This window comes from Nonomuraea sp. NEAU-A123, assembly GCF_018603905.1.
In the GTDB taxonomy this organism is placed as follows: Bacteria; Actinomycetota; Actinomycetes; order Streptosporangiales; family Streptosporangiaceae; genus Nonomuraea.
The window spans coordinates 396,375-451,378 of the sequence record NZ_JAHFZZ010000005.1 but is presented as its reverse complement, the minus strand read 5'-3'; the positions used below and the strand labels follow the sequence as shown (position 1 = coordinate 451,378).

The 55,004-nt window shown below is 70.5% G+C and carries 56 protein-coding genes and 1 pseudogene (2 of these 57 cut by a window edge); 38 read left to right on the top strand and 19 right to left on the bottom strand.

The annotated features are described in order from the left end of the window. On the bottom strand, positions 1–886 hold the 5' portion of the coding sequence (gene murF / locus KLK06_RS17860) for a UDP-N-acetylmuramoyl-tripeptide--D-alanyl-D-alanine ligase (RefSeq protein WP_214636590.1). 494 nt of this gene lie to the left of the window's left edge; 886 of the gene's 1,380 nt are visible here — the first part of the coding sequence; it begins with the start codon at positions 884–886; the stop codon falls past the left edge of the window. Beyond that, positions 883–1,839 (bottom strand): D-alanine--D-alanine ligase family protein, encoded by a 957-nt coding sequence (locus KLK06_RS17855; protein WP_214636589.1) that lies wholly within the window; start codon positions 1,837–1,839, stop codon positions 883–885. The genes murF and KLK06_RS17855 overlap by 4 nt, the downstream gene beginning before the upstream one ends. A gap of 333 nt (positions 1,840–2,172) precedes the next feature. Here KLK06_RS17855 and KLK06_RS17850 point away from each other — a divergent pair, with 333 nt between their 5' ends. Both KLK06_RS17850 and KLK06_RS17845 read left to right on the top strand, forming a co-directional pair. Beyond that, positions 2,173–2,382: a hypothetical protein gene (locus tag KLK06_RS17850; RefSeq protein WP_214636588.1), complete on the top strand. Its 210-nt coding sequence runs from the start codon at positions 2,173–2,175 to the stop codon at positions 2,380–2,382. A gap of 19 nt (positions 2,383–2,401) precedes the next feature. After that, complete coding sequence (locus KLK06_RS17845) at positions 2,402–3,724, top strand: tetratricopeptide repeat protein (RefSeq protein ID WP_214636587.1); 1,323 nt, start codon at positions 2,402–2,404, stop codon at positions 3,722–3,724. On the opposite strand, the gene KLK06_RS17840 is transcribed toward KLK06_RS17845, so the two are convergent. Beyond that, positions 3,697–3,924: a hypothetical protein gene (locus KLK06_RS17840; RefSeq protein ID WP_214636586.1), complete on the bottom strand. Its 228-nt coding sequence runs from the start codon at positions 3,922–3,924 to the stop codon at positions 3,697–3,699. The two genes, KLK06_RS17845 and KLK06_RS17840, sit on opposite strands and share 28 nt — an antisense overlap. A gap of 18 nt (positions 3,925–3,942) precedes the next feature. Beyond that, positions 3,943–4,971, bottom strand: a complete 1,029-nt coding sequence (locus tag KLK06_RS17835) for an aldo/keto reductase (RefSeq protein WP_214636585.1) — start codon at positions 4,969–4,971, stop codon at positions 3,943–3,945. 129 nt (positions 4,972–5,100) lie between these two features. Here KLK06_RS17835 and KLK06_RS17830 point away from each other — a divergent pair, with 129 nt between their 5' ends. Both KLK06_RS17830 and KLK06_RS17825 read left to right on the top strand, forming a co-directional pair. Beyond that, a complete protein-coding gene (locus tag KLK06_RS17830) occupies positions 5,101–5,988 on the top strand; it encodes a helix-turn-helix transcriptional regulator (RefSeq protein ID WP_214636584.1) in 888 nt (295 codons plus the stop codon). 33 nt (positions 5,989–6,021) lie between these two features. Next, a complete protein-coding gene (locus KLK06_RS17825) occupies positions 6,022–6,789 on the top strand; it encodes a DUF899 domain-containing protein (RefSeq protein WP_214636583.1) in 768 nt (255 codons plus the stop codon). Here the strand turns inward: KLK06_RS17825 and KLK06_RS17820 are convergent. The 3 genes from KLK06_RS17820 to KLK06_RS17810 form a co-directional block, all read right to left on the bottom strand. After that, positions 6,783–8,033, bottom strand: a complete 1,251-nt coding sequence (locus tag KLK06_RS17820; RefSeq protein ID WP_214636582.1) for an MFS transporter — start codon at positions 8,031–8,033, stop codon at positions 6,783–6,785. The genes KLK06_RS17825 and KLK06_RS17820 overlap by 7 nt on opposite strands. Then, a complete protein-coding gene (locus KLK06_RS17815; protein WP_214636581.1) occupies positions 8,030–9,094 on the bottom strand; it encodes a PLP-dependent cysteine synthase family protein in 1,065 nt (354 codons plus the stop codon). The genes KLK06_RS17820 and KLK06_RS17815 overlap by 4 nt, the downstream gene beginning before the upstream one ends. Before the next feature lie 94 nt (positions 9,095–9,188). Further along, a complete protein-coding gene (locus tag KLK06_RS17810) occupies positions 9,189–9,617 on the bottom strand; it encodes a hypothetical protein (RefSeq protein WP_214636580.1) in 429 nt (142 codons plus the stop codon). Positions 9,618–9,767: 150 nt separating this feature from the next. Here KLK06_RS17810 and KLK06_RS17805 point away from each other — a divergent pair, with 150 nt between their 5' ends. From KLK06_RS17805 to KLK06_RS17790, 4 genes are all read left to right on the top strand, one after another. Further along, the gene (locus KLK06_RS17805; protein ID WP_214636579.1) at positions 9,768–11,078 is read left to right on the top strand and encodes an aminotransferase class V-fold PLP-dependent enzyme; all 1,311 of its coding nucleotides are present in this window, start codon (positions 9,768–9,770) and stop codon (positions 11,076–11,078) included. Next, entirely contained in the window at positions 11,059–11,466 is a 408-nt protein-coding gene (locus tag KLK06_RS17800) for a helix-turn-helix transcriptional regulator (RefSeq protein ID WP_214636578.1), read from the top strand. The genes KLK06_RS17805 and KLK06_RS17800 overlap by 20 nt, the downstream gene beginning before the upstream one ends. 80 nt (positions 11,467–11,546) lie before the next feature. After that, the gene (locus tag KLK06_RS17795) at positions 11,547–12,563 is read left to right on the top strand and encodes a cation diffusion facilitator family transporter (protein ID WP_214636577.1); all 1,017 of its coding nucleotides are present in this window, start codon (positions 11,547–11,549) and stop codon (positions 12,561–12,563) included. 90 nt (positions 12,564–12,653) lie between these two features. Next, on the top strand, positions 12,654–13,868 hold the full coding sequence (locus tag KLK06_RS17790) for a hypothetical protein (RefSeq protein WP_214636576.1): 1,215 nt from the start codon (positions 12,654–12,656) through the stop codon (positions 13,866–13,868). A 21-nt stretch (positions 13,869–13,889) separates the two neighbouring features. Here the strand turns inward: KLK06_RS17790 and KLK06_RS17785 are convergent, their stop codons facing one another. After that, a complete protein-coding gene (locus tag KLK06_RS17785) occupies positions 13,890–14,522 on the bottom strand; it encodes a TetR/AcrR family transcriptional regulator (protein ID WP_214636575.1) in 633 nt (210 codons plus the stop codon). A gap of 60 nt (positions 14,523–14,582) precedes the next feature. Here KLK06_RS17785 and KLK06_RS17780 point away from each other — a divergent pair, with 60 nt between their 5' ends. From KLK06_RS17780 to KLK06_RS63080, 4 genes are all read left to right on the top strand, one after another. Next, positions 14,583–14,873: an antibiotic biosynthesis monooxygenase gene (locus KLK06_RS17780; RefSeq protein ID WP_214636574.1), complete on the top strand. Its 291-nt coding sequence runs from the start codon at positions 14,583–14,585 to the stop codon at positions 14,871–14,873. A 209-nt stretch (positions 14,874–15,082) separates the two neighbouring features. Further along, a complete protein-coding gene (locus KLK06_RS17775; RefSeq protein ID WP_214636573.1) occupies positions 15,083–16,501 on the top strand; it encodes a DHA2 family efflux MFS transporter permease subunit in 1,419 nt (472 codons plus the stop codon). An 8-nt stretch (positions 16,502–16,509) separates the two neighbouring features. Then, positions 16,510–16,749, top strand: coding sequence for a 2Fe-2S iron-sulfur cluster-binding protein (locus tag KLK06_RS17770; protein WP_250905553.1), 240 nt, complete (start codon positions 16,510–16,512; stop codon positions 16,747–16,749). 20 nt (positions 16,750–16,769) lie between these two features. Next, positions 16,770–17,246, top strand: coding sequence for an alpha/beta fold hydrolase (locus KLK06_RS63080; RefSeq protein ID WP_374197128.1), 477 nt, complete (start codon positions 16,770–16,772; stop codon positions 17,244–17,246). Positions 17,247–17,295: 49 nt separating this feature from the next. Here the strand turns inward: KLK06_RS63080 and KLK06_RS17765 are convergent, their stop codons facing one another. Together KLK06_RS17765 and KLK06_RS17760 are read right to left on the bottom strand one after the other, a co-directional pair. Continuing rightward, on the bottom strand, positions 17,296–17,799 hold the full coding sequence (locus KLK06_RS17765; RefSeq protein WP_250905552.1) for a DUF305 domain-containing protein: 504 nt from the start codon (positions 17,797–17,799) through the stop codon (positions 17,296–17,298). A gap of 180 nt (positions 17,800–17,979) precedes the next feature. Further along, the gene (locus KLK06_RS17760) at positions 17,980–18,381 is read right to left on the bottom strand and encodes a hypothetical protein (RefSeq protein WP_214636570.1); all 402 of its coding nucleotides are present in this window, start codon (positions 18,379–18,381) and stop codon (positions 17,980–17,982) included. A gap of 236 nt (positions 18,382–18,617) precedes the next feature. Here KLK06_RS17760 and KLK06_RS17755 point away from each other — a divergent pair, with 236 nt between their 5' ends. From KLK06_RS17755 to KLK06_RS17745, 3 genes are all read left to right on the top strand, one after another. Beyond that, positions 18,618–18,992 carry a BlaI/MecI/CopY family transcriptional regulator gene (locus KLK06_RS17755; protein ID WP_250905551.1) on the top strand — a complete coding sequence of 125 codons (375 nt, stop codon included), beginning with the start codon at positions 18,618–18,620 and terminating at the stop codon, positions 18,990–18,992. Continuing rightward, on the top strand, positions 18,989–19,939 hold the full coding sequence (locus KLK06_RS17750) for a M56 family metallopeptidase (protein WP_214636569.1): 951 nt from the start codon (positions 18,989–18,991) through the stop codon (positions 19,937–19,939). The genes KLK06_RS17755 and KLK06_RS17750 overlap by 4 nt, the downstream gene beginning before the upstream one ends. A gap of 314 nt (positions 19,940–20,253) precedes the next feature. Further along, positions 20,254–20,757: a DUF4396 domain-containing protein gene (locus tag KLK06_RS17745; protein ID WP_250905550.1), complete on the top strand. Its 504-nt coding sequence runs from the start codon at positions 20,254–20,256 to the stop codon at positions 20,755–20,757. Positions 20,758–20,805: 48 nt separating this feature from the next. Here the strand turns inward: KLK06_RS17745 and KLK06_RS17740 are convergent, their stop codons facing one another. Both KLK06_RS17740 and KLK06_RS17735 read right to left on the bottom strand, forming a co-directional pair. Then, positions 20,806–21,168: a hypothetical protein gene (locus KLK06_RS17740; protein ID WP_214636568.1), complete on the bottom strand. Its 363-nt coding sequence runs from the start codon at positions 21,166–21,168 to the stop codon at positions 20,806–20,808. A gap of 33 nt (positions 21,169–21,201) precedes the next feature. Then, a complete protein-coding gene (locus KLK06_RS17735) occupies positions 21,202–21,804 on the bottom strand; it encodes a TetR/AcrR family transcriptional regulator (RefSeq protein WP_214636567.1) in 603 nt (200 codons plus the stop codon). A 104-nt stretch (positions 21,805–21,908) separates the two neighbouring features. Between KLK06_RS17735 and KLK06_RS17730 the strand changes: the two genes are divergently transcribed. Beyond that, positions 21,909–22,859, top strand: a complete 951-nt coding sequence (locus tag KLK06_RS17730) for an NAD-dependent epimerase/dehydratase family protein (RefSeq protein ID WP_214636566.1) — start codon at positions 21,909–21,911, stop codon at positions 22,857–22,859. 67 nt (positions 22,860–22,926) lie between these two features. On the opposite strand, the gene KLK06_RS17725 is transcribed toward KLK06_RS17730, so the two are convergent. Continuing rightward, complete coding sequence (locus tag KLK06_RS17725; protein ID WP_214636565.1) at positions 22,927–23,430, bottom strand: hypothetical protein; 504 nt, start codon at positions 23,428–23,430, stop codon at positions 22,927–22,929. Between the two features lie 156 nt (positions 23,431–23,586). On the opposite strand from KLK06_RS17725, the gene KLK06_RS17720 reads away from it, so the two are divergent. After that, a complete protein-coding gene (locus KLK06_RS17720; protein WP_308168306.1) occupies positions 23,587–26,751 on the top strand; it encodes a BTAD domain-containing putative transcriptional regulator in 3,165 nt (1,054 codons plus the stop codon). A gap of 51 nt (positions 26,752–26,802) precedes the next feature. Continuing rightward, entirely contained in the window at positions 26,803–28,011 is a 1,209-nt protein-coding gene (locus KLK06_RS17715; protein WP_214636563.1) for an FAD-dependent monooxygenase, read from the top strand. Positions 28,012–28,026: 15 nt separating this feature from the next. Here the strand turns inward: KLK06_RS17715 and KLK06_RS17710 are convergent, their stop codons facing one another. Then, the gene (locus KLK06_RS17710; protein ID WP_214636562.1) at positions 28,027–28,749 is read right to left on the bottom strand and encodes an IclR family transcriptional regulator; all 723 of its coding nucleotides are present in this window, start codon (positions 28,747–28,749) and stop codon (positions 28,027–28,029) included. 143 nt (positions 28,750–28,892) lie between these two features. On the opposite strand from KLK06_RS17710, the gene KLK06_RS17705 reads away from it, so the two are divergent. The 7 genes from KLK06_RS17705 to KLK06_RS17680 all read left to right on the top strand — a co-directional run bounded on the left by KLK06_RS17705 (position 28,893) and on the right by KLK06_RS17680 (position 35,461). Further along, the gene (locus tag KLK06_RS17705; protein WP_214636561.1) at positions 28,893–29,699 is read left to right on the top strand and encodes a 2-keto-4-pentenoate hydratase; all 807 of its coding nucleotides are present in this window, start codon (positions 28,893–28,895) and stop codon (positions 29,697–29,699) included. Continuing rightward, positions 29,696–30,646, top strand: a complete 951-nt coding sequence (locus KLK06_RS17700) for an acetaldehyde dehydrogenase (acetylating) (RefSeq protein WP_214636560.1) — start codon at positions 29,696–29,698, stop codon at positions 30,644–30,646. Before KLK06_RS17705 ends, KLK06_RS17700 begins: the two co-directional genes overlap by 4 nt. Then, positions 30,643–31,668: a 4-hydroxy-2-oxovalerate aldolase gene (dmpG, locus tag KLK06_RS17695; RefSeq protein ID WP_214636559.1), complete on the top strand. Its 1,026-nt coding sequence runs from the start codon at positions 30,643–30,645 to the stop codon at positions 31,666–31,668. Before KLK06_RS17700 ends, dmpG begins: the two co-directional genes overlap by 4 nt. Positions 31,669–31,842: 174 nt before the next feature. Further along, on the top strand, positions 31,843–31,968 hold the full coding sequence (locus KLK06_RS61475) for a hypothetical protein (protein WP_284735021.1): 126 nt from the start codon (positions 31,843–31,845) through the stop codon (positions 31,966–31,968). Positions 31,969–31,974: 6 nt separating this feature from the next. Next, positions 31,975–32,823, top strand: a complete 849-nt coding sequence (locus tag KLK06_RS17690) for an EamA family transporter (RefSeq protein ID WP_214636558.1) — start codon at positions 31,975–31,977, stop codon at positions 32,821–32,823. Positions 32,824–32,879: 56 nt separating this feature from the next. Beyond that, positions 32,880–34,319, top strand: coding sequence for a PLP-dependent aminotransferase family protein (locus KLK06_RS17685; RefSeq protein ID WP_214636557.1), 1,440 nt, complete (start codon positions 32,880–32,882; stop codon positions 34,317–34,319). Positions 34,320–34,555: 236 nt separating this feature from the next. Continuing rightward, positions 34,556–35,461 (top strand): CHRD domain-containing protein, encoded by a 906-nt coding sequence (locus KLK06_RS17680; RefSeq protein WP_214636556.1) that lies wholly within the window; start codon positions 34,556–34,558, stop codon positions 35,459–35,461. An 86-nt stretch (positions 35,462–35,547) separates the two neighbouring features. On the opposite strand, the gene KLK06_RS17675 is transcribed toward KLK06_RS17680, so the two are convergent. Next, the gene (locus KLK06_RS17675) at positions 35,548–36,123 is read right to left on the bottom strand and encodes a TetR/AcrR family transcriptional regulator (RefSeq protein ID WP_214636555.1); all 576 of its coding nucleotides are present in this window, start codon (positions 36,121–36,123) and stop codon (positions 35,548–35,550) included. 87 nt (positions 36,124–36,210) lie between these two features. Between KLK06_RS17675 and KLK06_RS17670 the strand changes: the two genes are divergently transcribed. The 7 genes from KLK06_RS17670 (at position 36,211) to KLK06_RS17645 (ending at position 43,712) form a co-directional block, all read left to right on the top strand. Then, positions 36,211–37,209, top strand: a complete 999-nt coding sequence (locus tag KLK06_RS17670; RefSeq protein WP_214636554.1) for an aldo/keto reductase — start codon at positions 36,211–36,213, stop codon at positions 37,207–37,209. Between the two features lie 64 nt (positions 37,210–37,273). Beyond that, positions 37,274–38,176 carry an AEC family transporter gene (locus tag KLK06_RS17665; RefSeq protein WP_214636553.1) on the top strand — a complete coding sequence of 301 codons (903 nt, stop codon included), beginning with the start codon at positions 37,274–37,276 and terminating at the stop codon, positions 38,174–38,176. 70 nt (positions 38,177–38,246) lie between these two features. After that, positions 38,247–38,327 (top strand): putative leader peptide, encoded by an 81-nt coding sequence (locus KLK06_RS63075; RefSeq protein WP_355451062.1) that lies wholly within the window; start codon positions 38,247–38,249, stop codon positions 38,325–38,327. Positions 38,328–38,388: 61 nt separating this feature from the next. After that, entirely contained in the window at positions 38,389–39,345 is a 957-nt protein-coding gene (locus KLK06_RS17660) for a TauD/TfdA family dioxygenase (protein WP_214636552.1), read from the top strand. 246 nt (positions 39,346–39,591) lie between these two features. After that, the gene (locus KLK06_RS17655) at positions 39,592–41,256 is read left to right on the top strand and encodes an ATP-binding protein (RefSeq protein ID WP_214636551.1); all 1,665 of its coding nucleotides are present in this window, start codon (positions 39,592–39,594) and stop codon (positions 41,254–41,256) included. An 81-nt stretch (positions 41,257–41,337) separates the two neighbouring features. After that, positions 41,338–42,651: a LuxR C-terminal-related transcriptional regulator gene (locus tag KLK06_RS17650; protein WP_214636550.1), complete on the top strand. Its 1,314-nt coding sequence runs from the start codon at positions 41,338–41,340 to the stop codon at positions 42,649–42,651. A 164-nt stretch (positions 42,652–42,815) separates the two neighbouring features. Beyond that, on the top strand, positions 42,816–43,712 hold the full coding sequence (locus KLK06_RS17645; protein ID WP_214636549.1) for a triacylglycerol lipase: 897 nt from the start codon (positions 42,816–42,818) through the stop codon (positions 43,710–43,712). A gap of 59 nt (positions 43,713–43,771) precedes the next feature. Here KLK06_RS17645 and KLK06_RS17640 read toward each other — a convergent pair whose 3' ends face one another. Continuing rightward, positions 43,772–47,746: a S8 family serine peptidase gene (locus KLK06_RS17640; RefSeq protein ID WP_214636548.1), complete on the bottom strand. Its 3,975-nt coding sequence runs from the start codon at positions 47,744–47,746 to the stop codon at positions 43,772–43,774. Positions 47,747–47,894: 148 nt separating this feature from the next. On the opposite strand from KLK06_RS17640, the gene KLK06_RS17635 reads away from it, so the two are divergent. The 3 genes from KLK06_RS17635 (at position 47,895) to KLK06_RS17625 (ending at position 50,471) form a co-directional block, all read left to right on the top strand. Continuing rightward, positions 47,895–48,881 carry a LuxR C-terminal-related transcriptional regulator gene (locus tag KLK06_RS17635; RefSeq protein WP_214636547.1) on the top strand — a complete coding sequence of 329 codons (987 nt, stop codon included), beginning with the start codon at positions 47,895–47,897 and terminating at the stop codon, positions 48,879–48,881. Beyond that, a complete protein-coding gene (locus tag KLK06_RS17630) occupies positions 48,868–49,905 on the top strand; it encodes a LuxR family transcriptional regulator (protein WP_214636546.1) in 1,038 nt (345 codons plus the stop codon). The genes KLK06_RS17635 and KLK06_RS17630 overlap by 14 nt, the downstream gene beginning before the upstream one ends. A 92-nt stretch (positions 49,906–49,997) precedes the next feature. Then, entirely contained in the window at positions 49,998–50,471 is a 474-nt protein-coding gene (locus tag KLK06_RS17625) for a hemerythrin domain-containing protein (RefSeq protein ID WP_214636545.1), read from the top strand. A gap of 19 nt (positions 50,472–50,490) precedes the next feature. On the opposite strand, the gene KLK06_RS17620 is transcribed toward KLK06_RS17625, so the two are convergent. Then, positions 50,491–51,414, bottom strand: a complete 924-nt coding sequence (locus KLK06_RS17620; protein ID WP_214636544.1) for a LysR family transcriptional regulator — start codon at positions 51,412–51,414, stop codon at positions 50,491–50,493. Between the two features lie 44 nt (positions 51,415–51,458). Here KLK06_RS17620 and KLK06_RS17615 point away from each other — a divergent pair, with 44 nt between their 5' ends. After that, complete coding sequence (locus KLK06_RS17615; RefSeq protein ID WP_214636543.1) at positions 51,459–52,661, top strand: MFS transporter; 1,203 nt, start codon at positions 51,459–51,461, stop codon at positions 52,659–52,661. Further along, positions 52,652–53,251: pseudogene (locus tag KLK06_RS17610) on the top strand (alpha/beta fold hydrolase); the annotation flags it as partial. The gene KLK06_RS17615 and the pseudogene KLK06_RS17610, both read left to right, overlap by 10 nt. Positions 53,252–53,430: 179 nt before the next feature. Here KLK06_RS17610 and KLK06_RS17605 read toward each other — a convergent pair. After that, a complete protein-coding gene (locus tag KLK06_RS17605) occupies positions 53,431–53,901 on the bottom strand; it encodes an RDD family protein (protein WP_214636542.1) in 471 nt (156 codons plus the stop codon). A gap of 108 nt (positions 53,902–54,009) precedes the next feature. Here KLK06_RS17605 and KLK06_RS17600 point away from each other — a divergent pair, with 108 nt between their 5' ends. Further along, positions 54,010–54,651: a TetR/AcrR family transcriptional regulator gene (locus KLK06_RS17600; protein ID WP_214636541.1), complete on the top strand. Its 642-nt coding sequence runs from the start codon at positions 54,010–54,012 to the stop codon at positions 54,649–54,651. Between the two features lie 32 nt (positions 54,652–54,683). Here KLK06_RS17600 and KLK06_RS17595 read toward each other — a convergent pair whose 3' ends face one another. Continuing rightward, on the bottom strand, positions 54,684–55,004 hold the 3' end of the coding sequence (locus KLK06_RS17595) for a hypothetical protein (protein WP_214636540.1). The gene runs 1,704 nt beyond the window's last position; the window shows 321 of its 2,025 coding nt (coding positions 1,705–2,025); its start codon lies beyond the right edge, outside the window; it ends in the stop codon at positions 54,684–54,686.

The following is a 55,004-nucleotide window of genomic DNA, read 5'->3' as shown; positions in this document are numbered from 1 at the left end:
TGGCGACGGCGGCGGCGGCCAGGGCGTTGCTCACCTGGTGCTCGCCTATGAGGTCGAGCTCGACCGGGGCGTGGCCGGAGGGCGTCACCAGCTCGAACGCGGTTCGCGCGCGGTCGGCCATCCGCACGTCTTCGGCTCGCACCTGCGCCTCCGCCGACCGGCCGTACAACAGGATCTGGGCCCTGGTGCGGCCGGCCATGCCCATGACGTACGGGTCGTCGGCGTTGAGCAGTGCGAACCCGTCCGCCGGCAGTGCCTCGACCAGCTCGCCTTTGGCCTCGGCCACGTCGGCCGGCCCGGCTCCCATACGCTCCACATGTGCGCTGCCGACATTGAGCACCAGCCCGACCTGGGGCGGTGCGAGCCCGGTCAGGTACGTCAGGTCGCCCTTCCGGCCCGCACCCATCTCCAGCACCAGGTATCGGGTGGTGGCGTCGGCACGCAGCACGGTGAGCGGCAGCCCGAGCTCGTTGTTGAACGACCTGTCGGTGGCGACCGTCGCTGCGTGCCGTTCGAGCACCTGGGCCAGCAGGTCCTTGGTCGTGGTCTTGCCCACGGAGCCGGTCAGGCCGATCACGGTCGGGCTGATGTGTTCGAGCAGGTGCCTGGCCAGCAGGCCGATCGCGAGCTGGACGTCCTCGACCACGAGGGCGGGCACGCCGACGGGCCTTGAAGCCAGCACGGCGACGGCGCCGCCCGCGATGGCAGTGGCCGCGTAGCCGTGACCGTCAACGCGGGCGCCGACCGTCGCGGCGAACAGGCCGCCAGGCACCACCTCGCGGGAGTCGACCGCCGAGGGCGCCGTCACCAGAGCCTGCGGGTCGCGCACGTCGTGCAGGCTCGCGCCGACGACCCGCGCGATCTCGTTCAGCGTCGTGGGGATCATGAGCCGCTCCTGGCGAACGCGAGGTCGATGAGGCGGCGCAGCAGGTCCGGGTACGGGACGCCGCTTGCGGCCCAGCCCCTGGCGTAGACGGAACGGGCGGTGAAGCCGGGCATGGTGTTGATCTCCAGCACGTACAGACATCCCGTGTCCTCCTCATAGAGGAAGTCGACCCGGGACAGGCCGTAGCCACCGATCGCCCGGAAGGCGCGCAGGGCCAGCTCGCGCACGTCCTCGGCCACCCGTTCTGGCAGCACGGCAGGGATGGTGGCGATCTCGGCCTGGCTGAGGTACTTGGCCTCGTAGTCGAGCCAGTCGCCGGGCACGATGAGCTCGCCGGGCACCGAGGCATCCGGAGTGTCATAGTCGCCGAGCACGCCGCAGATGACCTCGCGCGCGGTCACGCCCTGCTCGACGATGACCACCCGGTCATAGGCCAGTGCCAGATCCACGCCGGCGCGCAGCTCCTCCATGGAGGTGACACGTGAGATGCCGATGGAGGAGCCCATGCTGGCCGGTTTGACGTACATCGGCCAATCGAGCGACTTCACCAGACCCCCGTAGTCGGTGGTGGTGCGCCATTCATGCTCGGTGAACCACACATATGGGGTGATCGGGATGTCCTCCGCCAGGAACGTGCGCCGCATCGCCACCTTGTTCATGGCCACGGCAGAGGCCATGACGCCGCAGCCCACGTACGGGATGCCCAGCGTCTCCAGGTGACCCTGGACGACGCCGTCCTCGCCGAACGGCCCGTGCAGCACGGGGAAGACCACGTCCGCCAGATCGCGTCGCAGCTCCACCGGCCACCTGCCCTGCCGGTCGATGATGACGGCGACGGGCTCGTACAGATCCCTCGGCAGAGCATCCAGCACAGCCTGCGCCGACTGCAGCGACACCTCATGCTCGGCGGACGGCCCACCCGCCAGCACAGCCACGCGTACGCGTTCAGTCACGATCGATCAGCCTTCCTCAGTGGCACGGAGACAGCACCGCCGGCGGCACGGTGTTCGCCGTCGCAGGACCTGCCTGCCGAGTGTCGGCTCTTCGCCTGACCAGTTCCCAGGCCATTCGCTGTCCAGTTCCTGACCGAAGCGCACCCGCGATCTGCCACGGCAACGCCGGAAAGATCCGGCAGGCCAGGTGGCCGCAGCGGTCCAGCGCCGCGCCATGTCACCGTTTCTCGTCGGCACGGTCGTGACACGACCATGACACGGCGCGGATGAGGCGGGGACACGGTTGGCCGACAGTGGATGAGGTTGACCGGCGGGCGAGTTACGGAGCGTGCGGTGAAACTCGCCGGCGTTTCGCGTGTGTTGTTGATCGAGGATGACCCGGCTGTGCGGGAGGGCCTTGAGCTGGCCCTGACCCGAGCCGTCCACCGTGGGCTGGAAGCCGTGTCCGGACAAGCCGGAGGTGGTGGCCCCGGCGTCGCCCTCATCAAGCAGGCCGGAGCTGCTGTGACCGTCCGCTGGGACAGCAAGTTCCGGCGAAGGTGATCACGAAAAGGAGAAGGCATTGGTAAATGACGGGAAATGGAACCGGCGTTCGCTGTTTCGGGGCGCCGCTGTGCTGGCCGGTGCCGCCGCGGCCGCGCCGCTGCTGGGCAAGGCGGCCACGGCGCTGGCCGACAGCGGTGACGCCGACGCGCTGTTCAAGGCCGGGAAGTTCGAGGAGGCCGGCCGGGCGTACGAGGAGATCCTGAAGACAGACCCCACGAATGTGCGCGCGGCGCGCCAGCGCGGCCATGTCGGGCTGCTGTCCAACCGGTTCCCCGAGGCCGAGAAATACCTCAAGATGGCTCTCAACCTGGCGCCCGACGACAAGGAAACCAACAACTTCCTGGGCGACTGCTACATCCGGCAGGACAAACTCGCCCTCTCCGTACCGCACTGGCAAGCGGCCGGCGAGGAAGACTACGCCAAGTGGTTCGCGGCGGTAAGCGGCGAGCCGTATCAGATCCACGGCGACATCGCGCGGGTGCCATTCCAGCAGATGGACCCGATGCCGCTGGTGGAGGCCTCGGTCAATGGCGGACCGCCGAAGCGCTTCGTGTTCTACACCGGCGCCCCGAATCTGAGCATGCGCGCGTCGGTAGCCAAGGAGGCCGGGCTGAGCCCCGTCGTCAGTCAGAAGACCGATTTCGAGGGCATCCCCATATGGGTGCACTACGGGATACTGGACTCCTTCAAGCTGGGCGACATCGAACTGCGCAACGTCCCCGTGGGCTGGTCGTCGACGGAGTCAGGCGAAGATGTCGACACTGACAGCGACGGCCTGATCGGCACGTGGGTCTTCTACCACTTGCTGACCACCTTCGACTACGCGGGCCGGTCGCTGATCCTGCGCCGCCGGACCCCCAAGGTGGCCGGCAAGGCACGCGCCGACGCCATACGGGCGGGCGCCAAGCCCCTGCCGCTGTGGCTGTCCCGTGACCACGACGTCCACAGCCTGGGCAGCATCGCCGGCATCGCCGACTCCGGCCCACGGGTGGTGGGCGTGACCATCGGCGGAATCGGCGAGGTCGCCGCGGGCATGCCCGGGGACACGGCCAAGCGGTTGCGGGTGCGCACCGACTACGACCGCCCGATCGAGACGTTCGCCCACAGCCACCCAACCATCGCCTACCCCTGCTACCCGAAGGAGATCCGCCTCGGCGACGCCGTCGCCAAGGAGGTCTACTGCGAAACGGACCCGAACATGCCGGTCAACGTCCCCTGGCCCTACGGGTCAGGGATCGACATGACGGGCCACTTCGCCCACTGCTTCTTCAAGCCCTACAACGTCACCCTCGACTTCACCGACATGAACCTCTACATCGCCCGCGGCAAGGCCACCTGATCACCACGACCCTCGGTGACGTGCAGGGTCTGCCCCATGACGTGGCGGTGCCAGGCGGTGCGGGCGCACGGGGAGAAGCGCACGATGTTGACCCGGATCCGGGACGGTTCCGCGCCTCGGTAGATGACGTCGAACCAGACGTCACCGGTGAACATCTCGGCCGACCCCTTGGCTGACGGCTGCTTGGAGAGGATCTCCATGGTGGTACCTCCTCGTGCTCAGCGGCGGCGGGCGGCGGGCTGCAGAGACGGGCTGACCCAGCCGTTCTCCGCCGGGTTGATGGTCAGGCCGGGCGGCACGATCTCGTCGATGCGGTCCAGCACGTCGTCCGGCAGTTCGACGTCGGCGGCCGACAGCTGGGAGTCGAGGTGCTCCATGGTCCTGGGGCCGATGATCGCCGAGGTGATGGCGGGGTGGCGCAGGACGAACGCGATGGCCATCTCGACCAGCGTCATCCCCGACTGCTCGGCCAGCTCCGCGAGCTGCTCGGCGGCCTGGAGCTTGCGCTGGTTCTCCGGCAGCGACAGATCGAAGCGGTCGGCCAGCCGCCGGCGGGCCGCGGAGAACGGCCCTTCCGACTCGGTGCCCTTGCGGTAGCGGCCGGTGAGCCAGCCGCCGGCCAGCGGGCTGTAGGAGATGACGCCCATCCCGTACCGGGCGCAGGTGGGCAGCGCGTCGGTCTCGATCGCGCGCACGAGCATGTTGTACGGCGGCTGCTCGCAGGTGAACCGTTCCCGGCCGCGCTCGCGGGCGGTCCACTGGGCCTCCACGATCGCCGAGACCGGCCAGGTCGAGTGGCCGACGTAGCGGACCTTCCCGGCCCGGACGAGGTCGGTCAGGGCGCCGAGCGTCTCGTCGATGTCGGTGTCGGGGTCGTAGCGGTGGATCTGGTACAGGTCGATCCAGTCGGTGCCCAGCCGGCGCAGCGAGTCGTCGACCTCGCGGATGATCCAGCGGCGCGAGTTGCCGCGCTGGTTGAGGTCCTCGCCCATCGGCATGTGCACCTTGCTGGCCAGGACGACGTCGTCGCGCCGGCCGCCGGCCAATGCCTTGCCGACGATGACCTCGGACTCGCCGTCGGAGTAGACGTCGGCGGTGTCGATGAAGTTGATCCCGGCATCCAGCGCACGGTTGATGACGCGGATGCTCTCGTCGTGGTCCTTGGTGCCCCACTCGCCGAACATCATGGCTCCGAGGCACAACTTGCTGACCGAGACGCCGGTGCGTCCCAAACGGCGGTATTCCATGGGTTACTCCTTTCAGGACAGCTGGTCCGACTCCAGCCAACGTTCTTTTGCCGACCAGCGGGAGTCACTGTCGTTCCAGGTAACGCCAGTACCTGTCTGGCCGCTGAGCAGCTCACATACCGTGGATGTATGGACGATCGAGCCGAGATCCAAGCCTTCCTCAGCTCCAGGCGGGCCCGTCTCACCCCGCAGCAGGCCGGCCTGCCGGCCTTCGGAGGCAACCGCAGGGTCAAGGGGCTGCGCCGCGAGGAGGTCGCGATGCTGGCCGGCGTCTCGGTCGACTATTACGTGCGCCTCGAGCGCGGCAACCTCGCCGGCGCCTCCGACAGCGTCCTGGACAGCCTCGCCCGTGCCCTGCAACTCGACGAGGCCGAACGCGACCACCTGTTCGACCTCGCCCGCCGCTCCGGCCCCCGCACCACAGCACCCCGCAAGAGCGCCGCCCGGCGCGTGCGCCCGTCCCTCCAGCAGATCCTCGACGCGATCACCGACGCCCCCGCCTGGATCCGCAACGACCGCCACGACCTGCTGGCCGCCAACCGGATGGCCCGCGCCCTGTACTCCCCGATGCTCGCCGACCCCCGCCGGCCCGCCAACACCGCCCGTTTCGTGTACCTCGACCCCGCCTCCCAGCAGTTCTTCACCGACTGGAACAAGGCCGCCGACGACATCGCCGCCATCCTGCGTTCCGAGGCGGGACGCAACCCCCACGACAAGGCGCTCACCGAGCTCATCGGCGAACTGTCCACCCGCAGCGAGACCTTCCGCCGGCGCTGGGCCGACCACAACGTCCGCTTCCACCGCACCGGCGTCAAGCGGCTCCACCACCCCGCCGTCGGCGACCTCGAGCTGAACTTCGAAGCCATGACCCTTCTCTCCGACCCTGGCCTGACCCTCCTCGTCTACACCGCCGCCCCCGGCACCCCCAGCGCCGACTCCCTGCGCCTCCTGTCCACCTGGGCCGCCACGCAAGACCACGCACAACTCCAGGATCACGACCGCTCCACCAGCATCTGACGCCCCCAGGGGCAGCCGGGGAGGAGAGAAACGATGACCGATCACAAGACCGGAACACGTGAAGAGTGGCTCGCGGCCCGGCTGGAGCTGCTCGAAGCCGAGAAGGCCCTGACACGGCGCGGCGACGAGCTGGCGCGCCGGCGCCAGGAGCTGCCCTGGGTCCGCATCGACAAGGAGTATCGCTTCGAGACCGACGAGGGCACAGCGTCCCTGGCCGATCTCTTCCGAGGGCGCTCGCAGTTGCTCATCTACCACTTCATGTTCGGGCCCGACTACACCGCGGGGTGTCCGTCCTGTTCGGCGATCGCGGACGGCTTCGACGGCTCCGTCGTCCACCTCGCGAACCACGACGTCACGCTCTGCGCGGTGTCGCGGGCTCCGCTCGCCAAGCTGCAGGCGTACAAGCAGCGGATGGGCTGGAGCTTCCCCTGGGCCTCGTCGTACGGCAGCGACTTCAACTACGACTTCCAGGCGGCGCACACCGAGGAGGAGTGGCAGTCGGGAGCCGTCGAGTACAACTTCCGGAAGAGCGACTTCCGGCCGCCGGCCGGTCAGGAGGGTGCCGGGCTCGACGAGTTCGCCTCGGGCATCGTCGGGACGGACTGGGTGACGTACCGGCGAGAAGGGCCCGGCGTCAGCGCGTTCGCGCTCAAGGATGGCGTCGTGTATCACACCTACTCGGCCTACGAGCGCGGGCTGGACGGCCTCTGGGGCATGTACCAGTGGCTCGACCGCGCGCCGCTCGGCCGCAACGAGACCGGCTTCTGGTGGCGCCGCCACGACGAGTACGACAGTCAGTGACGCGTGCCCAAGGCACCGACCTCTATGGCGAGCCGGTTGTGGCGCTCCAGGCGTCTGACGGCCGCCGCGGAGGCCAGGCCGGCGGCGGCCAGGAGCAGCCAGGGCAGGCTCGCCCAGCCGGACGAGCGGGCCACGTCGACCATGGCGCCGGCCAGCAGGTTGCCTGCCAGGATGCCGACGCCGGACAGCAGGTTGTACACCCCGTAGTAGGTGCCGATCAGCCGGTCTCCCGCCATGTCGGCGATGGTCGCCATCTCGAAGGGAAAGGCGATCAGGGTGCCGAGGGTGAGCAGGATCGTGCAGGTGACCGCGGGCAGCATGGACCACGGCAGTGGGAGGGGTAGCTGTCCCGCCACCGCCAGCGGCGCGAAGGCCAGCCCCATCAGCGCCAGTCCGCGGGTGATCGCCTGGCCCCGGGTCCAGCGCGCGGCGCACCAGGCGGTCAGGCGTACCTGTGCGGCGATGCCGAGCAGGGCCGACAGTGCGTACAGCGCCGTCACTCCCCGATCGCCGCCGCCGGTGCGCTGCACCTCCAGCGGCAGTCCGAGGTACATCTGGTAGGACAGCCCGTAGGAGGCGATCATCGCCGTGGCGAAGGACAGGAAGGCCCGATCGCTGAACGCCTGCTTCCAGTCGCGCAGGACCGGCTGGCGCTCATCTCCGGCCAGGACGGGACGTCTGGGCAGGTATCTCCCCTGCAGGACCGTCAGCGCCGCGAAGATCGCCGCCGCCGACAGGCACACGGCGGTGAAGCCGACGCTCAGCAGGGCCACGCCGACGAGCGGGCCGAGCAGGATGCCGCCCTGGTAGAACACGTTGAACACGGCGAACGCCGCCACCTTGCGCTCCCCGGCCTCGCAGGCGAGGTAGGCGCGCGCCGCCGGGTTGAACAGCGCCCCGGCGAAACCGGTCAGCAGCGCGGCCAGAACCAGCAAAGGAAGCGATGTGGTCAGCCCGAACAGGGCGAATCCGACGGTACGCAGCCCGCACCCCATCATGATCATCGGTTTGTAGCCGAGCCGGTCCGACAGGCTGCCGCCGACCAGGAACATGCCCTGCTGGCTCATGTTCCGCAGTCCCAGGATCAGGCCGATCGCCCAGGCCGCCAGCCCCGCGCCGGTGGCCAGGTGATGGGCGAGGTAGGGCATGAGCATGTAGAAGCCGAGGTTGATGCCGACCTGGTTGATCTGCAGGAGCTGGATCGGGCGGTCGAAGGAGCGGAACTGCCGCAGGACGCCGATCACCGCATGCTCCCCAGCGGGTCGCTGACGTCGGCGCAGCGTGTCCACCGGTGCACCTCGCGGTCGGTGGGGGCCTCCAGCAGGTCCGGTTCGTCGTTCGGAACGGTGCCGAGCAGGGCGTTGGCGTGGCAGTACTCGTCGTCGTAAATGGTGTCCCAGTACCGCCAGGGTCCGTCGGGGAAGACGGCGACGATGGTCTGGCCGGCAGTGGCGCGGGCAAGCCAGCCGGCCACCAGCGTGACCGCGCCGGTGCTCCATCCGCCGGAGATGTAGTGCCGTGCGGCGAGGGTACGGCAGGCCCACACCGCCTCGGCCGGGCCGACCCAGTGCACCTCGCTGAAGGAGTCGTAGGCGACGTTGCGGGGATGGATGCTGCTGCCCAGCCCGCGCATCAGCCGTGGCCTGCCGGGCTGGCCGAAGATCCTGGACCCGACCGTGTCGACGCCGACCAGTTTGAGGTCGGGGAAGTGGCGGTGCAGCACGTTGAAGATGCCGGCGCTGTGCCCGCCGGTGCCGACCGAGCACACCAGGACGTCGATGTGGGGCAGCCGGGCCAGCAACTCGTGTGCCAGCCCGGCGTAGGCGTCGACGTTGTCGGGGTTGTTGTACTGGTCGGGGCAGTAGGAGCCGGGTATCTCCGCCAGCAGGCGCTGTACGTGCTCCCGGCGGGCCTGCTGCCAGCCGCCGACGGCATGCGGCTGGGCCACGATCTCCAGGCGGACGCCGTAGGAGGTGAGCAGCCGCCGCATGAGCGGCTCCATGCCCGGATCGCCCACCAGCACGACCGGGTGGCCGAAGACGATGCCCGCCAGCGCCAGGCCAAGCCCTAGCGTGCCGCTGGTGGACTCGATGATGGTCGCGCCGGGTTTGAGGTCTCCTCTGGCGCGGGCCTGGCGGACCATGTGCAGGGCGGGCCGGTCCTTGATCCCGCCCGGGTTGAAGCCCTCCAGCTTGGCCCAGAACCCGCTGCCTCCTGGCACGGCGATGAACGCCAGCGGTGTGTTCCCGACCGCGAGGGAGAGTGATGAATAGCCGTCTTGAAAGCGTACGGAAGTTGATGGCATGTGTGTGATCCCGATGCGAATGATGCTGTCCGGGCACGACGGAACAACCGCCGGGCCGACGGAAATGGACGACGACGACGAAAAGGCCGACGTCCTATATGCGCAGGGCGCAGAATTCCGCGAAACCGGGCACAGCCGGTGGCGACAGGTCTCCCGAGGCCGCCGGAAATCTCCCGGCGACCGGCGCCGAGGAAGCGCAGATGCCCGCCGGCAGATCGAAGGACACCGACACGCCGGCCGGGTTGATCGCCGAGCAGTCCTGTTCGGTCCCGTGATGATGGCCGAGCGGCAGTTCGCGATGCAGACACCGCGCATCCAGCGAGCTCACCGACGTGATCGGGGTGAACCGGGCGGTGTGCTCGGCGTGCGCGCCCGCTTCCGACAGCATCACGGCCGCGCACCCGCCGCCATGAGCGAACACCACACTCATGATCATGGCGAGGACGACCAAGGCGTTGGCGAGCAGCCGTCCGGCGCTCCACAGGGCCGGACGGCGAGAACGAACTGATCGTGTCGCGAACATCACTGGCAATGATGCCCGGCGAGCGGCAGGACGCGCCCAGCGAAGACAAAGGTTTCCGTAAAGCAGGGCTCGCTATTCGCGACATGCCGCATTCAACGAAATACATTTCCGCCAGAGCGGTTATCCTGCCGACTTACGTGGAGTCTTTCTATGAGCCTGTCTCGACGCAGGATGGTGGCCGGGCTCGGCGCGCTGGCCGCCGGTCCTGTCCTCGGCGATCCACTGATCGTTCCCCCCAGCGTCGCACCCGAGCGACTGGCCCGCGATGAGCCCTTCTGGGCCGCCGTCGCACGGCAGTTCCGGGTGAGCGCGGAGTTCGTCAACCTGGAGAACGGCTACTACGGCATCATGCCCGAGCCCGTACGGCGGGCCTATCTCCGCAACGTCGACCACCTCAACGAGGTCAGCTCCTACCTGCTGCGCACCACGTACAAGGCCCAGGCCGACCAGGTCCGGCAGCGCATCGCCGCCCTGCTGGGCGTCGCGATGGAGGAGATCGCGCTGACCCGCGGGGGCACCGAGGCCCTGCAGAATCTGATCGCCGGCTACCGCGGACTCCGCCCCGGCGACGCGGTCATGTACGCCGACCTGGACTACCACAGCGCCCAGTACGCGATGAACTGGCTGCGCGACCGCCGCACCGTACGGGTCGAGCGGCTCGTCATCCCGGAACCGGCGACCCGGCAAGCGGTGCTGGACACCTATGCCCAAGCCCTGCGCGAGCACCCGCGCGTCAAGCTGCTCCTGCTGTCGCACATGAACAACCGCACCGGCCTGGTGCTGCCGGTCAAGCAGATCATCGCGCTGGCCCGCGCCCATGGCGTCGACGTCATCGTCGACGCCGCCCACTCCTGGGGGCAACTGGACTTCACCATCGCCGACCTCGACGCCGAGTTCGCCGTCTTCTCGCTGCACAAGTGGATGGGCGCGCCCCTGGGAGCCGGGTTCCTCTACATTCGCCAGGACCGCCTGGCCGACATCGACCGCGTCTTCGCCGATGAGACCTATCCGGCGCAGGACATCCGCTCCCGGGTCCACTCCGGCACCATGAACGTCGCCCCGATCCTCACCGTCGGCGCGGCCCTGGACTTCCACGACGCTCTCGGCGGAGCGCGCAAGCAGGCCCGCCTGCGCTACCTGCGCGATCGGTGGGTTCACCAGGTGCGTGACGTCCCCGGCATGGAGATCCTCACGCCCGAGGACCCCGCCATGTACGGCGCCATCACCGCGTTCCGGGTGAGCGGGCGGACCAGCGAGGCCGACAACGTCGCCATCACCGACCATCTGATGAGCCGCCACCGCATCTTCACCGTCCGCCGCGGCGGCGTCAGCGCGGGCGACTGCGTCCGGGTGACTCCCGCCCTGTTCACCTCCACGGACGACGTCGACCGGCTCGCCCTGGCACTTCGCGACATCGCCGGATCGCACCTATGGTCTACACATGAACGCATCTTCAAGTAATCAGGTGACGGACGTCGACAGCTGCAGCACCAGAGTGGTCGACGCGGAGCGGGTCGCGGCCGTGCAGGCCCGCATGCCGGTGGACACCGACCTGACCGACACCGCCGACGTCTTCGGGCTGCTTTCGGATCCCGGCCGCTTGCGGCTGCTCATGGCGCTGCTCGAGGGAGAGCTCTGTGTGTGCGATCTGGCGGTGGTGAGCGGGCTGAGCGAGTCGGCCGCCTCCCACGCCCTGCGCCTGCTCCGAGCGCATCGCGTGGTCTCGGTACGGCGCGCGGGCCGGATGGCCTACTACCGGCTCGACGACGCGCACGTCCGCATGCTGCTGGACCTGGCCGCGGCCCACACGGCCCACACGCAGGCGATCCACCCCGAACGAGAAGCGTAGGAGGACGATTGACAGATCGACGGCAGTCCTGCGACTCTCACATCTGAGCATCTGTTCATATATTGGCTTGAGAGGACATCATGGCGGAAGAGCATCACCACGGCGGACAGGGGCCCGGTCATGGGCACGGTCACGGGCACGCCGTCAGCGTGGACGCCGATCGCCGTTACCTGGGCGGCGCGCTGGCACTGATCGTCGGCTTCATGGCGGTCGAGGTCGTCGTCGGCCTGGTGGCGCAGTCGCTGGCGCTGATCTCCGACGCCGGGCACATGCTGACCGACGCGGTGGCCATCGTCTTCGCCCTGATCGCGATGCGCATCGCCGCCCGGCCTCCGCAGGGTGGCTTCACCTACGGGCTGAAGCGGGCCGAGATCATCTCGGCCCAGGTCAATGGCATCACGCTGCTGCTGTTGAGTGCGTACTTCATCTACGAAGGCATCCGCCGGATCATCGAACCCTCCCCGGTGGAGGGCCTGTACGTGGTGGTGACCGGACTGGCCGGGATCGCCGTCAACCTGGCGGCCACCTGGCTGCTGTCGCGCGCCAACCGCTCCAGCCTGAACGTCGAGGGCGCCTACCAGCACATCCTCAACGACCTGTTCGCCTTCATCGCCACCACGGTGGCGGGCGCGGTGGTGTGGCTGACCGGCTGGGCGCAGGCCGACGCGATCGCCGCCCTGGTGGTGGCGGGGCTGATGCTCAAGGCAGGGTGGGGGCTGGTGCGCGACGCCGGCCGGGTGTTCATGGAAGCCGCGCCCGTGGGCATGAACCCCGCCGAGATCGGCCAGCGGGCGGCCGCCCTGGACCACGTCGTCGAGGTCCATGACCTGCACGTCTGGGAGGTCACCTCCGGCTACGCGGCCTTGTCGGCGCACATCCTGGTCACGCCGGGGGCCGACTGCCATGCCATACGCGTGGCCGCCGAGCGGCTGCTGCACGACACCTACGCCATCGAACACACCACCCTGCAGGTCGACCACGCCCCGCCCGAGCTGCTGACCATCGGCGAGGCGGACGCGCACTGCGCCGACCCGCACGGCCCCTCGCACAAGGGAACCTCGGTGCCACAGCCGAAGGATCTGCCTGTCGACCCGTGATCAAAATGTTTGGGTTAGTCAGAGATCACCGCCCATATCCCGACTTACGCTACGACGGACGGCGCACGGGGACAGGGGACAGGGGATCGCATGGGGACGTTGATGACGCGGATGGCCGCTGCCCTCAAGGGGGAAGTCCGGGCCGATGAGCTCGAAGCGTACCGGCGGGCGGGCGGGATCGTGTACACCGAGCTGGAGCAGGCGGAAAGCCTCCGGCGCCGGTTGGCCCAGGACGGGGTGAACCTGTGGCACGGTCCGCAGGGGGCGGCCGGGCAACTGCTGTGCGTGTGGAACGCCTTCGTCCTCCAGACCATCGGCGAGCACCTGCTGGATGCCGACTACGCCGCCGACCCCCGCACCTCCGGATTCGTGCCGCCGGTGACCGCCCACCAGGTGGGCGCGTGCTTCGCGCAGGTCGAGGGCTGGGTGTCGCGGGCGCGGCAGGCGGCGGGCAACCCCGGCTACCTGGTGGAGAAGGAGTTACTCCTCCCGGCCGACCTGCCGGAGTGGGCCGAGGCCAGCCCATGTCCGCTGCCGCACCTGCACGGCATGCTCGCCGCGTCCCGCGCCATCCGCCAGCACGCCGAGGTCGCACTCGGCGTCTTCGAGCAGACGGTCGCCGACGCCGACCGGCACCTGACCGCGTTGCAGCGGCTCAGGCAACTCGTCGCCGAGGCCGCGACCGCCGCCGACTACGCCGAAGGGCTGCTGGACACCGCCCCGAACTCGCGGATGCACGAGGCGATCGAGCAGCGGCTGCAGCGGGCGCTGGAGATCTACTACCACCTCGGCCAGCTGACCGCGATGCCGCAACTCATCGCCGGCTACAAAGGGGTGGACGCGAGACGGGCCATGCCTCCCGCTGCGGTGCCGCCGGTGAACACCCGCAATTTCGACCCCTGGTGCCTGACCGACCCGCAGAAGCGCGGTGTATGGCAGGCGGATCCGCGTGCCCGGCAAGCGATCAAGGAGATGTGGGAGTACGACCCCGACCCGGCCCGCACCCTGCGCATCCAGGCCGAGATCGATGCCGCGTTCACCGGTGGCGCCATCACCTACGCCACCGACGCCGGGGGCAGGCCGTACGGCAGCTACTACTGCTGCCCATGGGCCGCCATCTATCTGGTCCGACGCCCGGTCGTCATCGGCGGCACCCGGCTTCGGACGATGCAGCAGTTCACGTACGAGGTGTCGGCCGAGGACGTGCCACGCGGCGGCCCGTTCAAACGCGAGATCATCGTGTCCAACTTCAAGCCGACGAACCAAGTCGACTACTGCGACCCCGACGGCCTGCACGGAGACTGAGCAGAACCTCGAGGACAAGCCCTAATCCGAGCAGAGCCGGCCACGCAGGGTGTCGAAGACCCACCGCTCCCAGCGCTCACGCGGCCAGCCCCGCTCGTTCACGAACAGCAGGTACAGCTCGGGGCTGAGCAGGCCGTACAGCAGATCGGCGGCCTCCTCCACCGAGGTCTCCGCGCGCGCGCCCGGCTTGCCGGCCAGCGCCTTGGCCGCCCCTTGCTGGACGACGTACCGCGGATCGACGTCGTGCGACCACAGGGCGGCGACTTCCGGGTCGCTCGCGACCGCCGCCGCCAGGACCTTGCCGATCGGCGCGACCCGCTCCAGAACCGCGGTCGTGCCCGCGACGTAGGCGCGCAGCATGTCCTGGGCGGTGCCGGCGGCCAGCGCTGCGGCGTACCACGGCCGGTCCATCGTGGCCACCGGCTCGTCATCACCCGCGATCGTGACATCGACCAGCTCCTTCAGCAGGGCGCGTTTGTTGCCGAAGACGAAGTAGATCGTCTGCACCGCGACCCCGGCCTGGTCGGCGACGTCCTGAAGATTCGTCGCGCCGTACCCGTCCCGCACGAACAGCTCCAGCGCCGCGCCCAGGATGCGCCGACGCGTCTGCCTCGCCTTCTGCGCCCGCTTGTTCGGTGGCTTGACATCGCTCATGGCTAGAGCTTATCTCTAGATTCAGCCACTAGAAGCCAACTCTAGAGAGAAGCTACAACCATGTCGATCGTCAGTGTCACCCGCTTCCAGGCCGATCCCGCCGACGCCGACCAGGTTCGGGCCCGGCACACCGCTCTGGTCTCCGCCATCCGGGCCGAGCTGTCCGGCCTCACCGAAGCGCGCCTCGGCCGGCTCGACGACCAGACGTGGGTCGGCGTCTGGCGCTGGGACTCGGCCGCCAGCCTGCGAACGGCCCGCCAGACGCTGCCCGGCACCGCCGCGGCCACCGAGGCGTTCGCGGTGGCCCGCGAGGTCACCGCGGAGGACATCGAAATTCTCGACGAGCTCTGACCGCCCGCCCCGGCCCCGGAACCCCGGGGCCGGGCCACCCCGCATGGCCACCGCCCTGGCTATGTAGGAGTGCGGCAGTAAGCCGATCAAAGGGCGTCGGAAAGGTGATCATGGAAGCGCGACGGGTCTAAGTTGAACATGCATGTTCAAGTTCATCGGAAAGTCGTCTACGATAACTCGTACATCGCTGTTCATATTAAGGAGATCTCGTGGCTCACGCCCCTCATCTCGCCCACTCGCCGGACCAAGCGGAGGCGACGGACCCACGGCGCTGGCCGGCTCTGGTCCTGCTGTGCGTGGCGCAGTTCATGCTGATCCTGGACGTCACCGTGATCAACGTGGCGCTGCCCAGCATCGGCGCCGACCTGCATCTCGACCGTGTCCCGCTCACCTGGGCGGTCACCTCGTACACGCTGTGCTTCGGCGGGCTCATGCTGCTGGGCGGGCGGCTCGGCGACACGTTCGGGGCCCGCCGCATCCTGCTGACCGGCCTGATCGTCTTCGTCCTCGCCTCGCTGGTGACCGGCTTGGCCACCGGTGGCCCCATGTTGATCGGCGGCAGGCTCGCCCAGGGCGTCGGCGCCGCTCTGCTGTCCCCCTCGGCGCTGGCCACGCTCACGCGGACGTTCCACGGAGCCGAGCGGAACAAGGCGCTGGGCATCTGGGCTGCTCTGGGCGGCGTGGGGTTCGCCGTCGGCGCGATCCTCGGCGGCGTGCTCGCGGCCGGGCCGGGCTGGCGGTGGGTGTTCTTCATCAACGTGCCCGTCGGGCTGGCCGTACTGGCCTGGCTGCCACGCGTGGTCGCCGCCGACCGGCCGCAGGTGCGACGGCGGGTGGACCTGCCTGGCGCCGTGCTGGTCACGGGGGCGACAGCGGCGCTCATTTACGGTCTGGTCAACGCCGGAGAGGCGGGCTGGGGAAGCCTGGCCACGCTGGGCGCGCTGGCCGGGGCCGTGGTTGGTTATGCCGCGTTCGCACTGGTCGAGCGGGCTGTTCAGGAGCCGCTGATGGACGTGCGCATTCTGGCCCGCCGCCCCGTCGCCACCGGCGCGTTCCTCATGCTGATCGGCACCGCCCTGCTGCTGGGCTCCGTCTTCCTCGGTTCGCTGTACCTGCAGCGCGTACAGGGGCAGTCCGCGCTCACCGCCGGGATCCTTTTCCTGCCGGTCGCGGTGGGGACCGCTGTCACCGGGCATCTGGCGGGGCGCCTCATCGGGCATCTCGGCGCGCGGGTGTCCGCGGTGGGCGGGCTCCTCGTCGCCGGGGCCGGTGCCGTGGTGCTGGCGTTGTCGGAGGGTACGGCGGGCATCGTGATCGGGCTGACCATCGGCGCCGCCGGCGTGGTGCTGGTGTTCGTCGCCGCCACCACGACGGCGCTCGGGTTCGTCGCGCACCACGAGGCCGGGCTGGCATCCGGTGTGGTCAACACCTTCCATGAGGTCGGCGGGTCCATCGGCACGGCGGTCGTGTCCACGATCGCGGCCGTCGGCATCGAGCACGCTTCGACGGCCGGATTCACCGCCGCCTACACGGCATGCGCCATCGCCGCGGGGGCCGCCGCGATCATCGCGCTGGTGCTGGTGCCCAGGGGCAAGGCCCAGGTCCCCGCCGGCGTACACGCCCACTGACCAGTCGCATGGCCGCCCACGAGGTGGGCAGCCGGGTGCAGGACGCCTTCCTGGCCCATGACGGATTGCAGTGCGGATACTGCACGTCGGGGCAGATCTGCTCGACCGTCGCCATGCTTGTGGAGCACCGTGCCGGAATGCCGAGCGCCGTGTCAGCCGAACACGGCGGCCCCGCGGCGCTCACCGACGCCGAGATCAGGAACAAGCGGGTGCGCGATCTTCCCATCACGCCCGACAAGCTGATGTAAGGCCAGATCTACTATGCAAAATAGTCGGCTATCGCTATGAGCGATCTCTACGTGGACACCTCCATGGCCCGGTTCCGCTACCGCAGGGCCGGATCCGGCCCTCCTCCATCGCAGCGTTCCTGAACGCCCTGGACCTGCCAGAGGTCGCCATCGTCGGCCACTCGTGGGGCGGCGGGTTCGCCCTGCGTTTCGCGGAGCTGTTCCCGGCCAGAGTCAGCCGCCTGGCGCTGCTGGCTCCCGCGGGGCTCGACGTCCGCGATGTGTGGGAGTTTCGTCTCATGCGGCTGCCGCTCATCGGCGAACTTGCCGTGCGACTCATGCCCCTGGCGTCAGTACGGCACCTGCTGCGTAAATCCTTTGTCCACCGTGATCGCATTCCCTATGCCCTGGCGTGCGAGGCAGCCACGGAGATGAGATCACCGCACAACCGGGCGACCATGCTGAGGGTCGAGCGATCCGTACGATGGATGGTCCTGATCAGACGTATCGACGATTGACCCCCTTCCTGCTGCCCAGGCGCTTGTGACGCCTGGACAGCTCCCTGGATCAGAGCCGATCGACGACCTTCTGCAGCTGCGCCACCTCGGCCTGCTGGGAGGTTTCTATCCTCTTGGCGAGCTCCTTGGCCTTCGGGTTGGAGCCGTTGGCCTGCTCCGTGCGGGCCATGCCGATCGCGCCCTTGTGATGGGCGATCATCATTTGGGCGAACAGCTTGTCGAAGGCCTTGCCCTTGGCCGCGTCGAGCTTCTTCATGTCCTCCTCGGACATGATGCCGGGCATGTCATGCCCCATACCGCCGGAGGACACGGGCTTGCCCCACTCGGTCAGCCAGCCCTTCATGGTCTGGATCTCCGGATCCTGAGCGGACTTGATCTTCGCCGCGAGCTCCTCGACCTCCGAGTCGCTCGCGCGCATCAGCGCCATGTCGGCCATCTCGACCGCCTGTTCATGATGCGGGATCATCATCTGCGCGAACATCACATCCGCGTCGTTGAAGCTGGGCGACGATTGCGCGCTGGGCGTGGTGGTGGCAGGCACGGTGCTGCCCATCCCGTCGCTTCCGGCCATGGGCTCGCCGTTGCCTCCGCACGCGGTCAGCAGGGCGAGCGCGCCCGCGGCGATGATGAGCGAAGTCTTGTGGTTGATAGGCATGGTTACTTGTTCTCTCTGTTGTCAGAACTGTCGGCCTTTGCGGACAGCCTCGGAGCCCATCCGCGCGTGGTCATCGGCCTATATGCGCAGCAGAGAGAGACGTGCCAGGCGCAGAGAGGTGGGCTCCGGCGGCGGCCTGGCGACCTGCCGGACAGGTGAGAGCGGCCCGTCGATGCCGGTGACTGCCCGCCTCGATCGAACCCAGGCGGTCATCAGCACCATGAGCAGAAGAGAGGTCAGTACCGCCAAGCACACGCTCGTCGGATCGAACCCCGGCATATCTCGGCCAGGCGCGAACACCTGGAGTCCCGCCGGAAGGGTTTCGATGTCGGCGCTGATGCCATGCATGCCGGTCGAGGGGTCGCCATGTCGACCATCAAGATGGCCCAGCGTATGCATGCCGCACACGCCCAAAGAGAGAACGACGAGCAGGAAGCCACGCGCGACCCGCAACGCGAGGCCCTGCCGCAGAACTCCCACTGGCTCCCCTGGAACGAACCGGAAACTGTCCGAGTCCCGCCAGCTTACTACGATGGGTCGTAGGTCAGGCGTCAAGCGCGCCGACATCACCGCGCCCAACCGCGATGCCCGCCCACGGGTCAGCTCGCGGCCCTCCGACGAAGCACGTACGGTCGCCGGAGGCCATCGGGCGAGCCCGAAGCGTATCTACGATCGCCGGTAGCATCAGGCGGACGACAGCCAGAGGAGATGGTCAGATGGTGCGCCGCCTGGGAGAGCTCGAGTCCACGATCATGGATCGTATGTGGGCCACCAACGCGCCCGCCTCGGTCAGGGACGTACTGGAACATCTCCAACGGGAACGCACCATCGCCTATACGACGGTGATGACCGTGATGGACAAGCTCCACACCAAGGGCCTGCTCAAGCGCGAGCCGGTCGGCCGGGCCTACGTCTACGAGACGGTGTCCTCCAAGGAGGCCTACACCGCTGAGGTGATGCGCGATTCGCTGTCCAGGAGCGGAAACCGGGCGGCCACGCTGGTGCACTTCCTCGAACGGCTCACCCCTGAAGAGGCGAACGCCCTGGATGCGGCACTCCAGGTCTACCCGCCGAAGGGACGCCGGTCATGATCGTGGCAGCGATCCTCGCGTCGTACTGCGTTTTCGCGGCCCTGGTTCTCCCGCGACTCCTGAGGCGGGCCACCTGGGCGGACCGTGCACCTCGGCTGGCGATCGCGATGTGGCAGGCGGCGAGCATTTCGGTGATCATCTCGGCGCTGCTGTCGGCGTTCGCCGTGGCCGTGCCCGCCTCGGTGGTGGGGCATGAGCTCGCCGAACTGTTCGAGGCCTGCGCCGCCCTGCTCGGCGACGGAGCGACGCTGAGCACCACGAGCACGCGCGTGGGCCTCGCCGCCGCCGGGCTTCTCGTGGCGCGGGTGCTCTATACCGGCGGGGCGGTCCTGCTCGGCGCCCGCCGGGAAAGGCGGCGGCACGCCGAGGCGCTCGCCCTGCTCGGACGGCACGACGGCGAACTGGGCGCGGTCGTGGTCGACTACGAGGAATGCATGGCGTACTGCCTGCCCGGCAGGAACGGCAAGGCCGTCATCACCACCGGCGCGCTGCGGTCTCTGGCTCCCGAGCACGTCGCCGCCGTGCTCGCGCACGAGCAGGCCCACCTGCGCGGGCGGCATCATCTGGTCCTGGCCGGCACCGAGGCCCTGCTGCGGGCCTTCCCCGGCGTCCCGCTGTTCGTACGCGCGCAGGCCGAGATCGCCCGACTGGTCGAACTCCTGGCCGACGACGTCGCGGCCCGCCGTCATCCGCGCGTGCACATCGCCGCGGCCCTGGTCAGGCTCGCGACCGGACGGGTACCGGCCTTCGCCTTGGGCGCGGGCGGCCAGACGGCCCTGACCCGCGTCCGCCGGATGTTGAACCCGGAGGCGCCACTCGCCCGGCGAGAACGTCTCGCCGGGCGGGTCGCGGTCACGCTGTTGCTGGCGGGCCCGGCCATCTTGGCCGCCGTTCCCGGTGTGAGCGCGTTCCTCGCCCACCACTGCCACTCCCTCCTCAGCCTCTGAGCCGGATCACCTGGGCTTCACGATCAGCGGCCCCGCAGACCTTCCTGGGCGGCGGACACCCGGCGTCCGCCGACATACCGGGGCCATCTGACCGTGTCCTTCATACCCCCCTTCGGTAGCCAGCTTCAGTCTTGGCCATGCGGTCGACATGACCCGGGTGCGGGTCCGATGCAGGCGCCACGACCCGCGCCGCCTGCATCGATCCGCGGCTGAACCACAGCGAGCCGCCATCGACAAGGTGCCTCCCTCCCGCTTGCCTGAATACCCGTGGGGGGTATAGCTTGGAGGCAAGTCAGTTAACTTGGGAGTACTTCATGAGCGAGCAGCACCACCAGCACATGCCACACCCCGAGGGACATGGACCCGCCGCCCAACCCGGCAAAGCGTCGTGGTCGACGGCGGCGTCGGCGACCCTGCACTGCCTGACCGGGTGTGCCATCGGTGAGATCCTCGGCCTGGTGATCGCCACCGCACTTGGCTGGAGCGCGGCCCCGTCGATCGCCATAGCCGTGGTGCTCGCCTTCTTCTTCGGCTACCTGCTGACGCTGCTGCCGCTCCGCCGGGCAGGCGTGAACTGGAGCACCGCGATCAAGCTGGCGCTGGCCGCCGACACCGTGTCGATCATCGTGATGGAGATCGTGGACAACGGCGTGATGCTCGTCATCCCCGGCGCCATGAACGCCACCTTGGCCTCCGGACTGTTCTGGGGCGCCCTGGCGCTGTCCCTGGTGATCGCCTTCCTGGTCACCACGCCGATCAACAAATGGATCATCGGCAAGGGCAAGGGCCATGCGGTGGTCCACGCCTACCACCACTGAGCCCCCCGACCTGCATCGGGGGCTCGTGCTGGGCACCGCTCAAATTCGCTAGGCGACGATGGTTATCGACACCACCGGTGTGGTGAAGGTCCGAGTCGTCCCCGTGCGCGGGTCGTACATCGTGACCCGGCCGCGCAGCGTGTCGATGCCGGAATCTACGTTCAGCAGGCCTCCCGGACCCTCGGCGCGGGCGCCGACGCTGTATCCGGCGTCCGGTGAAGCGCCCTGGACGAAGATGGGGGTGACGAACAACGTTCTCAAGACCCCGCCGTCGTCGTCGAGCACGGTGGCGCTGACGGGGTCACCGATGGCGTCGATGATCGCCTGGGCGTCATCCTGGCCGATGCGGTAGTCCAGGCCGATTTCGGCGGCATACCTACCGTTGCCGAGTGCGGTGATGGTGAGGCACACATTGGAGTCGTACCGTCACCCCTGATATCGACGTCACGCCAGGGTGGCGCGGTGGCCGCGGAAGGTGGCCTCCAGGGCGATGCGCCAGTGACGGTCGGCCTGCTCGCGGTCGGCCAGGGCGCCCTGAAGTTCCAGGCTCGCCAGTCCGTGCACCAGGGCGTTGAGGTGGACCGCGACGTCGTAGGGGTCGGACGGGGCGAACCGCCCCGCATCGATGCACCGCGCGACGGCGCCGACCAGGGTGTCGAACGTCCCCTGGATCTGCGCCAGGGCCGCCTCGTCGGGCCGGAAGTCCGCGATGGGCCGTCCGAACATCAGCTCGTACAGGTGAGGGTTGGCCAGAGCGGCGGCCCGATAGGCGTATCCGAGGGCCATCAGATCGTTCTCTGGGTCGCCATCGCGCGGCACCATGGCGAACTGCTGGCCGAGCCGGGCGAACCCTTCCAGGAACATCGCGCGCAGCAGGCCGGCTTTGTCGCCGAAGAGGTTGTACACGGCCGTGGTGGACGTACCGACTTCCTGGGCCACTCGTCTTGTGCTCAGCGCCTGCGGGCCTTCCTCAGCGAGCAGTCGTCCGGCTGCGTCCAGGAGGTCTCGGCGCAACTCGTCGTAGTCGCGTGTGCGTGGGCGGGCCATTTGACAAGCATACCGTAACCATGTTTCATAACAGCATTACGAAACTGTTCCGCTCCCCGCGGCCGATCACACGACCCTGGGGAGAACCACTCGAGGAGGCCGCTGTGCCCGCTGTATCCGACCTGCATGTCGTCCTCGGCGCCGGCGGCGCCGTGGGCGGCTCTGTGCTCCGCGAACTCGTCTCCCAGGGACACCGCGTCCGCGCGGTCAACCGCAGCGGCCGGATCCCGGCGCTGCCCGGTGTCGAGGTCCACCAAGGCGACATCACCACACCCGCCGGCGCCAAGACCGCCTGTGACGGCGCCCATGTCGTCTACCACTGCGCCGCCCCCGCTTATGACCGGTGGGTGCAGGAGTTCCCCCACCTGACCGACGCGGTGTCCCAGGGCGCGGCCGCCGCGGGCGCCAAACTGGTCTTCGCCGACAACCTGTACATGTACGGCCCCGTCAGCAGCCCCATGACCGAGGACATGCCGTATGCCGCCCGCAACCCCAAGGGCCGCGTCCGCGCCGAGATGGCCCAGGCGCTCCTGGCGGCGCACCGCTCCGGCTCCCTGCGCGTCGCCATCGGCAGAGCCCCCGACTACTACGGCCCCGGCGGCGTCAACACCATCGCCGGTACGACCGTGTTCGCCGCCGCGCTCGGCGGGAAGGTCGCCCGCTGGGTCGGTCCACTCGACCAGCCCCACTCACTCAGCTACCTGCCCGACATCGCCAAAGGGCTGGTGCTGCTCGGCAACGACGGGCGGGCCGACGGCCAGGCCTGGCACCTGCCGGCGGCACCGCCCGTGACCGGCAGGCAGTTCCTCGACTTGGTCTTCGCCGAGTTAGGCCGACCCGGCAGAACAGCAGCCCTCGGCCGCCCCATGCAACGCATCATCGGAATGGTGAATCCCACCGTCCGCGCCCTCGGCGAGACCTGGTACCAGCGCGAGCGCCCCTTCGTGGCCGACGCCTCGAAGTTCACCCGCACCTTCGGCCCGTTCATCGCGACACCGCATGCCAACGCCATCGCCGCCACCCTCGACTGGTACCGCGCGAACCTCACACCGTGAACGGCGTGGGAGCGACCGCTTCGTGGTCGACCAGAGCCTCGCTGGTAGTGCTGTCGCGGGAGAAGTGTCAGCCGACGCCGAGCGCCTCGCGCAGGCCCGGGCTCGGTGGTGAGGCCTCATCGGGGGAGCCGGGGGTGCGCCGCAGGAACCCGTCCACCACCTCGTAGTGCCCGATGCCGCGCAGCGGTGGCGAGTAGACGTGGATCGTGATCGCGCCCGCCTCGTGATCCATCCGGTGGATGCCGGTTCCGGGGAAGGAGAACGACTCGCCCGCTCCGTAAAACCCGACGCGCCGCGTGCCTTCGATCGGGAGTCCCTCGTTGGACACCCTGCCCGCCAGGACGTACACGCCGACCGCCGATCCGTCGTGGTCGTGGAAGCCGGTGTCGCGAGCCTCCCACCACGTGTTGAGCCAGGCGATGGACCGCTCGTCCGACCACAGCAGCACATAACCCCCGGGCCCGCTCCGCGGCAGCTCGCCGATGTCGACGGACTCCGCGGCCCGGCGGGCGAGCTCGGCGCACTCTTCCGGCTTGTACGCCTGATGACCGGCGGCGAGATCAGCGCTCATAATCCCCACTTTTCCTACTAGGAAGATATAGAAAAGCTAGCACGAGATCCCCGCGAGGTGGAGTGCCTGCGGTGCGTACGACCGGACGGAGCCGAGAGGCACGATTGGCATAATTGTCGGCATGTGCGAAGCCGGGGGCTGTTGATGCGGTTCGGCGTGTTGGGACCTGTTGAGGCGCATCTGCCCGATGGGGACCCGGTGGCGGTGGGCGGTCCACAGATGCGGTCGCTGCTGGCGATGCTGCTGCTGGAGGCCGGCCGGGCGGTGAGCGTCGGCCGGCTGGCCGCCGGGCTGTACGGCGAGGACGCGCACGCCGACGTGGCGCACGCGCTGCAGTCGCAGGTCTCCCGGCTCCGGCGAGGTCTGCGTGACGGACCCGCCGTGGAGTTCGGATCGGCGGGCTACCGGCTCTCGGTCGACCTCGACGCGGTGGACGCGCACCGGTTCGCCCGGCTCGCCGGTCAGGGCAGGCACGCGCTGGCCGGCGGGGACCCGGCGGGGGCCGCGGTGTTGCTGGGTGAGGCGTTGGACCTGTGGCGCGGGCCGGCGCTCGCGGACGTACTGGACGCGCCGTTCGCGGAGGCGGCAGCAGCCCGGCTGCTGGAGGAACGGCTGGCGGCGATGGAGGACCGGGCCGAGGCCGCACTGGCCCTGGGCGAGCACCACACGGTGGCCGCGGAACTGGCGGAACTGGTCGAGGCGCACCCGTTGCGCGAGCGGGCACGGGCGCTGCTGATGCGGGCCCTCTACGCCGGTGGCCGGCAGGCGGAAGCGCTCACCGTGTTCGAGGAGGCCCGCCGATTCCTGGGCGACGAGCTGGGCGTCGACCCGTCCGCCGAGCTGGCCGAAGCGCACCTGTCCATCCTGCGCGCGGAAGCGACGGCCACCGCGGCGGTCCGGCGGGTGCCGGCCCAGCTCACCAGCTTCGTCGGCAGGGCGGAGGAGCTCCGCCGGCTCGCGACGCTGCTGGCCGGGTCACGGCTGGTCACGCTGACCGGTTCGGGCGGCACCGGCAAGACGCGGCTGGCGGTGGAGGCGAGCGGCCGAATGTCCGGGGAGGTGTGCTTCGTCGACCTGTCCCCGTTGAGCGACGGGGCGCAGGTGGCGCCGGCCGTGGCCGCCGCGCTGGGTCTCCGCGAGTCGGGACCGCCGGCGGATCGGCTCGTCGCGGCGCTGGCCGACCGGCCGGTGCTGGTGATTCTGGACAACTGCGAGCACGTCATCGCGGGCGCGGCCGGGCTCGCGCACTGGCTTCTGGCCGCCTGCCCCGCGCTGCGGATCCTGGCCACCAGCCGGGAGGCGCTCGGCATCACCGGCGAGGTCCTGTTCCCGGTCGGGCAGTTGGCCGTGCCCGGACCCGACGCCACGCTCGCCGAAGCGCTGGCCTGCCCGGCGGTGCGGCTGTTCGCCGACCGAGCCGCCGCCGTACGGCACGGGTTCGTCGTGGACGCCGCCACGATCGGCGCGGTGCGGCGGATCTGCGCCGCCCTGGACGGGCTGCCTCTGGCCATCGAGCTGGCGGCGGCCCGGCTGCGCTCGTTCACCCTGGAGGAGGTGGACGCGCGGCTGGCCGACCGGTTCCGGCTGCTGTCGCGCGGCGAGCGCACCGCGGCGCCCCGGCATCAGACGCTGCGCGCGGTGGTCGACTGGAGCTGGGGGCTGCTCGACGCGCATGAGCAGGCGCTCGCGCGCCGGCTCACCGTGTTCGCCAGCGGCGCCACCCTGACGGACGCGGAGCAGGTCTGTGGCCTGGACGGGCCGGTCGGGTACGACGATGTGGCGGGTGTACTGGCCGGGCTGGTGGACAAGTCGCTGGTCGAGGCGCACGACGGCCGGTACCGGATGCTGGAGACAGTGCGCGCGTACTGCGCGGAGCGGCTCGCCGAGACCGGGGAGCGGGCGGAATGCCTGCGGGCGCACGCGGAGTGCTTCACCGCGCTGGCCGAAGTCGCCGACCACCACCTGCGGGGACCCGACCAACTGGACTGGCTCGACCGGCTGGGCGCGGAGCACGGCAACCTGCTGGCCGCACTGGGCTGGGCCGTCACCGCCGACCCGCCGCTGGCGTCGCGGCTGCTCGCGGCCCTGTCCTGGTTCTGGTGGCTGCGCGGCCTGCGTGGCGAGGTCGCCCCACTTGCCGCCCGGCTGCTCGGCGAGCTGGGTGATGGGTTTCCGGCTGAAGAGGCCGAGGAGTACGCGTGCTGCGTGGTGACCGCCGCCGCGACCGGCAACGGTACCGACGCCGGTTTGCGCGACCACCTGGACCGCGCCGCCGCCGGCCTCGCCGCGTACGACCGGCCGCTGCGGCGGCCCCACGTCGTGTTCCTGCTCGCGGTGGCCGGACGCCTGGTCGACGTCGACCCCACGCGGCAGCACCGGCTGTTCGACACCGACCCGTGGTCACAGGCGTTCCTGCGCATGGGCGACGGCCTGCGGCTGCTGCTCGGCGGGCAGACCTCGGCGGCCGAGGCCGAGCTCACGACCGCGCTGGCCGGTTTCCGGTCGGCCGGTGATCGCTGGGCGATCGCGAACGCGCTGGACAAGCTCGCCGGGATCGCGGCATCGCGTGGGGAGCGGGCACGCTCAGTGGCGTGGATGGATGAGGCCATCACGCTCATCGAGGAGCTGGGCCGTACGGAGGACACCGCGGACCTGCTCACCCGCCGTGCCGACCTCCTGGCGGAGGACGGCGACCTCGCGGCTGCCCGAGCCGGCTACGAGCGCGCGGCCGAGTGCGCCCGCGCGGTCGGCGCGCCGGACCTGCTCGCCGACGCCCGCCGTGGCCTCGCCGACCTCGCCCGGCGATCCGGCGAACCGCGCACGGCCCGGCAGTTGTACGAGGCGGCGCTTGCCGGGTGCGGGGATGCCTCGATCACCGCGCAGCGGATTCGGGCCCGCATCCTCACCGGGCTCGGCTGGGCGGCCGCCATGGACGGGGACGCCGCGCAGGCCCGCGCCCACCACCGTGCCGCGTTCGAGACTGCCGTGCGCGGCGGGAATCTGCCGGCCGCCGCGGACGCGGTGGACGGTCTCGCCGGGGCCGCGCTGCTGGCCGGTGACGCGGAGCGGGCCGCGACACTCATCGGCGCCGCAGCGTCACTGCGCGGGACGGATCTGGTCGCCGACCACGAGACGGCCGGGGTGACCGAGGACGTGACCAGGGAGATGGCCGGGGAGGTAGCCGGGGAGGCCGATGTGACTGAAGTGGCCGAGGTGGCCGCCGGGGCCGCACGTGCGCTTGGGCCCGGCCGGTACGGCGAGGCACGGCGCCGGGGCCGTGGGCTGACCGCCGAGGAGGTGCTCGGGCTGGCCGGTGAGTGACGGTGAGCGCGTGGTGAGCCCTCGGTAAGCGGGCCCGGCGACGCTACTGCCATGACACAGCACCTCGCGAACAAGACAGTCCTCATCTCCGGCGCCAGCGTGGCCGGTCCCGCCCTCGCCTACTGGCTGCACCGGTACGGCTTCACCCCGACCGTCGTGGAACTGGCCCCGGAGCTGCGGGAAGGCGGCTACAAGGTCGACCTGCGCGGCGTGGCGATGGACGTCGTCGACCGGATGGGCCTCACCCCGGCCATCACCCGGTACAGCACCCGGATGCGTGGCGGGGCATGGGTGAACGAGGCCGGCAAGCCGCTCGCCACCCTGGGCCCCGACCTCATCGGCCTGCGCGCCCCCGGCGACGACGAGGTGCTGCGCGGCGACCTGGCCCGCATCGTGTACGACGCGACCAAGCACGGCGTCGAGTACCTGTTCGGCGACTCCATCACCGGGCTCACCCAGAGCCACGACGGCGTCATGGTCACCTTCGAGCGCGCCGCGCCGCGCATGTTCGACCTCGTGATCGGCGCCGACGGGCTGCACTCGAACCTGCGGGCCCGGGGCTTCGGCGACGAGTCGAAGTTCGTGCGCCCGCTCGGCATGCACGCGTGCGTGTTCACGGTGCCCAACCACCTCGGCCTCGACCGCTGGGAGCTGATCTACCCGACGCCGGGCAAGGTCGTGAACCTGTACAGCACCCGCCAGTCCGCCGCCAAGGCCCAGTTCATCTTCCCCAGCCCCGCCGTGCTGCCCGACCGTCGCGACGTCGCGGCCCAGCGGCGCCTGGTCGCCGAGACCTTCGCCGGCGCCGGTTGGGAGAGCGCCACCCTGCTGGCTGCCATGCCGCACTCCCCCGACTTCTACTTCGACTCCGCGAGCCAGGTTCATCTGGACCGCTGGTCGGCCGGGCGGGTGGCGCTGGTCGGCGACGCCGCGCACAGCCCGTCCCCGCTGTCCGGGCAGGGCACCAGCCTCGCGCTCGTCGGCGCGTACGTACTGGCCGGCGAGCTGAAGGCCGCCGGTGGCGACCACCGGGTGGCGTTCGCTCGCTACCAGGAGGAGATGCGCGGATACGTCGACGTGAACCTCAGCCTTGGCGAGAGCAACGCCAAGCAGATGGTGGCCGGCAGCACCCGCCAGATCCTCATGCAGACCACCATGATGCGGCTGGTCAGCCGCCTGCCCTGGAAGGACCTGGCCCTGCGGCCGATCCTGAAGCCGCTCAACGCCGCCGCGAACGCCATCACCCTCAAGAACTACTGAGGGCGGAGTGGCGGGTCATCGCCCCGAGCGCAGCAGGCGTGACAAGCCCAGGGCCGCGGTGCGTACGGCGGGAGCGAGTTGAGCCGGGCGGAACCGGACCCGCGGCACGGCCACGGACAGGGCCGCCACCGCCACTTGTCCGTCGAAAACCGGCGCCGCGATGCAACTGACGCCCAGCGCCGCTTCCTGCTCCTCGTAGGCCAGGCCCGACACCTGGGCCTGTTCGATGGCGGTGCGCAGGCGCACCGGGTCGGTGATCGAGTAGGGCGTGAGGCTGGCCAGCGGCCCGGCGAGCACTTGCTCGGTCAATTCGGCATCCGAGAAGGCCAGCAAGGCCTTTCCGACCCCGGTGCAGGTAAGAGGAAGCCGGCCGCCGATGCGGGAGGGCAGCGGCAGGACGTCGTGGCCGTGGATCCGCTCGACGTACACCACCTCGCGCCCCTCTCGGACCCCCAGGTGCACGGTCTCGCGGGTGGCCTCGAACAGATCCTGCAGGAACGGCAGCGCCGCCTCGCGCAGATCGTGGCGGCGCGGCACCAGCGAACCCAGTTCGAACAGTTTGCCGCCGAGCCGGTAGGTGTCCGCTTCCCGTTCCAGCAGGCCCAGGCGGACCAGATCCGCGCAGAGGCGGAACACCGTGGTCTTGGGCAGTGACGTACGAGCGGAGAGTTCCGTCAAACGGAACGACCCGCCGTCCGGCCGGTAGCAGTCCAAGATCGATGCCGCCTTGTCGAGCATGTTTCCCGCAGCTCTGTTCCGTGTCACGGAACATATTTTGCCGCCCACCGACCGGTCGCCTATATCTGGGGGCACCCGAGCGCCCCGGCCCTTTCTGGAGGTCCCCGCATGCCCACGCCACACCGCCCGCACAGGTGGCCGTCATGAGCCTGCCCGAAGCCGTGACCAAGGCGGCGACCCTCCTGGCCGAGGCCGCGCTCACCGGTGTGCCCCACCCCCCGGTACGCGACCTGTTGCCGGCGGCGGATATCGAGGCCGCCTACGCCGTGCAGAGGCTGAACGTCGAGCGCGGCCTGGCCGCGGGCCGACGGCCGGTCGGCCGCAAGATCGGCCTCACTTCGCGCGCCGTGCAGCGCCAGCTCGGGGTGGGTCAGCCGGACTTCGGTGTGCTGTTCGCCGACATGGCCGTGGCGGAGAGCGACCAGATCGCCGCCGGCCGGCTCCTGCAGCCGAAGGTCGAGGCGGAGGTGGCCCTGGTGCTGAGCGAGGACCTGCCGCACCGTGACCCCACGGTCGCCGACCTGCTGCGGGCCACGGCGTTCGCGCTGCCCGCGCTGGAGATCGTCGACAGCCGCATCGCGGACTGGGACATCACCATCGTCGACACCGTCGCCGACAACGCCTCCAGCGGCCTGTTCGTCCTGGGCGGCACTCCCGTACCGCTGGACCGGGTCGACCTGCGCGGCGTACGGATGACCCTGGCCAAGAACGGCCAGACCGTCTCGGAAGGGACCGGCGCCGACTGCCTGGGCGGCCCCCTCAACGCCGCCCTGTGGCTGGCCGCCACCCTGGCCGGCCTGGGCGACCCGCTGCGGGCCGGTGACATCGTCCTCACCGGTGCGCTGGGGCCGATGTCGGTCGCCGCCCCGGGAGACGAATTCGTGGCACGGATCGAGGGCCTCGGCACGGTCGGGGTCGGCTTCGCGGCCCCGGAGGGAGTCAAGGCATGAGTACCACCAAGGTCGCGGTCATCGGCTCGGGCAACATCGGCACCGACCTGATGATCAAGATTCTGCGGCTGTCCGGCTCCCTGGAGATGGGGGCGATGGTCGGCATCGACCCGGACTCCGACGGCCTGGCTCGCGCGCGCCGCATGAAGGTCGCCACCACCCACGAAGGTGTGGACGGTCTGCTGGCCCTGAACGAGTTCGCCGACGTCCGCATCGTCTTCGACGCCACCTCGGCGGGCGCCCATCGCCGCAACGACCAGGTACTGCGCGCCGCCGGTCGTACGGTGATCGACCTGACGCCGGCCGCCATCGGCCCGTACGTCGTCCCCCCGGTCAACCTGGACGCGCACCTGGACGCCGACAACGTCAACATGGTCACCTGCGGCGGCCAGGCCACCATTCCCGTCGTCGCCGCCGTCGCCGCCGTGACGCCGGTGCACTACGGGGAGATCGTGGCCTCGATCTCGTCGCGCTCGGCCGGCCCCGGAACCCGCGCCAACATCGACGAGTTCACCGAAACCACCTCCTCGGCCATCGAGCAGGTCGGCGGTGCGGCCCGGGGCAAGGCGATCATCGTCCTCAACCCCGCCGAGCCCCCGCTGATCATGCGGGACACCGTGCACTGCCTGGTCGGCGAGTGTGACGACGTCGCGGTGACCACCTCGATAGAGGAGATGGTCGCCCGCGTGCAGACCTACGTACCCGGCTACCGCCTCAAGCAGAAGGTGCAGTTCGACCGCGTCGCCACCGACGACCCGCTACGCGCGCTGCTGCCGGCCGGCCGCCGATCCGGCGAGGCGGCGAAGGTGTCGGTGTTCCTCGAGGTCGAGGGCGCCGCCCACTACCTGCCCGCCTACGCCGGCAACCTCGACATCATGACCTCGGCGGCGCTGCGTACCGCGGAACGCATCGCCGCGCACCGCTTCACGGAGGTGATCTCCCGATGACCGCTGACCTTTACGTCCAGGACGTGACCCTCAGGGACGGCATGCACGCCGTCCGCCACCGCTACACCGTGGAGCAGGCCCGGACCATCGCCGCCGCCCTGGACGCCGCCGGGGTCGCCGCGATCGAGATCGCCCACGGCGACGGCCTGTCCGGCTCCAGCATCACCTACGGCGTCGGCGCGCACACCGACTGGGAGTGGATCGAGGCCGTCTGCGACGTCGTCCGCGATGCCGTGCCGACCACGCTGCTGCTGCCGGGCATCGGCACCCTGCACGATCTGAAGCAGGCTCACGCGCTCGGCATCCGCTCGGTCCGCGTCGCCACCCACTGCACCGAGGCCGACATCTCCGCCCAGCACATCGCGGCCGCCCGCGACCTGGGCATGGACGTCGCCGGCTTCCTCATGATGTCCCACATGGCCGAACCGGCCGAGCTCGCCCGGCAGGCGAAGCTGATGGAGTCGTACGGCGCCGCCTGCGTGTACGTGACCGACTCCGGCGGCCGGCTGACGATGGACGGCGTACGTGACCGGTTCCGCGCCTACCGTGACGTGCTCGACGACCGCACCGAGGTGGGCATCCACGCCCACCACAACCTCGCCCTGGGCGTCGCCAACACCGTGGTCGCCGTCGAGAACGGCGCCAGGCGCGTCGACGCCTCGCTGGCCGGGCAGGGCGCCGGTGCCGGCAACTGCCCGCTGGAGGCGTTCGTCGCGGTCGCCGATCTCATGGGCTGGAAGCACGGGTGCGATCTGTTCGAGCTGATGGACGCGGCCGACGACGTGGTCCGCCCCTTGCAGGATCGGGACGTGCGGGTGGACCGGGAGACCCTCACGCTCGGCTACGCCGGGGTGTACTCCAGCTTCCTGCGCCACGCCGAGGCCGCCGCGGCCCGCTACGGCCTCGACACGCGGACCGTTCTTGTGGAGGTCGGACGGCGCAAGATGGTCGGCGGCCAAGAAGACATGATCACCGACATCGCCCTCGACCTGGCCGCGGCCCGCGACGCCGCCACCGCCTGACTCTCGCCACGCCCGTGATCATGAAGGTTCGGGACGTCGCGGTCGTGACAGCGCGCCGACAAATCGGACCTGAATCCCGGCTGCGAATCGGCCCTGTCACGACGTCCAATCCATCGGCAGCATGGGACTCGCGTACATCGCGTCGATGACATTGCTGCGAAAGAGTGACGGATCATGGGACAGACCATCGTGAAAACCAGCCCATCCCCGGACGGCAACACCTCCGCCCGCAGGCTGGCGCCGGCGAGCGGGGCGACCTGCCCCAACGCCTTCCGCCCCGCCTGCCGCATGGGCCGGTGACCGGCCATGCAGCTGGCAATCCTGCTCGCGCTGGCCGCCGCGGCCCTGTACGGCGCTTCTGACTTCCTCGGCGGGCTTCTGTCACGCCGAGCCCACTATGGACTGGTCGGGCTCATCGGACAGTGCGCTGCCGCAGTCGGCGGCCTGACCGCCGCTCTCGTCGTCGGCACCCACGCCACTCCGAGCGCGATCGCGTGGGGGATGGCCGCCGGGATCGGCGGCGCGATCGGCACGCTGGCGCTCTACCGCGGTCTGTCACGAGGACAGATGAACGTGGCCGGGCCACTGTCGGCCGTCGGCGCGGCGGGCCTGCCCATTCCCGTCGACCTGCTGTCCGGCCACGCGTTCACGACGCTCTCCCTCCTCGGCCTCGGTCTGGCCATCCCGGGGATCTGGCTGGTCTCCATGCAGTCGGGCGGACGCGGCTCCGGCGGCGTCGGGGCGGGGCTGCTCGCCGGGCTGGGCTTCGCCGGCCTGTTCATCTGCCTCGACCAGGCCGGCGACGAAGCGGGCCTGTGGCCGGTGGCGGCGAGTCAACTCAGCGCCGCCGTCGTCCTGGCCGCGGCTCTGGCGGCGTTCGCGCTGGCGGGCAGGCGGGACGGAGGCCACAACGCGTTCACCCGGCGACCGCCGTGGGCCGCGCTCTGGACGGGAGTCCTGGGGGTCAGCGCCACGCTCTTGTACTTCCTGGCCACCAGCCAGGGGACGCTCGCCGTCTCGGCCGTCATCACCTCGCTCTACCCGGCCTTCACCGTCGCGCTGGCCGCCACCGTCCTGCGCGAGCGCACCAACCTGGTGCACGCCGTGGGACTCCTCCTTTGCGCGATCTCGGTCGGCGCCTTCGCCGCCGGATGACCGTGCCGGGTGAGCGGGCCGGGTGAGCGGGCCCTGTCGGCCGCTAGCCTGCGACGGTGAGTACGGTGAACTCGAGCCTGGTACACGACCTGCTGGTGGACCTCGACCGGACCGGCACCACCCCGTTGCACCGCCAGATCGAGGCGGCTCTGCGCGACGCCATCCGCGCGGGCCGTCTGCGCCACGGGGCCTCTCTGCCGTCCTCCCGCCGCCTGGCCACCGAACTCGGGGTCTCGCGGGGTGTCGTGGTCGGGGCCTACGACCAGCTCGCCGCCGAGGGCTACCTCACCAGCACGCCCGGCTCCTACACCCGGGTGGCCGCCGTACCCGGGCAAACCGCCCCCACTCCCGACGCGCCGCCCTCCCTCGGCCCACTCATCGACTTCGGGTACGGCCGCGCGGACCCGGCGAGCTTCCCCCGCGCCGCCTGGCTCCGCTCGCTGCGGCGGGTCCTCACCGACGCCCCACACGACCGGCTCAACTACACCGACGGATACGGCCTGCCCGAACTGCGCACCGCCCTGGCCGACTACCTCAACCGCTCTCGCGGCACCTGCGCCGACCCCGCGCACGTGGTCATCACCAGCGGTTTCGCGCAGGCCGCCATGCTGATCACCGGCGTGCTGGCCCGGCGCGGGGCGCGCCGGGTCGCGGTGGAGGACCCCTCCGCCCACGACGACATTCGGCAGCACGCGCGCACGCACAGGCTCGACCTTCTCGGCCTGCCGGTCGCCGACCACGGCATCGACCTGGACGCCCTCGAACGCGGCGACGCCGACCTGGTCGTCCTCACCCCGTCACACCAGTGGCCGCTCGGCGGCGTCCTGCCCGCCCGTACCCGCATGCAGGCGGTCCAGTGGGCCCGCGCCCGTGGCGCCCTCATCTTGGAGGACGACTACGACGCCGAGTACCGCTACGACCGCGCCCCCATCGGCGCCATGCAAGGCCTCGCCCCGGACGTGGTCATGTACGCCGGCTCGGCCAGCAAGACCCTCGCCCCAGGACTCCGCCTCGGCTGGCTCGTGTTACCCCCGCACCTGGCCGACGCCGTCGCCGAGGCCAAGCTCCTGACCGACCGCGGCTCACCGGCCATCGAGCAGCTCGCCTTCGCCGACTTCCTCCTGCGGGGCGAGTTCGACCGGCATCTGCGCCGCATGCGCCCCCTCTACCGGCACCGCCGCGACCTCCTCCTCGCCCGGCTGACCCAGCAGTTGCCCGACTTCGAACCCACCGGGATCGCGGCGGGCCTGCACGTCGTCGTCTGGCTCCCGGACGACCTCCAGGAGGACGACGTAGTGACGGCGGCCGCCGCCCATGGCGTCCGCGTCGCCGGCATCGCCCCCCATCGGCTGACCACACCGGGCCGCCAAGGCCTCATCCTGGGCTACACCAGCCTGAACGACAGCCAGATCACCGAAGGGGTCGCAGCTCTGGCGGCAGCGGTACGCCATACGCGAGCAAGGACCTCGATCGCTGTACGGCGGGCGCGCCCGTAGACGAAGCGGCTTCCATTAAGCCTGAATCAAGTCAGTCCGATAAGAGATCGGATCTTCGTATAACAAGATCGCCATACTCGGCACGCGCCTTTACAAAGTAAATCAAGACCTTTCGCCGGTCTTTCTTATGCGTATTTCTCCACATTCCTTCGTTGAACCCAGCCCCTGCCGCACCCCGTACAACCGTGCGTCAACAGCTAAAGAGCCTCACCCTCGAGGCACCTGAAAGGGTCATCATGACGAAGCGCACCCTCACCGTCCCCGGCCTGGTTCTCGGCACCGCCCTGGTCGCCGGCGCCCTGGCACCCACCGCCGCACAGGCGAGTACGAGCTCCGATGTCTACCTGGCCGCCTCGCTGCTGGGTAAGAACGAGGTGCCCGCGGCGGGTCAGAAAGTCGGCGACAAGAACGGCAGCGCGATCGCCGTATTCCATATCCACGGCAACCAGGTCGATTACGCCGTCCGCTGGCAGAACGTCGCCGCCCCGACCGCGTTCCACATTCACCAGGGCAAAGCGGGCAAGAACGGCGATGTCAAGATCCCGTTCTTCGGCGAGGCCCTGCCCGGCAGCCTCAGCGCCGTGAAGGGGACCGTCAAGGTCAGCGACTCCGGCCTGCTCAACCGGATCACGAGCAACCCCAAGAAGTGGTACGCCAACCTGCACACCAGCGAGTTCACCGGCGGCGCGGTGCGCGCCCAGCTTTACCGGATCCGCCCGGTGGCGCTCGAGTCGGTGCTGGCGAACGGCTCGCACTCCACGCTCACCGCATCGGCCGACGGCCGCCAGGAGGTTCCGGCGCCCGGTACGAAGGTCGGCGACAAGGACGGGCGGGCCGCGTGGCTCGTCTGGGTGAAGGGCACCCGGGTGCACTTCGCCACCGCGTGGAAGAAGATCGGCGCGCCGACGAACGGGCACATCCACCGCGGCAAGAAGGGCAAGAACGGCCCCGTGGTCGTGGACTTCTTCAGTGACGCCAACGGCCTGCCCGCCGGGATCAACGGCATCGCGGGCTCGGCGAGCACCTCCGCCAAGGTCGCCGGCGGGATCAAGCACAACCCGAAGAACTGGTACGTCAACCTGCACACCGGCGAGTTCCCCGGCGGCGCGGTGCGCGGCCAGCTCCACGGTGGCGGCTGGTAGGACCACATCCCCCTGACCCCTACATCACGCGGGCCGGCCGATCATGGCCGGTCCGCGATGTGCGTTTCAGCCAACCCCACGGACGATCAACGCGGCCGGGTGGAACGGAGGCCGTCGAACACGATGCCCAGGGCTCGGGTCCGCAGGTCTCGATCCCAGCTGGCGTGTTCCGCGGCCAGCGTCATACCCGCCAGAATCGCCATCACCTCGGTGATGTCGGCATCGTCACGTACCGCACCCGCGCCCTGCGCTCGGGCCAGAAGCCCGCCGAAGGCGTGTACGAGCTTCCGCCCGCTCGCCGAAGTGGCCGCTTTCACATCGACACCGGCACGGACCAGTGTGTCGGCGAACGCCTTCTTCGTGGCGGCCTCCTCGACCATCCGCGTGAACAGCCCGAAGAAGGCCGCACCGGCGTCCGCCGCGGACGCCAGCGAGTCCGCCTCCTCGGCCAGCCGCTCGTAGCGGCTGACGACGATCGCCTCGAACAGCGCTTCCTTGGTCGGGAAATGCCGGTAAATGGTGCCGACGCCGACTCCGGCGTGCCGGGCGACCTCCTCCATGGACGCGGCCGGCCCCGCCGCGGCGAACACGGCCTCGGCCGAGTCCAGGACGCGCGCCCGGTTGCGCCGGGCGTCGGCGCGCAGCGGCTTGGGGTCGGCCATCACGGCGTCCGGACGTTGACAAGCGGAATCGATATTCCGTATCGTCTAAGCGGAATCACAATTCCGGATTCTACCAGGGGAGACATCGTGGACTACGTGACCATGGGCCGGTCCGGGCTGAAGGTCTCGCGGGCCTGCCTGGGGACGGTGAACTTCGGCACCGCCTGGGGACTCGGCGTCGAGGAGAGCGAGGCGCGGCCGATCATCGACGCCTTCCTGGACGCCGGGCACAACTTCATCGACACCGCCGCCAACTACGCCGACGGCCAGTCCGAGGAGATCGTCGGCCGGGCGGTGCGCGGGAGGCGCGATTCGGTGGTGATCGCCACCAAGGGGTTCATGCCGCAGGGGCCGGGCCCCAACGACCGCGGGCTGTCCCGGGTTCATCTGACCCGTGCTCTCGAAGCGAGCCTGCGCCGGCTCGGCACCGACTACATCGACCTGTACCAATGCCACATGTGGGACGCCGACACGCCCATCGAGGAGACGATGGCCACGCTGGACGGCTTCGTACGTTCGGGCAAGGTCCGTTACCTCGGCTGCTCCAACTTCACGGCCGGCCAGATCGTCGAGGCGCAGTGGGCGGCCGAGCACTGCGGCGGCACTCCCTTCATCAGTCTGCAACCGCAGTATTCGCTGCTCGCCCGGGACATCGAGGCCGAGATCCTGCCCGTCTGCGCCCGCCATGGCCTCGGCACCCTGGCGTGGGGCCCGCTGGGCGGCGGCGTCCTCGCCGGCCGCTACCGGCGGGACACCGCTCCGGAGCCGGGCACCCGGATCGGCCGCCTGCTGGCGAGCGGCCGGGAGGCAGCGCGCGAGTGGGCCGCCGACCAGCTCACCGAACGGAACCTCGGCATCGCGGACGAGGTCGCCAAGATCGCCGCCGAGCTCGACATGACGCCCGCCGCGGTCGCGCTGGCCTGGGTTCGCGGCCGTCCCCACGTGACGACCGTGATCGTCGGCCCTCGCACCATGGAGCAGTACGAACAGAACCTGGCCGGCCTCGATCTGACCCTGCCCGGGGAGCTGGTGGCCCGCCTCGACGAGGTCTCCGGACCGGTGCCGGCCGCCGTCACCGGACGCTGACCAGCACCCTCCAGGGGCGACCCGGCCTCGGCGCACGTTCCGGGTGATGGATACGGTGTGTCGAATGCTTACGGTTGTGACGGCGTTCACCCCCATCTGGATCATCGGCGCCCTCGGCTGGCTGACCGGGCGTTTCCGGGTGGCGAGCGGGCAGTTCCAGCAGGCGCTCACGGGATTCACCTTCACCATCGCCATGCCCGCCGTGCTGTTCACCACGCTGAGCCGGACGCCGCTGAGCCAGATCCAGCCGCGACCGCTGCTCGCCTTCGCGATCAGCACCGTCCTTGTCGGCGTGCTCGCGCTGGTGACGCTCCGGGGCAAGCTGCCCGACCGGGTGATCGGCGCGATGTCGTCGGCCTACGTGAACGCGGGCAACCTCGGCATCCCCATCGGCCTGTACGTCCTGCACGACGCGACCTTCGTGGTCTCGGTCCTGATCTTCCAGGTGCTGGTGATGTCCCCGCTGATCTTCCTGGGCCTGGGCGTCGAACGCTCATCCCTGCTGGCCCCGCTGCGGATGCCGATCGTGGTCGCCTCGGTGCTCGGCCTGGCCATGTCCGCCCTCGGCTGGCACCTGCCCGAACCCGTGATGAGACCGCTGGACCTGCTCGGCGGCGCGGCGGTGCCCTTGGCGCTGTTCGCGCTGGGCATGTCGCTGAACGGCTCGGCCGTCGCCTGGCGCCGAGTCGCTCCGGTGGTGACGCTCAAGCTGCTGGTCCAGCCGCTGATCGCCTTCCTGGCCGGGCGCTTCCTGCTGCACCTCGAGGGCCACGCGCTGTTCGCGGCCGTCCTGTTCGCCGGGCTGCCCACCGCGCAGAACACCTACGTCTACGCCGCCGAATACGGGCGGCCCACCGAGCTGCCCCGCGACACCATCCTGGTCTCCAGCGTCCTGTCGCTGGTCACCCTCTCGGTGATCGCCCTGCTGGGCGGGATCTCGGGGCCTCTCGCGCCGGGCGTGCGATAGCGCTCAACACGCCCATGAATCCCCCAATTTCCTATTGCTTTTGTGGGGAATATCGCGCAAGATTTGAACTGTGAAGAGCAGCGAGCTTCTGGTAGCTCGCCTCCACGTCGATCTCAGACGGCAGGCGAGCGCACTCTGTGCCATGCGGTGACCTCCGGGTCCCGCTTCCCGTCTCCCCTTTTCACACTCCACCATCTCAGGAGCGCTTCAGCATGCCCACGACCAGCATTCTGACCGTCAATCGCGTAGCCGGGCACATCGGTGCCGAGATCACCGGCATCGACCTCGCCCACCCCCTGGACCCCTCCACCGTCGAGGAGATCCGCCAGGCCCTGTTCGCCCACAAGGTGGTCTTCTTCCGTGGCCAGACCCTCGACCATGGCGGCCAGATCGCCTTCGCCCGCCAGTTCGGCGAACTGACCCACGCCCACCCGCACGAGGACACCCCGCCGGAGGATCACCCGCAGATCCTCACCATCGACCCGCGCCGCTACGAGGAGCGGTACGGCCCCGACTACCGCGAACTGAACCGCAAGCGGCGCTACTCCTACAACTCCGGCTGGCACACCGACGTCACCGCCGCCGTCAACCCGCCGGCCGCCTCGATCCTGCGGGCCGAGACCGTGCCGGAGTTCGGCGGCGACACCCAATGGACCAACCTGGTCGCCGCGTACGAGGGCCTGTCCGCGCCGCTGCGGGCGTTCGTGGACGGCCTGCGCGCCGAGCACCGCTTCCTCGCCGGATACCGGCCAGCCGAGAGCGACGGCAAGCTCGTCAAGCGGATCAACGACAACCTGCTGGTCTCCGTGCATCCCGTGGTGCGGGTGCATCCCGAGACCGGCGAACGGGCGCTGTTCGTGAACCCCGGCTTCACCGATCACATCGTCGGCCTCTCCGCCGTGGAGAGCCGCCGGGTGCTGGACCTGCTGTACGAGCAGATCACCCGTCCCGAGTACACCGTCCGGTTCCGCTGGCAGCCGGGCAGTCTGGCCTTCTGGGACAACCGGGCCACCGCCCACCTCGCTCCGTCCGACCTCGACCACCTGGACGTCCAGCGCACCCTGCACCGGGTCACCCTGATCGGTGACCGGCCCGTGGGTCCCGACGGCTTCGTGTCGGAGATCGTCGCCGGTCGCGAGTTCAGGGCCGAATCCCTCGTCGTCGCCTGACGACCCGAGAGCGTGCGGGCGTGATCGGGGCCGCGCCCGCACGCGCTGGCCACCGGACGTGTCAGGAGGTTCTGCGCCGCGGTACGGCCCACGGGAGCCGGCCCTGGGTGACGGCGAGGACGGCGCCGACGAGGAGCACCGCCGCCCCCACTGCCTGCAGCCGAAGATTTTGCGAGAAGCCTTCGTCTTACCGGAGCCATGTCGAGGTTCCATACTGACTCCTTGACATGAGCGTCGGGAGGCCGGATGTTGTACGGACGCGGGGCCGAGCAGGCCGAGATCGACGCGCTGCTCGAAGCCGCCCGGACCGGACGCAGTGGCGCGGTCATCGTCAAGGGCGAGACCGGCATCGGCAAGTCGGCGCTCCTCGACTACGCCGCCGGGCAGGCCGCCGGTTGGCCGGTGCTGCGCACACTGGGTGTGGAGTCGGAGACCGAGCTGCCGTTCGCCGCCCTCCATCTGCTCCTGCGACTGGTGCTCGGGCACGTCGAGCGATTGCCGCCCGGCCAGGCGGCGGCGTTACGCGGCGCGATCGGGGCGGCGCCGGCCGAGGTGGCCGACCGCTTCCTGGTCGGGCTGGCCGCGCTCACGCTGCTGTCGGACCTGGCCGGAGACGGGCCGATCCTGTGCCTGGTCGACGACGCGCAGTGGCTCGACGACGCCTCTGCCGGCGCACTGCTGTTCGCAGCCAGGCGGCTGAACGCCGAGGGGGTGGTCATGCTGTTCGCGTCCAGGGACGGCGCGCCCACCCCACGCCCCGGAGCGATGCCCGCGCCGCGTTCCGGGGCGGCGACCACGTCGGGAGAGACTTCGCCGCGGTGGGAAGCGCTCGCCGCGGCCCGAGCGGCACCGCCGCACATGGAAACAATGGCCGGGCACCGAGTAAGCCCGCCGCGGCTGGAGGCGCTGGCCTCGACCGGGGTGGCCGAGCTGCGGCTGGGGCGGCTGGAGGCGGAGGCGGCTGAGGCGTTTCTGGCCGAGCGGGCCACTGATCTGGCACCGCAGGTGCGGCGTCGGATTCTCGACGAGGCGGCGGGCAATCCGCTGGCGCTGATCGAGTTCGCCGCCGTGCTGACCCCTGAGCAGCGCGCGGGCCGGTTGGGCCCGCTGCCGTTCACGGGTGAGTCGGGGCCGCTGTCGCAGCGGGTGCGGAACACGTTCGAGGCCCATATCGACCGGTTTCCCGAGCCTGCCAGGGCGGCGCTGCTCGTCGCGGCGGCAGATGACACCGGGGATCTGGATCTGGTGCTCCGGGCCGCCGCCCGTCTTGGCGCGACGGTCGCGGACCTGGCGCTCGCCGAACGCGAGGAGCTGATCCAGCTCTCGGCGGCCGGGCTGTCGTTCCGGCATCCACTGATCAGGAGCGCGGCCTATCGCGGCGCGCCGTACTTCCGCCGAGTCGCCGCCCACCTGGCACTGGCGGAGTCGCTGAGCGACCAGACGGCCGGGTGCCTGGGCGACCCGATGGCCAGATCCCTGACCGTCCCAGTGGCCAGATCCCAGAAAGCCCACACGGCCGCGCCTCTGCACGAGCGGACGGCCCCACCCCTGGGCGATCAAGTAGTCGAGTCTCTGGGTGGCCAGGCGCGGGCTGATCGGCGGGCCTGGCATCGGGCCGCCGCCGCTACCGGTCCGGACGAGGAGGTCGCCGGGGATCTCGAGCGCGCGGCCGTACGGGCCCGCGACCGGCAGGGGACGGCCGCCGCGTCCGTGGCGTACGAGCGGGCCGCCGACCTCACCGCCGACACCTCCCACGCGGCGCGCAGGCTGATCGCGGCGGCGGAGCTGGCGGTTCAGGCGGGACAGTTGAAGCGGGCCATCGGGTTGGCCGGCCGGGCGGCGCCGCTCGTCACGACTCCGGCCGAGCACGCCGGCCTGGCCCGGGTACGGGCTTGTGTGGAGGCGGAGTAAGGCTCGCCGAGCGCGGCGGGCCGGCTCCTCACCGAGGGCGCGGACCACGTACTGACGGCCGATCCCGCCCTGGCGGCCCGCATGCTGGCCGAGGCGATCCACTACGCCTCCTTCGCGGCCGACCCGAAGCTCGCCCACGACGCCGACCTCCGGCTCGCCGCGCTCCCGCTACCCAAAGAACCGCTCCCCGCCGGAATGGCGGTAGGGGAGGACCAGCCCGCGGAGGACGTCCCCCCCACCCGTACGGCGGCCGGGCTCGCCGCAGGGATGGCGGTCGTGGCGCGGCTTGTGGAGGGGCAGTCTGTCGCGGACGTCTCTCCTGTTCGGGCGGTCGCCACGCTGGCGGGCGAGTTCGGTGAGTTATTGCCGCTCGCCACCTCCCTCAGCGTCATCTCGGGTGACGAGGTGACGGCCCACCGGCTGGCCGGGGCGCTGGTCGCGCGGTGTCGGGAGCATGGTCTGATCGGTGTGCTCCCCCAGGCGCTGGCGCTGCTCGCGCAGGCTGAGCTGCTGCGCGGCAGGCATCGTGAGGCGTCGGCCGCCGCTTCGGAGGCGTTGAGCGTCGCCTCCGACATCCATCAGGCCCATCGGGCCGGCCACTTGCACGGCCTGCTCGCCTGGCTGGCCGCGGTCGGGGGCGAGGAGGGGCGGTGCCGGGAGCTGGCCGCGGAGGCGGATGGCGACGTCGAGGCCACCCGGGCGCTCGCCGCCTGGGCGCTCGGGCTGTCCGAGTTGGGCTCGGGCCGGGCCGGGGCCGCTCTCGGCCACCTTCAGACGGCGGGGCACCGGCATCCCGTGGTCGCGCTCTACGCGGCGCCCGACCTGGTCGAGGCGGCGGTTCGCGCGGGGCGGGATGATCTGGCGGTGCGGGCGGCGGCCGGGTTCGACGGCTGGGCGGCGGTCATGGACCGCCCGTGGGCGAGCGCCGTCGCCGCCCGGCTCAGGGGGCTGCTGGCCCAGGGCGACGAGGCGGGCAGGCACTTCGCGCGGGCCGTGGCCGTACCCGCTGATCAGCCGTTCCAGCAGGCACGCAATGAGCTGCTGTACGGAGAGTGGCTCCGGCGCGCGCATCGCCGTTCGGACGCGCGGCGGCGGCTGCGTACGGCCTTCGAGGCGTTCGACGCGCTCGGCGCGGCGCCGTGGGCCCGGCGTGCCCACGGCGAGTTGGAGGCGGCCGGCGCGGCCGCCGTGTCCAGGGGCGGTGGCCTGCTCGACCGGCTGACCCCGCAAGAGCGCCAGGTGGTACGGCTGGCGGCGGCGGGGCTGTCCAATCGGCAGATCGGCGCGCGGCTGTTCCTCAGCCCGCGTACGGTGGGACATCATCTGTACAAAGCGTTTCCCAAGCTCGGCGTGGCCTCCCGCGCCCAGCTCACCGGGCTCGACCTAAACAGGTGATCGCGGCTACTTAGTCGCGAGCCGGCATGACCGGGGATGGGCCGCCCACCGACCGATTCGCGGATGATCGTCCGCGCTTTACCGTGCTTCCGACCTCACGGAAACGGAGAGCGTGGATGCACAGATCACTCAGATCCGGTTTAGCCCTGCCGTTAGTCGGGGCCATGGTCGCAGCCGCCCTGATCGCCACCGCACCGGCCGCCTCCGCCGCCGCGCCCGCGCGGAGCGACGGGCACCGGACCACTCTCATGGTCCACGGGTTCGACCGCGAGGCCGACACCAACTGCGCCAGCTCCTGGAAAGACGCCAAGACCCTCCTGAACGCCAACGGCTGGGGCGACGTCGTCACCTTCGGCTACTACAACAAGGCCACCAACTGCGACCTCAGGCTCCAGGGGACCACCGACACGCGCATCCAGGAGATCGGCCGCCAGTTCGCGTGGACCGTCTACTACCTGTACTCCAGCCATGACGTGGCCATCGACGTTGTGACGCACTCCATGGGCGGCCTGGTCGCGAAGGCGGCCATCGAGGGCGTCAACAGGTACGGCGTGGGCAAGACGCCGCCCGACCTGAGCGGGCTGACGGTCGACAAGAACAACATCGGGGCGACCGTGTGGCCCATCGCCTGGCCTCCTTACCTGTACATCGAGGACATGGTCACACTCGCGACGCCGCACCAGGGCATCGGCAGCGCGCTGGTGACCGCGTGCGCCATCACCCACGAGCAGTGCAGCGACATGCGCCCGGGCAGCGGCTTCATCAGCTGGCTGGGGAAACAACCACTCTCCCAAATGGGTACGGACTACACCTTCCTCGCCTCGAGCCACGACGACACGGTCAGCGTGGACTCGGCGACCAACAAGCGCACTGCCCATCATTGGGCGCTTTATGACACGAACGCGGACGGCGGGACGCTGAGCCACACCGCCATGCGGACGACCTCGACCGGCGCGTGGCAGGCGTCGTGGGGCGGGCAGCTGAGCGACGAGGGTGAAGGCTCGTACCCCGCGCCGCTCCTGCGGATGATGGACGGCCTGTACGACCAGCAGGCCCAGTAGCCCGGAAAACGACGATCGGCACGCCGTCACGAGGACGGCGTGCCGATCTGTTCGGGGGGCTACTTGAGGCCGTAGGCCCGGGTGATCGTCTGGTCGATGGTGTTGCCCTCGGCGTCCACGCCCTGGGCGCGGATGCCCACGGTGCCGTTGGTGGCAGACAGGGCGGGATGGGCGATGGTCGCGGTGTAGGAGGTGGCGTTCTTCTTGGAGGTGGTGACGGCCTTCCAGTGGGCGCCGTCGTCGTAGGTGACCGAGAGCTTCAGGCTGCCGAGGCGCGCGTCGGGCACGTCGTAGGAGCCCTGGTAGCCGGTGACCGTGATCTTGTGCGGCTTGGCCGCCGCGGTCTTGTTGTCGAGGTCCAGGTCCAGGTCGTAGCGGAGGTTGAGCCTGCGGACCGGCTCGCACGGGGTGAGGGTGCTGGCGAAGAACCAGCCGACGCACAGGCCGTCGCTGAGCGTCTGCATCCCACCGGTCGGGCGCTTCGAGCTGAACGTCCACTCTGTCGCCACGTCGGTCGCGTACTGCTGCAGCGGCTGCGGCGTGTGGAACTTGTCGGTGAGGCGATAGCGGGACTCGCCCTCCGGCAGGTTGAACCTCGGCATCTGGATCAGGACCGGGCCACTGGTCCCCGATTCGACCATGGGGATCTCCTGGCCGTCACGGTAGAGGTGCTGCTCGTCCTTGCCGCCGCGCGTCTCCTGCCACCGCGCGTTCCAGGTGAACGGCTCCTGGTTGTTCAACCCCGGGCCGAGGATCGGCAGGGCGGTCACGAAGGTGTCGCCGGTGCGGCAGGGGAAGCACGTCGTGGTCCCGGTGGAGCGGGCCAGGTCGGAGAACACCGGGGTGCCGGGCACGCGCGGCTGGGCGCCCCACTCCTCGGTCTTCGCCCCGGCTGACGGGTAGACGTTCACGGAGGTCGCCGACATTCCGAAGCGCCGGTTGTAGTCGGTGCCTCCTTCGGGGTAGGCCAGCTGGGTCTCGTGGTTCCACGAGACGTCCGGCGAGACCGGCCCGACGTACTCGGTCACGGTGCTCTGCGCGGGCCAGGAGTAGCCGAACCGAGCACCGAGCAGCCAGCCCGGGTGGGTCACCACGGTCGCCTCCCAGAGCATGGAGGCGACGGCGGGCCGGTCGGAGTGCAGGCGGTTCTCGATCTCGTAGAGGTTCCGCTTGCCGAGCTCGTAGTCGAGCTTGGCCGGCACGCGGCCGCGCTCGTGCAGGAGCAGCGAGTAGATGTACGGCGTGGCGGTGATGCCCTCGGCCTGGATGCTCACCGGCCGCTTGGCGAGCTGGGCGGCCAGGGCGCGACCCTCGTCGGCGGGCAGGCTCATGGTCGGGATCGGGTAGATCGGCCAGCCCCTCGTCAGTTCGAGGAAGGCCCGGTTGACCGCCCCGTAGCCGAGCACCCCGGCCGCGCCGGCTTCGGCCGCGGCCTTGACCCGGTCGAGCGCGTTGCCCGTGCAGGTGTTGGCCGGGCACAGGTCGGAGAGGTCGAGCAGGACGAGCTTGCCGCGTACGCCGGCACCGGCGAGGTCGGCGGCCTGGCCGCGCCCCCCGGACACCAGGGTGAGCGTGCTACGGCCGTTGAGCTTGGGAACCGCCTCCGCCAGGTTCTGGTAGCGGGGATGCAGGGTGAGCCGGTCGGCCTTCATGCTGATCACGGGGGCGCCGCGCAGGACCTGTCCCGCGACGTCGAAGGTGCCCTGGGTGACCGAGCGAGTGGGCAGCAACCAGTAGTTGTGCAGCCCATAGGCGGAGCTGGACTGGAATCCGATGGACCCGATGCCGTTGGCCGCCTGGCGCTCGGAGAAGTACTGGGAGTTGTAGACCTCGGTCGGCTTCGGGGTGTTCTGGGTGACCTGCCGCGCCTTGCGCATGTCGAGGGTGATCGTGGTGTCCTTGGTGGCCGCGAACTCCGGCTGCGACGGCAGGCCGATGTTCCACTGGCCGTCGGTTCCGCGCCAGCTCACGCCGGAGCTCACGCTGAAGGTGCCGGCGTAGACCTGCGTCTCGGACTCGGTGCCGCTGCTGGGGTAGTAGATGAAGTCGAGGTCGTCGCGGTCGTCGGTCCGCAGGATCACCCACGGGATCGGCTGTACGTCGGTCGCGCCGTCGGGGAGCACCATCTTGGTCCGCACGGTGACCTTCTCGGGCTCGACGAACGCGCCCACCGCGGTGCTCAGCGTCACGGCGCCGCTCGCGTCGGCGGCGTGCACGAACCCCTCGTACCAGGTGGCCGGGCCCGACGGGTCGAAGGCGACGGCGACGGGCGCGGTGCCGTGCGCCGGGACGGTGACCGTGTCGTGGTCCAGGGTGAGCGTGTGCTCGGGCGCGTCGCCACCCTTGTGGGCCGTGACGCCGGACTTCAGGGTCAGCGTCACCGGCTGGTCACCGTCGTTGGTGTAGGTGATCGTCTTGGTGACGGGGGCCTTGTGGGGGTAGGCCAGGGCGCCGAAGTCGAGGTTGCCGGACGCGCTGACCGCCTGCCGTACGGCTCGCGCCACGTCCACGCGCCCGGAGCCCTGCTCGTACGCGCCGAAGCCGTCGTCGTGGGCGGTGCTGACGAGCGCGGCCTTCAGCTGGGCGCCGGTCCAGTCCGGGTGCTTCTGGGCCAGGAGCACCGCGGCGCCGGACACGTGCGGCGTGGCCATCGACGTACCCGAGGCGCCGGTGTACTTGTCGTTCACCACCGAGCCCATCGACGTGCCCGCGGCCCTGGCCGCCACGATGTCCACGCCCGGGGCGACGAGGTCGGGCTTGAGGCTGTAGTCGCGCAGCACCGGGCCCTTGCTGGAGAACGGGGCGAGCTTCTCCTCCCCGTCGACCGCGCCGACGGTGAGCGCCGACGCGGCCGAGCCCGGTGTCGCGATCATCCGGTTGTCGTAGTCGTTGCCCGCCGCGATGACGAACAGCGACGTCGACTGCGCGCTGAGGTTGTCGACCGCCTCGCTCAGCGGGTCGGGCCCGGCGAAGCAGCAGGCGCCGGCGCTGATGCTGATCACCCGGGCCTGCTGGGCGACCGCCCACTCCATGCCGGCGATGATGGAGGAGGAGTCACCGCTGCCGGCCTTGTTGAGCACCTTGCCGACGAGCAGGGACGCCTTCGGCGCGACGCCGGTGTACTTGCCGTCGGACGCGGCCCCGGTGCCCACGATCGTGGAGGCGACGTGGGTGCCGTGCCCGTGGCCGTCCTGTACGTCCGCCTCTTCGGTGAAGTTCGCGGTGGCCGTGATGCGGTCGGCGACGTCGGGGTGGGTGGTGTCGATGCCGGTGTCGAGGACCGCGACCTTGACGCCCTCGCCCTTCAGGCCGGCGGCCCACACCTCCGGGGCGCCGATCTGCGGCACGCTCTTGTCGAGTACGGCCTTCACCTTGCGGTCGAGCCAGATGGCCGACAGCCCTCGGTCGAGCGAGGCCGTGACGCCCTTGTCGGTCGACGGGCGGTCGACGGCGGTCCAGAACTGGCCGGCCGTCTTCTTGTCCACCCGTACCGCGGCGCCGCCCACGCTGGGCAGGCCGCGCGGCTCGGCGGTGGCGGGCAGCGCGTCGGCCTGCTGCGACAGAGTCTTCGCCGCCTGCTTGGCCTGACCGTACTGGACGATCAGCGGCAGGCTGGCGCTCTCCTTGTCGGTGTAGCCGTTCGCCGCCAGGTAGGCGACGTCGAACAGCGCCTTGTCCAGGCGGCCCGAGGACACCAGGCCCATCACGTCGGAGGGGTAGACGTAGTAGGCGTTCCGATCGCGCACGGAGATGAAGTTCACCGGGGCGCCGTCGGGACGCGGGGCGGGGGTGACCTGGTGGCGCGGATTGCCGTTGGGGCCGGTGTCGTAGGCGACCACGTCGCCGGTGATCAGGGTGATCTTCGCCGCGTCCGCGGCCGGTGTTCCGGACGACTCGACGGCGGCGGCGGTCTGGCCGGAAAGGGCGGGTGCGGGGGTGGCCGAAGGCGATGGCTGTACGGCCATGCCGGTCGACAGCACCAGCCCCATCGCTAAAAGCCCGATGGACGGGCTTCGCCATCGTTGACGAGTCATGGGTCTCCTCGCGGGATAGCAGGCATGATCGACTCTCCCGAACCATGACATGTCAAGAAATATCTTGAAAAGATGACTCGTCGTCCTTTTCCCGCCAATGACGGGAAAAGGACGACGGGAGAGCCGGGTTGTGGGTGATCATGGTGGGATGCTGCGCATCCTCGGCCTGTCAGCGGCGGAGCAGGCCCTCTACGAGGCTCTGGTCGAGCACTCCCCCGTCACCCTCGAAGAGCTGGAACGGCTCGGCGGCACCCCGGGGCTGGCCGTCGGCCTGGAGGAACTGGGGCTGATCGCCCGCCTGCCCGAGGATCCGCCCCGCTTCATCGTCGTACCGCCGGAGATGGGACTGGACGCGCTGATCCGTGAGCGGACCCGCGCGCTGGCCGAGGCCAGGCTGCGGGTGGCTCAGCTGTCCACGCGCTATCACCTCACCACGCCCGACCAGGAGTCGGCCGGGCTGGTGGAGGTGGTGATCGGGCGGGAGGCGGTGCTGCGCCGGTTCGAGCAGCTCCAGCGCGGCACCCGGCGCGAGATCCGGATGTTCGACGCGCCGCCGTACGCGGGCGTCGTGGGCGGCAACACGCAGGAGTTCGACCTGCTGAGCCGCGGCGTCGACTACCGGGTGGTGTACGACAGGCGGGCCATCGAGATGCGCGGCACGCTGAAGACCATCGTGGACTACATCGCCGCGGGCGAGCAGGTGCGCGTCGGCGACGTGCCGATGAAGCTGGTGCTCAGCGACTACCCCATGGCCCTCGTGCCGCTCCGTCACGACCTGCAGATGGTCGAGTCGGCGCTGGTCGTGCACGACTCGACGCTGCTCGACGCGCTGGCGGCGCTGTTCGAGATGTACTGGGAACGCGCCGTGCCGCTGCACGTCAGCCACGGGCGCGCCCGCCTGCCGGAGACCAGGAGCCCGACCGACGCGCAGCGTGACCTGCTGGCCCGGCTGGTGGCGGGCCAGACGGACAAGGCCATCGCGGCCCACCTCGGCTGGAGCGACCGCACGGTACGGCGTCACGTGCACGCCATGATGATCCAGTTGGACGCCCAGACCCGCTTCCAGGCCGGTTACCAGGCCGTCCTGCGCGGCTGGCTGGCCGACGAGAAGGGCGTACACGATGACCCGGAGTGACGGGAACCACCCGGGGGCGCTCGGCGCGGCCGGTCTCACCCCGGACGAGGAGGCGGTGTACGAGCTGCTCATCGACGGCTCGCCGGCCACCGCCGCCCGGATCGCGTCGCTGGGCGCGGCGATCGGCCTGCGCGCCGATCAGCTGCCCGCGCTGCTCGCCTCGCTGGAGGCCAAGGGGCTGGTCACCCGGTCCGATGGGCCGGCCCGCTACGCCGCCGTCGCCCCGGAGGCCGCCCTGGACGTGCTCCTGGTCACCGCGGAACGGCAACTGCTGCGGGCCCGCGAACGCGCGGGCGAGCTCGACCAGGCCTTCCAGCGCCGCCGGGCGGCCGGGGAGACGCCGCCGGCGGTCGTCGAGGTGGTGACCGGGCAGCGGGCGGTCCAGCAGCGGCACGCCCAGATCCAGCGGGCCGCCTGGCACCAGATGCGCTGCTTGTCCAAGCCGCCGTACTTCGACCCGCCGGGCAGCGTGACGGCGCAGCGTGAGCTGCTCGACCGGGGCGTCACGAGCCGCATGATCTACGAGCGGGAGTTCGTCGACCGGCTCGGGGCGCTGCGGCTGATCGAGACGATGGTCGGGGCGGGCCAGCAGGCGCGGGTGCTGCCCAGCCTGCCCATGAAGCTCTACCTCATGGACGACCGGTTCGCCCTGCTACTGCTGCGCCACCACCCGGACGACCCGGACGCCGACGCCGCGCTGGTGGTCCACCCGTCCGGGCTGCTGGAGGCCCTGAGCAGGCTCTTCGAAGGGCTGTGGCAGCGGGCGCTGCCGCTGCGCCTGCGGCCCCCGGCGCCCGGCGCGGCACCGCCCGCGCGCACGCGTCCTTCCGCGCACGATGACGAGCGGTTGATCGCGCTGCTGGTGGCCGGGCTGACCGACGAGGCCATCGCCCGGCAGCTCGGCGTCGGCTACCGTACGGCCGAGCGGCGCATCGCGAACCTCATGAGCCGGCTGGGCGCCCACACCCGCTTCCAGGCGGGCGTCCAGGCCGCCTTCCGCCATCCCCCGCCGCCGGAGAGCTGAGGCTCAGCGTTCCGGGCACCCGGGCGAGGCGCGGTTTCAGCCGACCGGCGCCGGGCAGACGGCACTCCCGGACGAGGGAACGGAGAAGCTCCATGGACGCCATCGTGTTGCTCAAGGACGACCACAAGACGGTCGAGGGGCTGTTCAAGAAGTTCGAGCAGGCCGGAGAGAAGGCCTACGCCGAGAAGCGCCGCGTCGTGGACCAGTTCACCAAGGAGCTGGTCACGCACGCCTACATCGAGGAGGAGCACTTCTACCCGGCCGCCCGCGCCAAGGTGCCGGAGACGAGTGACCACGTGCTGGAGAGCGTCGAAGAGCACCACGTCGTGGTCTGGTTGCTGTCCGAGCTGAAGGACCTCGACCCCAAGGACGAGCGCTTCGACGCGAAGGTCACGGTGCTGATCGAGAACGTCCGGCACCACGTCGAGGAGGAGGAGAAGGAGTGGTTCCCGCAGGTCCGCGCCGCGATGGGCCGTAAGGAGCTGCAGGAGCTGGGCGAGCGCATGGAGGCCGCCAAGGCCGAGGCGCCCGCCGAGCCGCTCGCCGTCAAGAGCGCCACGCAGTAGGCCGTCCATCTCACCGAGCTCATGGCTTTCGCCGCTCACTTCCCCCTGTGACGAGGTGCTCGACGAACAGGGCCGCGGCCGCCGTGGGGGTGGGCAGCGGGTCCCAGGCCAGGCCGATCGGGCGGTGCTGGGCCGGGACGAGCGGGAGGTAGGCGGGGTCGTCGTGTTCCAGCGAGGCGGGGAGCGGCAGGACGCCCACGCCGAGCCCGGCGCCGATGAGGCCGCGTACGGTGGCGATCTCCTCGCTCTCGAAGGCGATGACCGGCTCGAACCCCGCCTCCTCGCACAGCCGGTCGATGACCCGGCGCAGGTCCGTGGTGGGGGCGAAGGCGACGAACGGCTCGTCGCGTACGTCGGCGAGCGTCAGCCCCGGAGCGGCGGCGAGCGGGTGCCCGACGGGCAGGGCGAGGCAGAGCCGCTGCTCGCGTAGCGGGTGCCAGCGCGCGGCGTTGCCTTCCGGTGGCGGGGTGACCAGGGCGGCGTCGATGTCGCCCTGGGCCAGCCGGGTGAACAGCTCCCTGGCGAAGCCCTGGTGCAGCTCGAAGCGGATGCCGGGCGTGACGGCCCGGAGGTCGCGCAGGATCTCCGGCACCAGCCAGCGGCCCACCGAGTGCAGGAAGCCCAGCCGGATCAGGCCGGTGTCCGGATTGGCCAGCGCGTCGATGCGGCGGCGCGCGCCCCGCAGCTCGTCCACGGCGCGGGCGGCGTGCTCGCGGAACAGCAGGCCGAACCGGTTGACCGCGAGCCGGCGCCCGTGCCGGTGGAACAGCTCGACGCCCAGGTCGGCCTCCAGCCGGGCGAGAGCCCGCGACAGCGTGGACTGGTTGATGCCCTCCATCGCGGCGGTGTCGCGCATGTTCTCCGTGTCGCACAGCGTCAGGAACCAGCGCAGCGTCTGCAGCTCCATCCCGCGATGATGCTCTTCGCGCATCAGCTCCGTCAAATTCTGCATTTTGCGCATCAGCGCTGACCGGGCACGATCGACGGGTGATCTCGCCTCTCGAGTCAGGGGATCGCGCCTCCCTCCGGATCAGGTACGGGCTGATGTTCGGCGGGCTGGCCAACTTCCTGGCGCTCTACTATGTCCAGCCGCTGCTGCCCGGCGTCGCCGAGCGCTTCGGGGTCTCGGCGTCGGCGGCGACGGCGGTGCTGTCGCTGGCGACGATCACGATGGCGGTGGCGCTGCTGTTCGTCGGGCCGATCTCGGACCTGGTGGGCCGCGTGGTGATCATGCGGCTGTCCCTGACCGCGGCCGCGCTCCTGGGGATCGCCACCGCGTTCGCGCCCAACTGGCACGCCCTGCTGGTGCTGCGGGGGCTGCAAGGGGTCGCGCTCGCCGGGCTGCCCGCGGTGGCCCTGGCCTACCTGCGCGAGGAGGCGCCACCCGGCACCCACCTGCGGGCCAACGCCACCTACATCACGGGCACGGCCCTCGGCGGCGCGGTCGGCCGGCTGCTTCCCGGCCCGGTCCAGGCGGTGTGGGGGTGGAGCGGCGCCAGCGCCGTCGTGGGCGTCGTCACCCTGCTCTGCGCGATCGGCCTGTGGGTCCTGCTGCCGCCGTCGCGGCGGTTCGACCGGTCCAGCCCGCGGCTGCGCAGCGTGCTGCGGAACACGGCGCTCACCCTGCGTGACCCGGCCCTGGTGGCGCTGTGCCTGGTGGGGGCGGCGACGATGGGGGCGTTCGTCGGGCTGTGCAACGCGCTGACCTTCCGCCTGGAGGCCGCGCCGTACCTGCTGGGCGGCGCGGGCGCGCTGGTGTTCCTGGCCTACCCGGTGGGCGTGCCAGGACCGCTCGCCGCCGGGCGGCTGGCGCTGCGGCGCGGGCTCGGCCTGGCCGCCCTGCTCGGCGTCGCGCTCCTGCTGACCGGTACGCTGCTCACCGCCGCGCCCCAACTGCCCGCCATCGTGATCGGACTGGCCCTGGTGACCTTCGCCTTCCTCGGCACCCACTCCCTGGTCAGCGGCTGGGTCTCCGACCGCGCCCACCGGGTCGGCGTCGGCGTGGGCCAGGCCGCGGGGCTGTACCTGCTGGCCTACTACGCCGGCAGCTCGGTCTTCGGCTCGCTGGCCGCCTACCGGTGGCAGACGGGCGGCTGGTCGAGCGTGATCACCGTCTCGGTCGCGCTGCTCGTCGGCGCCGCGCTCCTGCTGGTCCTGGCCCGCCGCTTCGAGGCGCGATCATGCCGGTAGCCGTCACCGGGGACGGCGTCGCCGTCGCGTACCAGACCCGTGGCGCGGGCGAGCCCCTCGTCCTGCTGGCCGGGCAGGCCAATGACCACCACTGGTGGGACGGCGTCAGGGACGACTTCGAAGGCCGCCACACCACCGTCACCCTCGACTACCGCGGCACCGGGGACAGCGGCAAGCCGGACGTGCCCTACAGCACCCGGGGGTTCGCGGCCGACGTCGTCGCCGTCCTCGACCATCTGGGGGCCGACCGGGCCCACGTGTACGGCACCTCGATGGGCGGCCGGGTGGCCCAGTGGCTGGCGGCCGACCACCCGCACCGGGTGGGGTCGCTGATCCTCGGGTGCACCTCGCCCGGCGGCGCGCACGGCTTCGAACGGGACAACACGGTGAAGAGGTCGCTGGCCCAGCCCGACAAGCAGGCGGCCCGGCAGGCGCTGCTGGAGCTGATGTACACCCCGGCCTGGCTGGCCACGCACCCCGGCCCGTACACCACCCTCGGCGATCCCGGCATGCCCGCCTTCGCCCGGCGGCGGCACCTGGCCGCCAGCGCCGGGCACGACGCCTGGGACGCGCTGCCCGGCATCACCGCGCCCACGCTGATCCTCCACGGCACCGACGACGTCTTCAACCCGGCGGCCAACGCGCCCCTGCTCGCGGCCGCATCCCCGGGGCGGGGATCCGGCTCATCCCGGGCGCCAGACACGCCTACTTCGAGGAGTTCCGCCAGGTCGCGGGCCCCGCGGTCCTCGACTTCCTGGCGGGCCGCTGATCAGTCGATCATGACCACGGTGTTCGCGGCCAGGTCGTGCAGCGCCTGCTTGCGGCTGGTGAACACGATCCAGACGAGGTCGATCACGCTCACGCCCACCGCGACGAAGAAGCCGGACATCAGCGCGCGCCCCGCCGCCGTGGCGGGGGTGAGCCGGGCGCCGTTGTCCTGCACCACGCGGATGGCGAACGCCTTCTTGCCGACCGTCCGTCCGTTGCAGTAGCCGGTCAGCAGCCAGTGGTAGGCGTACCACACCAGCGTTCCGGCGATCAGCCAGCGCCAGTCCAGGTTGACCACGAAGTCGGCGAAGTCCTTCGTGGGGTCCATCGGCTCGAGGACCCCGGACCGCTCCCAGAGGGGCTTGGTGAGCACGCCCACGAGGACGACATCGTAGATACCGGCGAACAGCCGCCGCCAGCGGCCCGCGATCAACTCCTGCACGAGATAGCCGTACGGCGGGCCGTCACGCATGGATCCACTCCCCCGAGGTGAGTAGCGGTCTTTCTCCGAGAGGCGTTCCATGCCGTTCCACAGACCGGCATGCCAGAATCGTGCTGCCCGAACGTAGCTGAGAGGACGATGACCATCCCCGCCGACCGAAACGCCGAGAACGCCGCGGGCCCGACGGCCGTGGTGAGCCGGACGGGCCCCAAGCGCAGCGAGAGCATCCGGCTCGCGGTGCTCAACGCCGCCGACGATCTCCTGGTCGAGCGGGGGTTCAACGGGGTGACCATCGAGGGCATCGCCGCCCGGGCCGGTGTCGCCAAGCAGACCGTCTACCGCTGGTGGAAGTCCAAGGTCGACATCCTCCTCGACACCCTCGCCGACGACGCCCGCGACGCGCTGGCCTGGCCAGGTGGTGGGGAAGACGCCGAGGAGGAGCTGAAAGCGCAGCTCCGCCGGATCGCGGGGTTCTTTCAGGAGCCGGCGGGCCAGGTCCTGCGGGCGCTGCTCGGCCATGCCCAGACTGACCAGGCGACCGCGCAGGCGTTGCGCGAGGGGTTCCTGCGGGAGCAGCGCGAGCGCGACCTCCAGGGACTGCGCGCCGTACTCGAACGCCATACCGGCCGCCCGGTTGCCGAGCCGACCGTGGACACCCTGCTGAGCGTGCTGCTCGGCCCGCTCTACTACCAGGCGCTCGTCCACGGCGACCCGGCCGCTCCCGAGCTCCTTGACGCCACGGCCCGGCACGTCCTCGACCTGGCCCTCACCAGCCCCTGAACACGCGTCCGTCTCTCACGTCCGCGGGCTGCTCACCTCTTGGTCTGCTCGGCGATCTCCTCGTCGATGTAGTCGGCCAGCCGTATCTCAAGGACGGTGTACTGGCGGATCCTGCCGTCTTCCTCGTACGTCCTGATGCCGTCGCCGAGGCGGCGCCGCACCGCCTCCAGCGCCGGTGCGACCTCGCGGGAGGCCGCCAGAGCCGCGGGCGGCATGCCCAACAGCACCTCGAGCAGGAGGCTGAAGCCTTCCGTCTCGCCGTCCTCGCCGTCCTCGCCGTCCTCGTGGCCGACGACAAGGTCGGCCCGCCGCCGGACCTCGGCGGCGATCGTGTCGGCCGTCTCCGGGAGGCC

Bases quoted from the DNA above. Each gene is read 5' to 3' on its own strand.
- KLK06_RS17655 (WP_214636551.1), top strand. From the start codon at position 39,592: ATGTTGTACGGACGCGGGGCCGAGCAGGCCGAGATCGACGCGCTGCTC.
- KLK06_RS17835 (WP_214636585.1), bottom strand. From the start codon at position 4,971: ATGGAATACCGCCGTTTGGGACGCACCGGCGTCTCGGTCAGCAAGTTG.
- KLK06_RS17625 (WP_214636545.1), top strand. From the start codon at position 49,998: ATGGACGCCATCGTGTTGCTCAAGGACGACCACAAGACGGTCGAGGGG.
- KLK06_RS17715 (WP_214636563.1), top strand. From the start codon at position 26,803: ATGACACAGCACCTCGCGAACAAGACAGTCCTCATCTCCGGCGCCAGC.
- KLK06_RS17800 (WP_214636578.1), top strand. From the start codon at position 11,059: ATGAACGCATCTTCAAGTAATCAGGTGACGGACGTCGACAGCTGCAGC.
- KLK06_RS17630 (WP_214636546.1), top strand. From the start codon at position 48,868: ATGACCCGGAGTGACGGGAACCACCCGGGGGCGCTCGGCGCGGCCGGT.
- KLK06_RS17600 (WP_214636541.1), top strand. From the start codon at position 54,010: ATGACCATCCCCGCCGACCGAAACGCCGAGAACGCCGCGGGCCCGACG.
- KLK06_RS17825 (WP_214636583.1), top strand. From the start codon at position 6,022: ATGACCGATCACAAGACCGGAACACGTGAAGAGTGGCTCGCGGCCCGG.
- KLK06_RS17770 (WP_250905553.1), top strand. From the start codon at position 16,510: ATGGCCGCCCACGAGGTGGGCAGCCGGGTGCAGGACGCCTTCCTGGCC.
- KLK06_RS17810 (WP_214636580.1), bottom strand. From the start codon at position 9,617: ATGTTCGCGACACGATCAGTTCGTTCTCGCCGTCCGGCCCTGTGGAGC.
- KLK06_RS17635 (WP_214636547.1), top strand. From the start codon at position 47,895: ATGCTGCGCATCCTCGGCCTGTCAGCGGCGGAGCAGGCCCTCTACGAG.
- KLK06_RS17710 (WP_214636562.1), bottom strand. From the start codon at position 28,749: ATGCTCGACAAGGCGGCATCGATCTTGGACTGCTACCGGCCGGACGGC.
- KLK06_RS17790 (WP_214636576.1), top strand. From the start codon at position 12,654: ATGGGGACGTTGATGACGCGGATGGCCGCTGCCCTCAAGGGGGAAGTC.
- KLK06_RS17725 (WP_214636565.1), bottom strand. From the start codon at position 23,430: ATGAGCGCTGATCTCGCCGCCGGTCATCAGGCGTACAAGCCGGAAGAG.
- KLK06_RS17785 (WP_214636575.1), bottom strand. From the start codon at position 14,522: ATGAGCGATGTCAAGCCACCGAACAAGCGGGCGCAGAAGGCGAGGCAG.
- KLK06_RS17815 (WP_214636581.1), bottom strand. From the start codon at position 9,094: ATGCCATCAACTTCCGTACGCTTTCAAGACGGCTATTCATCACTCTCC.
- KLK06_RS17680 (WP_214636556.1), top strand. From the start codon at position 34,556: ATGACGAAGCGCACCCTCACCGTCCCCGGCCTGGTTCTCGGCACCGCC.
- KLK06_RS17690 (WP_214636558.1), top strand. From the start codon at position 31,975: ATGCAGCTGGCAATCCTGCTCGCGCTGGCCGCCGCGGCCCTGTACGGC.
- KLK06_RS17660 (WP_214636552.1), top strand. From the start codon at position 38,389: ATGCCCACGACCAGCATTCTGACCGTCAATCGCGTAGCCGGGCACATC.
- KLK06_RS17665 (WP_214636553.1), top strand. From the start codon at position 37,274: ATGCTTACGGTTGTGACGGCGTTCACCCCCATCTGGATCATCGGCGCC.
- KLK06_RS17795 (WP_214636577.1), top strand. From the start codon at position 11,547: ATGGCGGAAGAGCATCACCACGGCGGACAGGGGCCCGGTCATGGGCAC.
- dmpG (WP_214636559.1), top strand. From the start codon at position 30,643: ATGACCGCTGACCTTTACGTCCAGGACGTGACCCTCAGGGACGGCATG.
- KLK06_RS17700 (WP_214636560.1), top strand. From the start codon at position 29,696: ATGAGTACCACCAAGGTCGCGGTCATCGGCTCGGGCAACATCGGCACC.
- KLK06_RS17640 (WP_214636548.1), bottom strand. From the start codon at position 47,746: ATGACTCGTCAACGATGGCGAAGCCCGTCCATCGGGCTTTTAGCGATG.
- KLK06_RS17805 (WP_214636579.1), top strand. From the start codon at position 9,768: ATGAGCCTGTCTCGACGCAGGATGGTGGCCGGGCTCGGCGCGCTGGCC.
- KLK06_RS17765 (WP_250905552.1), bottom strand. From the start codon at position 17,799: ATGGGCAGCACCGTGCCTGCCACCACCACGCCCAGCGCGCAATCGTCG.
- KLK06_RS17780 (WP_214636574.1), top strand. From the start codon at position 14,583: ATGTCGATCGTCAGTGTCACCCGCTTCCAGGCCGATCCCGCCGACGCC.
- KLK06_RS17755 (WP_250905551.1), top strand. From the start codon at position 18,618: ATGGTGCGCCGCCTGGGAGAGCTCGAGTCCACGATCATGGATCGTATG.
- KLK06_RS17675 (WP_214636555.1), bottom strand. From the start codon at position 36,123: ATGGCCGACCCCAAGCCGCTGCGCGCCGACGCCCGGCGCAACCGGGCG.
- KLK06_RS17840 (WP_214636586.1), bottom strand. From the start codon at position 3,924: ATGGAGATCCTCTCCAAGCAGCCGTCAGCCAAGGGGTCGGCCGAGATG.
- KLK06_RS17605 (WP_214636542.1), bottom strand. From the start codon at position 53,901: ATGCGTGACGGCCCGCCGTACGGCTATCTCGTGCAGGAGTTGATCGCG.
- KLK06_RS17735 (WP_214636567.1), bottom strand. From the start codon at position 21,804: ATGGCCCGCCCACGCACACGCGACTACGACGAGTTGCGCCGAGACCTC.
- KLK06_RS17750 (WP_214636569.1), top strand. From the start codon at position 18,989: ATGATCGTGGCAGCGATCCTCGCGTCGTACTGCGTTTTCGCGGCCCTG.
- KLK06_RS17745 (WP_250905550.1), top strand. From the start codon at position 20,254: ATGAGCGAGCAGCACCACCAGCACATGCCACACCCCGAGGGACATGGA.
- KLK06_RS17650 (WP_214636550.1), top strand. From the start codon at position 41,338: ATGCTGGCCGAGGCGATCCACTACGCCTCCTTCGCGGCCGACCCGAAG.
- KLK06_RS61475 (WP_284735021.1), top strand. From the start codon at position 31,843: ATGGGACAGACCATCGTGAAAACCAGCCCATCCCCGGACGGCAACACC.
- KLK06_RS17645 (WP_214636549.1), top strand. From the start codon at position 42,816: ATGGTCGCAGCCGCCCTGATCGCCACCGCACCGGCCGCCTCCGCCGCC.
- KLK06_RS17705 (WP_214636561.1), top strand. From the start codon at position 28,893: ATGAGCCTGCCCGAAGCCGTGACCAAGGCGGCGACCCTCCTGGCCGAG.
- KLK06_RS17830 (WP_214636584.1), top strand. From the start codon at position 5,101: ATGGACGATCGAGCCGAGATCCAAGCCTTCCTCAGCTCCAGGCGGGCC.